Origin of the sequence: Sphingomonas sp. R86521, from assembly GCF_042466235.1 — a bacterium.
In the GTDB taxonomy this organism is placed as follows: Bacteria; Pseudomonadota; Alphaproteobacteria; order Sphingomonadales; family Sphingomonadaceae; genus Sphingomonas.
In genome coordinates this window covers 3,252,585-3,310,255 of sequence record NZ_JAXHBY010000001.1, presented here as the reverse complement: position 1 = coordinate 3,310,255, position 57,671 = coordinate 3,252,585, and the positions used below count along the sequence as shown (strand labels likewise).

Genomic DNA, 57,671 nt, shown 5'->3' with positions numbered 1-57,671 from the left:
ATGCCGATGCGGTCAGCCGGGAGGGCCGCGACCGCGTTTGCATCGATGTCAGCGACTACGACGGTCCGGCCAAGTGCGACGAAACGGTCGGCGATCGCCGCACCGATGCCTAATGCGCCGCCGGTCACCAGCACCACGCCGTCACCGATGCGCCCCGAAACCGGTGCGCTCGACGCTGCCGCGCGTCCGCCATAGGCCGCTACACCGCCATCGGCCAGAAATGCGGCGCCGGTCACGTACCGGGCGCCGGCGACATGGCGGATCACGGCGGCGATCTCGGCCGGTTCGGCCATACGGCCCAGCGGCACCGCGGCACCGGCGACGCTCGGGTCGAACTTGCCCGCGCGTTCGAGCGAGGCGAGGATTTCGGTACGGACATAGCCGGGTAACACGGCGTTGACCCGCACGCCGCGCCCCGCCCATTCGCAGGCCAGCGCGCGCGTCAGCCCGAGGATCGCGGCCTTCGTCATGCTGTACGGCGTCCGCCCCGGCAGCGCGGACAGTGCCGCGCCAGACGACAGGTTGACGATCGATCCCGAGCCCCATTGCAGCATCAGGCGTCCGGCCTCGCGCGCTACGACATAGGTGCCGTCGACGTTGACGGCGATCAGCCGTCGGACCTCGCCGATCGGCTTGTCGAGGACCTTGCTGGCGGTCGGATCGACGATGCCGGCATTGTTGACCACCACGTCCACGCGTCCGAACCGCGCCGCTATCGCTGCCATCGCCGCCACAACGGCGGCTTCGTTCGATACGTCCATCGCCAGGCCGACGTGACGATCGCCCAGCTCAGCGGCGCGCGCCTCGACCGCCGAGACGTCGAGGTCGGTCAGCACGACGGTGTCGCCCGTTGCGGCAAAGACGCGTGCAGTCGCTAGGCCGATCCCGGCCGCGGCGCCGGTTACGACCACGATGCGTGGCGACGATGGGGAACGATCGGACACGCGGCTCTCCTGCTTATGCTCTGGCGACAGACAACCGCGCTCTGCTTCATCGGGCAAAAATACAGGACGTGGCATCGCGGTTATCGCGCATGAGATACGCGCCGCCCGGGCGCCCGCAGGCGTGACCCGCCGCGCGCGTCGCTGATAGCTCCGCCGCAATCAAATCGGGAGGCGGATGATGGCAGGCGAACTGGCGGGTCGGGTGGCGATCGTGACGGGAGCATCGCGCGGGCTGGGCCGGGCGATCGCCGAGCTGTTCGTCTCGCAGGGCGCGAGCGTCGCTGTACTCGACCTCAAACAACCTTGGGCCGGCGCGGTCGCCGACGAGATCAACGCGGGCGGCGGACAGGCGATCGGTATCGGCTGCGACGTGTCGGACCGCGAGGCGGTGCACGCCGCCGTCGCCGAGACGCTGTCGGCGTTCGGCCGGCTCGACGTGTTGGTCAACAACGCGATGTGGAACAAGTACGAGCCGATCGCTGACGTGACGCAGGAGACGTTCGACCGGATGACGCGGATCGGACTGGGCGGGATCGTCTGGGGCATCCAGGCGGCGGCACCGGCGATGCGCGAGCATGGCGGGTCGATCGTCAATATCGGGTCGATGGCGGGACGGCTCGGCAGCCCCAATGCGCTGATCTATGCCGGGGTGAAGGCGGGTGTCGACGGGCTGACGCGCGCGGCCTCGATCGAACTCGGCAAGCACCGTATCCGCGTCAACGCCATCGCGCCATCGACCATCGCGACCGAGGGCGTGCTCGCGATGCTGAGCCCCGAGGCGATGGCCAGTCGCCTGGCGCGCTCGCCCGTCGGCCGGCTGGGCGAGACGCGCGATATCGCGGAAACGGCCTTGTGGCTCGCGTCGGACCGGTCGAGTTTCATCAACGGCCAGTCGGTTGCGGTCGATGGCGGCCTCGGCCATGCGTTCATGCCATGACCCATGCCTTTCTCTGCGACGCGATTCGCACTCCCATCGGACGCCTCAACGGATCGCTGGCGACCGTCCGTGCGGACGACCTTGCGGCTATCCCGATCCGGGCGCTGATGGAACGCAACCCCGGTGTCGACTGGGATGCGGTGGACGACACTATCCTCGGTTGCGCCAACCAGGCGGGCGAGGACAATCGCAACGTCGCGCGGATGGCGGTGCTGCTGGCCGGCCTGCCCGAAGGCGTGTCGGGATCGACGATCAACCGTTTGTGCGGGTCGGGGCTCGACGCGATCGGCTCGGCGGCGCGCGCTATCCGCAGCGGTGATGCGCAATTCATGATCGCCGGTGGCGTCGAGAGCATGACGCGCGCACCCTATGTGATGGGCAAGGCCAATGCGCCCTTCGATCGCGCGCAGAAGCTGGAGGACACGACGCTCGGCTGGCGATTTGTGAACCCGGCGATGAAGGCGGCATATGGCGTCGATACCATGCCGCAGACTGGCGAGACCGTCGCCGACCAGTGGAAGGTTTGTCGCGAGGACCAGGACCGGTTCGCTCTCGCGAGCCAGGACAAGGCCGCCGTCGCGCAGGCGAGCGGACGGTTGGCGGCGGAGATCGTGCAGGTCACCATCCCGCAGAGGAAAGGTGACCCCATCATATTCGCCGCGGACGAACATCCGCGCGCGACCAGTCTGGACGCACTCGCAAAGCTCAAACCGGTCGTCCGCGCCGATGGCACCGTGACCGCGGGCAACGCCTCGGGGCTTAACGACGGCGCTGCGGCGGCGCTGATCGCGTCGGAGGCTGCGGCCGCGCGCCACGGCCTGACGCCACGTGCGCGGATCGTGGCGATGGCTGCGGCGGGTGTCGCGCCGCGGATCATGGGCGTCGGCCCGGTCGAGGCAGCGCGCAAGCTGATGTCGCTCGGCGGCATTACGCTCGACCAACTCGACGTGATCGAACTGAACGAAGCCTTCGCAAGCCAGGCGATCGCGACCTTGCGCGATCTTGATATCGATCCGTTCGACGATCCGCGCGTCAACCGCAACGGCGGAGCGATCGCCCTGGGCCATCCGCTCGGCATGTCGGGCGCCCGTATCACGATAAGTGCGGTCGAAGAGCTCGATCGCACCGGTGGTCGCTACGCGATTGCGTTCATGTGCATTGGCGTTGGTCAGGGGATCGGCTTGCTTCTCGAGCGGGTTTAATTCTGCCGCCGATCCGTCGGAGACTAGGTGGGAGCGATCAACTCGGCCGCGGCGCGAAGCTCAACTGATGTGGACGGCCTTGGTGACGAGGTGTGCCGCAATGCCCTCGGGGCCATCCTCCGACCCGTGGCCGCTTTCCTTCACCCCGCCGAACGGGCTGTCGGGGTAGCTGAGACGGACGTTGTTGATCGCGATCATTCCCGCCTCTATCGCGTCGCCCAGCATGTTCTGCCGGCGCCCGTTCTCGGTAAAGCAATAGGCGGCCAGGCCGAACGGCAGGCGGTTCGCCTCAGCGACCGCGTCCTCGTCGGTGCCGAAGCGGGAGAGCAGCGCGATCGGGCCGAACGGTTCCTCGTTCATCGCGCGCGCGGCGAGCGGCACGTCTGACAGCACGGTCGGTTGGAAGAAGAACCCGCCCGCCGTACCGCGATCGCCGCCGGCCAGCAGGGTCGCGCCCTGCGCGGTCGCGTCGCTGACGAACTCCGCGATCGCCTCGGGACGGCGCGCGTTGGCCATCGGCCCCATCTGGCTGATGGCGTCCATGCCGTCGCCGACATGCAGCCGGCGCGTCCGCTCGGCGAAGCCCGCGGCGAAGCGGTCGTATATGCCGTCCTGTACGTGGAAGCGGGTCGGCGCGACGCAGACCTGTCCCGCGTTGCGGAACTTGTGCGCGACCAGCGTGTCGAGAGTCTTCTCCAGATCGCAGTCGTCGAAGACCAGCACCGGACCGTGGCCGCCCAGTTCCATCGTCGTGCGCATCATCGTGTCGGCGGCCAGCTTCATCAGCGCCTTGCCGACCGGCACCGATCCGGTGAAGCTCAACTTACGGGTGATCGGCGAGGCGAGCAGCTGGCGCGACACCATGTCGGGTACGCCGAACACGCATTGCGCGACATCGCCGGGCAGCCCCGCATCCTGGAAACAGCGCAGCACCTCGACCGCGCTGCCTGCGGTTTCTTCCGACGGCTTGATGATGATCGAGCAGCCCGCCGCCAATGCGGGCGCGAGCTTGCGCACCACGTTCATGATCGGGAAGTTCCACGCGCAGAAGGCCGCGACCGGGCCGACCGGCTGGTGGAGCACGAGACTGCGCGAACCCATGGGCCGCGGCAGGACGCGGCCATAGACCCGCTGCCCCTCGGCGGCATGGAAGTCGAGCAACGCCGCGGCGAAGGCGACCTCGCCCTTGGCTTCGGCCTGGATCTTGCCCTGTTCGAGCGTGGCGATGCGCGCGAGATGGTCGGCGCGCTCGCGCAGCAATTGCGCCGTCCGCGTGAGCACCGCCGCGCGCTTTTCGGGCGGCGTCGCGCGCCACGCGACGAAGCCGCGCTGGCTCGCCTCGAGCGCGCGGTCGAGGTCCGCCGCGGTCGCCAGCGGCAACGCTGCCTGGCCCAGGCCAGTCGCCGGGTTGAGCACGTCGCGCGTGTCGCGCCCTTCCGCTCCCAGCCATTCGCCGGCGATGTAGAGTCCCAAGGTCGTGTCGTAGGTCGCGGTCATCGCTCGTCTCCGTCTGTCGCGGGCCAATAATGGCGTACTTTTACTCGTTGCAGAAGCTGAACCAACGTCCGGTTTCGGATTGCGCTCACGCCGCCGAGAACCGCTGCCTCTGGGCAAACTTGCACTCGACGGGCGACGCCCCTCATCAAGCAGTGAGAAGCGCTATGAAGCAGTTTGCCTGCAGATGGGAAGGTAAACGGGGCAGGCTTTCGCGCTTCCAACCGCCAGTGCAGTTGCTTCGACAGAATCTGCGTCGGCAGTCCAAGCTGCCGAAAATAGCTATTCGATGCGCAGGCACCTGCCCCTGACGACTGCAGTCGTCAGGGGCAGGTGCCGAACGATCGTTCTCAGAAGCGTACTTGCGCGCCGACGAAGAACTGCGCGCCAGTGTGTGCATAGACGAAAGTGCTGTCGCGGTCGGAGTCGATGAACTGCCGAGAGAAGCGATCAAAGATGTTAAGGCCTTCGAACGTGATCTTTAGACCGTCAGTTAATTGGTAGGAGGCAGACAGGTCGAATACGAGGCTCTTGTCCACACCTTCCAGGTCCTGCAGCGGGTTGTTGGCAGGCAAGGCGATGATATACGGCCCGCGGTAGGCGCCGGAGATGCGGGTCGATAGCTTCTTGTCTTCGTAGTAGAGCGTGGCGTTGAACGCGTTTTTGGACAGGCCGAGCAGGTCGCGCTCGGTAGTGTTCGCGTTGCTTGCCGCAAGGTAGTATGTAATCTTGGAATCGACATAGGTGTAGTTGAACAACGCGCCGGTATTGGCAAACGGACCGGGCAGGAAGGTGAATGCCTGCTGGAAGTTGAACTCGACACCCTTCAGCGGACCTCCCGGCGTATTGCGGGCCTGGTTGACGGTGAACAGCGTGACGTTCGGATCGAGCCCGCTGTTCGCGATGAGCGACAAGGGAAGGCCGGTCTGGTTGAACGTCTGTTGCGATGCCTGGTTTTGGATATAGGACTTGATGTCTTTGTAGAAGACAGCAACCGACAGCAGCGAGTTCTTCGCCAAATACCACTCCAGAGACGCGTCATAGGTATCGGCACGGATCGGCTTGAGCAGCGGGTTGCCGCCGTTCACGCTCGGCGTTCCGCTGATCGTTACCGCCGCACCGGGGTTGAGGAACGTCAATTCCGGACGTGTGATGACCTTGGCATAGGCCGCGCGTACCAGCAGGTTGTTCGTCAGGTCGCCAACAAGGTTGATGGAGGGCAGCCAGTCATCATAGTCGTTCCTTGCGGTGACATATTGCGCGGCGCTGCTGGCAAAACCAGTCGAGGTCAGCTTTGTCTTGGCATAGCGCAGGCCCGCATTCCCGCGGATCGGCACCCCTAGGGTCTCCAGGTTGAAGTCCGCCTGCCCATAAGCGGAGAACACGTCCTCCTTAACAAAACGCGTGGCGCTGTTGTTTTGGATCAGTGCAAATATGCCAGAATAATTGTCGAGGCCGTATTGCTTTGCAAACTGCTCGTAGTTGATAGCGGTCCAGTTAGCCGGAAATACGCCTTCGTTGAAGCCTTTGCCGAAATCGTCCGTCAGGTGGGTAAGACCGGCGAGTTGCTGTGACGTGAGTGTCGGCACCAGGAAGTTATTGGCGCGCTGATAAGCGATGTTGGAGAAATTGAACCGATCGTAATGCGCGCCTACCTTGAGCGTTACTACGTCCGCAGCTTTCCAGCTGAGATTGCCTTCGACCATCTTGTTCTTGTTTTTAACGTAGGACGGCGTGGCGCGGATCTCCGCGCTACCCGGCGCCAATGTGTATTGCGACGGATCCGTCACGTCGAAGCCGTAGGAGATGGTCGGCTGGTTGCGATCCTGCCGGAAGTCGATTGTCTGGCGCGTGTTGTTGCGGCCGAACAAGAAGGTCGTCTGGTCCGTCTGGTCGAAAGTGGTGGAGGCGATGCCGCCGAGCACGCTTGCCTTCAGCGTGTCGGTGATCTTGAAATTGCCATGCAGCGTGTACTGCTTGAAGCGGCTGCGAAAGCGATCGTATTGCGTGTCAGAGCGCACATCCACGCCGTCGAACACGCCGTAGTCAATGTCGTATACCGTTTGGCCAAGGTTCGCGCCCTGCGTGCCGCTGGTTCCGGCATTGCGCAAGATCGCCTCGCGGACCGCCGTCTGCGGCTTGCCGAAGTTGGGGGCGGCAATGGCACGGGCGAAGGAGAAGCCTTCCAGCCAGTTCTCCTCGCGCTTTACCTTGAAATCGGAATACAGCACGTCGCCGCCGATCTCGATGCCCTCGGACGGCTCCCATTGCGCCGAGAGCGTCAAGCCGAGCCGCTGCTGGTTGTGATTGAATTGGCCATAACGCGGCAGTCGCGGCAGGAATACCGTGGAGCGGTTCACCTGGCCGTAGAGCGTGTCGCCCACCGCCGGGCGCGCCACGCCGGTCGCACAGGCAGTAGCTGTGGTGCCCTGCGTCGCATCCAGCGCAGGCGAAACGGGCGTGACGCCCACCGGCGAGCAGAGGCCGCCGTCGGTGGTCGCCGGGTTCCAGCCGCCGGAGCCAAACTGGTCCTCGTAATAGCGGCGCTTGCTGTAGGCGCCCGAGACGAGCACGCCGATGCGGCCGATACCCGTATCCCAAGTGTCCGACACGACGCCGGTGAACTTCGGGTCGACCTTTTTCGCAAGTCCGTTGTAGCCCGCCTGCGCGCTGACAACGAGGGTCGCCTTCTTGTAGTCGAACGGCCGCGCGACGTTGAGATCGACGGTAGCGCCAAGCGATCCTTCGAGCGTTTCGGCGTCCGCCGTTTTGCGCACCACCAGGTTGTTGAACAGCTCGGACGCGAAGACGTTGAAGTCGAACCCGCGGCCGGTGTTGATACCGCGATCCGACGTGGTCGCGCCGGAAATCGCCTGCGCCTCCATGCCGTTCACGCGCACTCTGGTGAAGCTACCCGAGAGACCGCGCACGGTGATCGCGCGTCCCTCCCCGCCGGCGCGGTTGATCGAAACGCCTGGAACGCGTTGGAGCGACTCCGCCAGGTTGTTGTCGGGGAAGTCGGCGATATCTTCCGCCTTGATCACGTCTATCGAGGACAAGGTTCCGCGCTTCGTCTCCAGTGCGCTGTTCAGGCTGGCACGAAAGCCGGTGACGACGATGTCAGGGCCGGTTTCGGACGGAAGCGCCTGCGGATTACCCGCCTGACCGCTGGGATCGCTGGCAGGCGTTTCGGTGTTGGCTGGAACGCTGCCGCCCGGCTGCGGCGTTGGCTGCGTGCTGGCTTGTGCGGCCGCCGGCTGTGACAAGATGACAGCCAAGCCGCCCGCTCCCGCCATCAAATATGCACGACAAAGTGCAGCTCTTGGCATGATCCTCTCCCCCTTTAGCAAGGTATTTTTATACCTCGACCGCGCAATAGTATCCAAATTGGACGCACTATCAACTCAATATTTGCACAAAGACTCTACTATTTGGCACTTAGGTGCTACTCCTGATCGCGGCGGGCATTGTGCGATCAAATGCACGGATCGTTATGGAAGGGCCGGCAGGGGCGGTGAATGCGCCGCCCGCGCAAACTCGCCAGTCCGTCTCGCTACTTCAACTCGTTCCCGGCGGTGATCCGGCTGGTAGTGCTGATGTACCTGCGCTTCCCCCTGTCGCTCAGGAACGTAGAGGACCTGCTGTTCGAGCGCGGATCGACATTTACCATGAGACTGTGCGGACGTGGTGGAACAGGTTCGGTCTGTTGTTCGAAGGCGACGTCCGCCGCCAGCGAGTCAGCCGGATGTGGGGCTTCCACCATTGGCATTGGCACATGGACGAGACGTACGTGAAGTTGAACGGCGAGATGGTCTATCTTTCGCGTACGGTCGACTACGAGAGCGAGATTCTGAAGGGCTACGCCACCAGGAGGCGCGACAAGGACGTGGCGCTCACCGTCATGAAGAAGGCGCTCAGGCGCCACGGCTTACCGGACAACATCACCACCAACGGACTGCGTTCGTAGCTGCGCAGGGCTGTTTCGGCGTCGCTGAGCAAGGCGGGGGCGATTTTCATCGTCTCCTTGGGCGATCCATATTCGTCGTAATAATCAACTTGTGCACGGTTCACCGCGACGCGGCCGAGCATGTAGCGGGCCGTCTCGCGCAGCCACGGATCGCGTGCAGTCCCCAACGCGGTGAACCGGGCGGTCGCGGCGTCGAAATCGGCGCCGTAGAACGCTGCTGCTCCTTCGAGATAGGTGGCGAAGGCCTTGCCGGCCTCGGATTTTATCCCCGCCATTGCGCTTAGCGTGCCGCCCTGCGCGCAGTCGGGCTGAAAGCCGCGCCGGGCAGCGATCAGTGCGACGCGTTCCGGTTCGGGCACCTTGGTATTGGTATCTAGCGCGGCTTCGAAATCGGTGGTGCCGCCCGCGTTGCTTCGGCAGCGCGATCCTTCGCCGTCGGAGAAGAGGCTGTCTTCCTGTTCGGAAGGCGGCGCAAGAGACGCGGTGTCCACGAAGATCGAAGGCTTGGCTGGCCCCCGTGCGCGCGCCGCGCCGGGCAGATCCGCCATCAGCAGGATCAGATTGGTCCGGCTGTCGTTGCGGGGGCCGATCATCGCGGTGTCGTCGCACCCGCTGTACATCGCGAAGCTGAGTTTCCGGCTGGCGCTGCAGACGACATCGCTGCTGGCCTTCGCCGGCATCGACCAGAGCGCGCTCGCGCAAAGCAACACGAACAGCGCTATCCTGATCATTGGGCACGTCTCGCAACGGTGTGTAACAAGAGCGTGTCCGTTCCAGCTGGAGTCTTCAGGCTGCAGGATCGGTCGGTCGCGTTCAGCATGCCACGCCCCAGATACCGCGCATGCTGGTTGCCACGCCGCCCCGATCGATCGTCAGCACGGCGCGTCTGCTGCTGCTGTCCGATGCGAGGTTCGAGGTGGCTTTGCCCGACGACCGGATGCGCAGCCGATAGCCTGAACAGGAGACGGTGCCCCGCCCGGTCTCCAGATCGTCGGTCTCGACCGTCGTCAAGCGGCAGGACTGCAGCCCCTGCCGATCGCGGAGGAGAAGTTCGGTGCCGACGAGTTGCAGATAGTCGTGCCCGCCGACAGTGAACGTCGATGTGCACCCGGTCTCCTGCGTAGACCGTTCGTCCTGATCGCTCAGCGGGAGAAGGGACGCGCGCGCTTGGGCACGGGGTTCTGCGTGAACGCGCACGGGCGTCCATGCAGCCGCGGCAACGACGGCGGTGAACATCATCACGCGGAACAACAGCATCGTGCTTCTCCCCTGATACGCCGAACGCGTACGACCCGAACGTTTTCGCGCAACCGGTGCAGTTGATGAACCCTGTGGTTGCAGCGACGCTGAAAAGCCACTGCATCTTACGGCATTTGCCGCTGGGCAGGCCATTCGTCAGCACAGGGTGCCCCCGCTTGCGACGTACCGAATTGGGCGGTCATCCCGTGGTCGTCGCTGCGCCTTCCGCGCTAATTCACTGCGAGGTACCAGGACCGGCGCGGGCGCATTGCAAAGCCCGCTCCCTTCGGGCAGCGGATCGGCGCTCAAATATCCGAGACTGGAGGCCTAAGATGTTAGCGATCTTTGCTTTGGCGTTAGCCGGCGCAGCAGCGCCCAGTGCCAGCCATTGCCCCGGATCCTCCACGCTGGAAATCGACGCTTGCCTAGCAGGCCGTTTCGAAAAGGCCGATGCCGAGCTGAACCGCTATTATAAAGCTGCGATCACGCGCCTTCGCGAAGAGCGTGAACGGACATCGGAACAGAAGCTCGTTCAGGCCGAGCGGTCATGGGTGGCCTATCGAACATCCGAGTGCGGCGCGGTCTATGAAAACTGGATTGGCGGCAGCATTCGAGGGAGCATGGCACTGAATTGCCAGATTCGGCTTACGCGCATGCGGACATACACCATCTGGCTGCACTGGTTGACCTACATGGACAGCACGCCGCCGCTACTGCCGCGGCCTGACATCGAAAGCGTTCTCTCACCGGCATAGGAGATTTGAATGCAACGATTTCGCACCGCGCTCGCAGGGCGCATGACGGTCGCCATTTTCGTCGGCGCGTTGGCGCTTGGCCCCTTGGAGGCGCAGGAGCTGCCGACCGACCAACAGCTGCAGACTGCGTTCGGTTCGGTCTACAATCACCTGGGCCTGATGGAATATTGCATGGGCAAGGGGTTCGCCACCGCCGTCGATGTCGCCAATACGCGCAAGTCGGTCGTCGCGACGATCGCGGGCATGACCGTGACTCCGGCGGCGCTTGCCCAGCAGGCGGTCGGTCGACGTGGCGATATCGTCGGGCCGCAGGTCATCGGCCGGATGGATTCGAGCAACCCGGCCCGCCCCGAAGAGGTTCGCGAAGGACAGGCGATGTCGCTGGCCGACAATGCCCGCGCGCAGAAATCGTCCGAACGCACGCTCTGCAGGCAGATGGCGGAACAGGCTTCGGCCGTCGTGGAGGCCGCAGCTAGCGCGGGGTCGGATCGATAACGCCCAGGGGTTCGCGCCAACGTCCCTCGATCAGCTGGGGCCGCCGTCCAGATCACCGACGCATTGCAGGTCGGGCTCCGTCTTCGCCATCCGTTGCAAGTCCGCGGTCCGCGCGACGATGCCCGGAAAGATCGCGTCGGGGGTGGCCGTATAGGTCCGGAGAAGTTGCAAGGCCCAGGCATAATGCCGCGCGCCGACCTCGCAGCTGTTGCTGCCGCCATCGCCCTCACCCCATATTTTGCGCCATTCAGCCTGACCGTCGCGCTTCAGGATGGCCTGAAAGGTGCCGACCGGCCCTTCGGCGCGAACATAGGCAATCGCACCCGGGCCCGCCGAAAGAACGCGAAACGCGCGGAAGGTGAAACGCGATTGCGCGCTATCGTCGCCCGCGTGGAGCGTCTTGACGATCGCGGTGCGGTCCGGGCTTCCGGGAGCGGGCGTATGGATGGCGGGCGGCGCGGCCAGCGCCGCTGGCGCCAACGCGAGCAGCGTCGCGACGCCTAATGAACAGTAACGGGTCATATCAACCGACGAATGCGATAGATTTGCCGCTCGCGCTAGCTGGTTGCCACCGTCGATATGGGGGCCTCGCTGTAATAGGTGTGGATCGGTGTTTGGCAGTATTCCACCACTCAGCCTCCTCACGATGATCACCCGGACCGGCTCGATCTGACATCGGACGCTTGACGAACGGTGAAGTGGGAAAGCGGAAAGTGCGAACTTACCGGATGGGTCTTTGCGCTCCCAGAACGTGTTAGCCGCGCGTCTCCTGGCAAATGCTGACGGCACGTCTATTGGGGTGCGTATGATTTTTCTCTTTGCCCTCGCGTTGACCTTGGCGTTTCAGCACGCCGACACCCCCAATATCGATCCTGCGCAGACGTCCGAATTGGACGCCTTAAATTGTCGCCTCGACGTGCCGAGCTACATGCAGTTCGCGATGGCGGTCGATGGCGAGGAGAAGCTCGCGCAGACGCGCCGCTGGAAACGGGTCGCCTCGCGCAATGCGTTCATGAATGAATATGAGCTGCCGCAGGCGATCACCGTCGCCGGCGGGTACAGCACCCGCCGGATCGCCTTCACCAGCAATGCGATCGTCGCTATTCTGGACCTTCCCGATCCGGCGACGCTTGCGCGCTCCGAGCAGGTTGAAAACGCCATGTCCGCCGCACCGATGATCGACGCACTTGTCGACACCGGCAAGATGACCCGCGCGCAGGCGGAGGCCGCGGTCCCGTTCCGCAAGTTCATGGGCGAGCGCATCCTGAAGGACGTCACCGAGCCCGCTGGGCAGGGCGAAAGCTATGGCAGCCATGTCGTCGTCGCGCGAACCATCTCCAACGCGACGACGCATCCCGGCAAGACCTTCTACGGCTGCAGCTACCGGTTCGAGATGCTCGACAAGGACGGGGCGCCGCTTTGAGCGCACGCGTGTGCGTTGCCGCCGCGTTGCTGGCGGTCGTCGCGCCGTCGGCTACTCTCGCACAGGAAACCGGGATGGACAGCTTCATCGGCACGCTGTCGGTCGAGCAGGGTAACGTCATCCTTACCCGGTGCGATCTCGCCAGCTCGCGCTACCTGCTCCGCGACGCGGCCGGCGCGAAGGCGGTGGCGCGCTACCGAAAGGACGGCACGCCAGCCTATGCGGACGTGATAGCCCGCTACAGCGAAGAAGGCAGCCGCAACGTCCTGACGGTGGCCAGCTTTGCCGACCTCGTACCCGGCAAGAGCTGCCATCTGCTGGACGCACTGGACGCGCTGAGCAAACCCGACGCGCCGAAGCTGAAGGATGCACCCGCCAACCGACGGATCGAGGGAAGCACGGCGACGCAGGGGTCACTGGTCGGGCATTATTATCTGATGGGCGTGATGGAAACCGGATCGGAGCTTCTGCTGCGCCCAGACGGGCTGTTCGACTGGTGGTTGAGCTACGGTGCGATGGATCAGGACGCGCAGGGTGCGTGGCACGTCGAGCATGACGAGGTCGTGCTAGTCGCATCCGCACCGAGCGTGCAGAAGCCGTTGTTCTCGTATCTCTCGACCGGTCCGTGGACGGCCGAGGCCGAGGAGGCCAGTCGCGAACGCAAACGCAGCGCGATCGAGGCCACCATCCGCTCCCGCTGCCCCTTCTTTCCGGCGCCGGACGTCATGGCGACGCCCGCGGAGATCAACGTCCCGGATTTGCCTGTTCGTCGGGAGCGCGCCGCCACGGCGTTGCGCGCCGCGATCGCGGCGCGGTCGACTGCCGAAGCCCTTGCGGCGCGCTTGATGGCGGAGCGTGCGGCCCCCGGGACTGAACGACCGGGTGCGGAGCGCGTGCGACAGGCCATGTCCGATTGGCTCAACGCTCGAGAGGCAGCGCTTGAGGCGGCGGACGCCGCCGGCTTGGCGGAGCCCGCTCTTGCCGATCCCACGCTGCCCGCGATGTGCACGATGCCGCCTGACGAGCCGGTCGGGAACACGCCCGCCTTGCCTCCCGGGCTTGGCGTCCAGATCCTCGACCCGGAGTCCGAGACGCCCGCTCGCGGCGTCAAGGTGGCGCTGAAGTTTGCCGACGGCACCGAGCAACAGCTGGTTACCGATAGGAATGGCTTGGCCCTCGTCTCTGGCAACGCGCCCGCAAACGCGGTCGGTGCGACGATCCACGCCAAGACCAACGCGGCGCCCGTGAACGTCAGCTTCGCGCCCGTGCGAAACGGGATCATCCGTGTCGGCATGGACATGCGACAGTTGACGGCGCGACCGTTCGAAACACTGCGCTTGCACATAGTCGGCGGCGCGCTGGTTCTGGCCGACCCGGGCGATGGGCGATACGTGCGGCAGCCATAGTGGGCGGAACTGACGCCCGTGACGCGGAGCACGCGCCATGCCGGATACTGCAAAGTCATTGCGCCGCGCGGCGTTGGGCCAGGCGGCGGTACCATACGGTCCAGAGTGCGAGCGCACCCATCGAGCCATAGCCGACGAACGGGCTGACGAGCATGTAGTCGTGGATGCTGAGCGCGAACACGAGCGCGCAGGCGAGTGCGGACGATGCCAGCAGGCCGATGCCCCAGACGAGCGTCATGATCGTCATCACGCGGCGGAAGCGGGGCGTGTCGCGCTTGGCCTCGAACGCGGCGACCTCGTCCGGCGATTTCCGAGCCAGGCCGGCACGGGCGAGCTGATAGATCAGCGGGCGGCCGATCGCGGCCGAGCCGAGGAATACCAGGCCGATCAGGGCGGAGACGAGGTTCTCGCGCAACTGCATGAAGCGGACCGACCCGCCACCGAGCATCGCGAGCAGCGAGAGCGCGATGCCGGCCAGGACCAGGATCGACAGCGCATCGACGCGCCGCCGGCGGGCGAACTCGGCGAGCGACCAGAGCAGAGGGGGCAGCGAGGACGCCATCAGCGCGACCGCGTCGCCCGATAGCGGCGCGACGCGGTCGTAGATCAGCAGCGGCAACCCGAAATTGACACCGACTTCGATGGCGAAGAGGCCGATGCGGCGGCTCGTCTGACGGTTCATTGCAGTGCTATCCTTCATGGTCGTGACGATCGTGGTCATGATGCGGGTCCCCCGTTGATCCAGTTGCCGTGAAACCCCGGCGGAATGCGGTGCGGCAGGCGCACCGTGGCGACCGGAGCGCCTTCGAATTTGTGCGCGTCGAGGATGACCAGCTCGGTGGTGTCGCTCGCCGCGTCGATGACGAAGCCGATCAGCCATCCCTCGTCTTCACCCGCATTGTCGTACGCGGGGACGAACACGAATTCCCCCGGGTGACGATCGATGCCGAAATCGTGCACCGCGCGGCTGCCCTCGACGAGATCGTGCTTGTAGAGCTGGCTCGCGCTCTGGAAGCGTCGGTCCGACTGCGTCGCCATGACATAGGCATAGCGATGGCGTTGCCCGGACCGGCGTTCGTCGATGCGGGGGAATTCCTGCGGCGTGGCATCGATGGTGCGGATCACGGTCATGCCGGTCGCGGGATCGAGCGTCCAGCGTTCCAGCCCGCGCGAGGTCGCGTCCGGCCCGCCGGGCGTGCCGTCGAACATCGTCGGATAGGCGCAGACGTCGACGACCACGCGCCCGTCCGGCAGGTCGAAGGCGTTGGCGACGTGGAAGACATAGGCCGGATCGACGTCGCACCAGATGATCGCATCCTGGTCACCACCGCGCGGCATCAGCCCGACACGCGCGCGATGCGCGGGGTTCCAGGCATAGGGCAGCGGCCCGCCAGCCAGATGGGTCGCCAGCGAGAAGGTCACCGGCAGGTCGAGAATGACGACGTAGCGCGCCGTGATCGCGCAATCGTGGATCATCGGGCCGTGTTCGACCGCGATCGGCGCCTCGCGCACCACCGTGCCGCTGGCATCGAGGACGACGTGACGGATCTCGTTCGGACGCTGCCCGTCGTAGCAGATGCCGTGATGCTCGCCGGTCAGCGGGTCGCGGTGGGGATGCGCGGTGAACGAACCGGTGAGTGATCCGCCGAAATCGTCATAGCGTTGGTCGTCGAGCGTCTCGGATAGTTCGACGGGGTAGCTGCCGCCTTCCACCACCGCAAAGACGCGTCCGCCCAAGTCAACGACATTGGTGTTTACCGTGTCGCTGGAACCGCGACGTGGTCCCGGTGCTGGCGCCACGCCGCGCGCTGCCGCATTGCGACGCGATCCGATCCAGCGATTGCGATACCAGAGTGCCTTGCCGTCGCGGATCGCCAGACCGTGGACCATGCCGTCGCCGGTGAACCAGTGATACGATGCCGGATCGGGTGCGACCGGGTTCGGCCCGGTGCGCAGGTAGCGACCGCTGAGCGCCGGCGGGATGGTGCCGCGTACCTTGAGTTCGGTCAGCGTCAGCTCCTCCGTCAGCGGCCGGTGGATGCCCGACAGAAAGCGATGCGTCGTCCGCTGCGCCTCGTCGCCCTCTTCGTCATCAATCCGCACCAGAACGCTAGCCATGTCCGCCTCCAATGTTTACACCGTGATCATAGGCTCGAAGGTAACGGTGTCAACATGGAAAAACGCTATCATCATGGCGACCTGCGCGCGGCGCTGATCGAGGTCGGGCTGCGGCTGCTCGCGGAACGTGACGTCGAGGGGGTATCGCTGCGCGAAATGGCACGCGAAGTCGGCGTCAGCGCGACCTCGGTGTATCGGCATTTTCCCGACAAGGCGGCGTTGATGCGGGCGCTCGCCCACGAAGGGCTGGACCGGCTCGTCGCGGCGCAACGCGATGCGGCCAGCGGCAAGGAAGCCGCTGCTGCGTTTGCTGCGACCGGTCGGGCCTATGTGCGGTTCGCGCTTGCCAATCCGGCAATCTTCCGGCTGATCTTCACGTCTTCAGCGCAGTTGCAGGCGACAGGAGAAATTGAGGCATTGCGGATGTTACGCGCCAATGCCGCAGCGGCATCGCCGACTGACCCCGGTTCGGATCAAGCAGAGACTGACGCGCTGCGATCCTGGTCGCTCGTTCATGGTCTCGCCATGCTAATGCTCGATGGGCAACTACCTGCCGAAGACCACCTTATTAATACTCTTGTTCGAGGATGACATGAGCACCCGATATTCTCTTATTGTGACGACCGTCGGTGGGGAAAGGCAGCTGTATCCCGCGTCAGCGATTTACCGAGATGAACGAGCGGCCGAAGTTTGGTCTAGCCGGAAGCCGTAGGGCGGGGCGCGTTCGCCCACCCCCCGACGTTCAGGCTGGCGACCGATCGCCGGGCGGCTATGGGTTCCTAATCGGAAAAGCGGGTATTGTGGGTTGCGCCTGCTCCAATCGGAGAAGTTGATGCCGCACGAAGCCTCGCCGCTAACACAGACGACGCTGGCAGAAAATGACGAAACAACGGCAATTGAGGTTGCGAATGTCAGCCGAAGCAAGTGGAAACTCTCGGTTGAAACGGCTCGATCATGTATCCCAGTCGCAACAATTGTGCCCGCATCGTTCTCCTTTATACGGCAAGCCTTATCGTCGGCTGCGGTTCGGTGGCTGCTCGTCGGCCGGAGGCAAGCCGCATAGCGTCGCGGTGCAAACGAGCGATGAAAGCATCATGCCTTATCATGCACGCTTTGGCCGAACGCGGCCGGTGATTGCCATCGTCGGCGAGAACAGCGGCACCAAATGTCTAAAGTTGGGAAGTGAGGAAGGGCGGGCGAATGTCCGGGTATGGGGCGTAGCAGTCTTCGCTCATCAAGTTTCCCCACGATCAAGCTCGTCCCCACAGGTCTTATCCTCTGCTGCCCTCCATCCCCCGAACCGTGCGTAGAGCGTCGGCAGCACGAACAGCGTCAGCAACGTCGCCGAGATCAGTCCTCCGATCACCACGGTCGCCAGCGGCTTCTGCACCTCGGCACCGGCGCCGTGACCCAGCGCCATCGGGACGAAACCGAGGCTGGCGACGAGCGCGGTCATCGCTACCGGGCGCAATCGGGCGAGTGCGCCGTCGTGGGCGGCGCGTGCTCTGTCGATGCCGCGTGCCATCAGGTCGTGGATCGAGGATACCATCACGAGGCCGTTAAGCACTGCGATCCCCGATAGTGCGATGAAGCCGACCGCGGCCGAGACCGAGAACGGCATGCCGCGAACCACGAGCGCGAGCACGCCGCCGACCAGCGCGAGCGGCACGCCGGTGAAAACGATCGCCGCGTCGCGGACCGAGCCGAGCGCGCCGTACAGGAGCAGCATGATGACCGCGAAGCACACCGGGACGACGAGCATCAGGCGATCGCGCGCGGAGGCGAGGTTCTCGAACTGCCCGCCCCATTCGACATAGGTTCCGGGCGGCATCTGCACCTGCGCGTCGATCGCGGCGCGCGCGTCGGCGACTACGCCGGCGACGTCGCGGTCGCGGACGTTGGCCTGGACGACCACGCGACGCTTGCCGTTCTCGCGGCTGATCTGGTTGGGGCCGTCGACGACCGCGATGTCGGCGACGGTCGACAGCGGCACGAACCCGCCAGCCGACGTCGGCACGGGGATCTGCGCCACCTGCGTCAGGTCCGAGCGCGATGCCTCCGACAGGCGGATCACGACGGGGAAGCGTCGATCGCCCTCGAAGATCATGCCGGCCTCGCGCCCGCCGATCGCTGCCGCCACGGTGTCCTGCACGTCGCCCGCGGTGACGCCGATGCGTGACATCGCCATGCGGTTCGGGCGGATGTCGAGCATCGGCAGGCCCTCGGTCTGTTCGACGCGGACGTCGACCGCGCCGCGGGTCTTGCGCAGGATTTCGGCGATGCGGTCGGCGGCGGCGTTCATGCCGCCGAATTCGTCCCCGAAGATTTTCACCGCGATGTCACCGCGGACGCCGGCGATCAGCTCGTTGAAGCGCATCTGGATCGGCTGCGTGATCTCGTACGCGTTGCCCGGCAGCGTCGAGAGCTGCTGCTCCATCCGCGCGACCAGCGCTTCCTTGGCAAGGCTCGGGTTGGGCCATTCGGCCTTCGGCTTCAGGATCACAAAGGTGTCGGTGGCGTTCGGCGGCATCGGATCGCTAGCGATCTCGGACGTGCCGGTGCGCGAGAAGGCGAAGCGGACCTCGGGTTGGCGCGCGAGCAGCTTCTCGACCTGGAACTGCATCGCCTGACTCTGGTCGACCGAGGTGCCGGGGATGCGGACCGCCTGGACGAGGATGTTGCCCTCGTCGAGCTGCGGCAGGAACTCCTGCCCGAGCGTGGTGAAGGCGACGCCCGCCAGCGCCAGCGCGCCGACGGCGATGCCCAGCGTGACGCTCGGGCGACGCATCGCCTTGCCGAGACCCGGTTCGTAGCGTCGGCGCAGCCAGCCGATGATCCGGCTCTCCTTTTCATCGACGCTCCGGCTGAGCGCTATCGCGATCGCCGCGGGGACGAACGTCATCGACAGGACGAACGCGAAGACGAGCGCGATGATGACGGTCAGCGCCATCGGCTCGAACATCTTGCCCTCGACGCCGGTGAAGGTGAGCAATGGCGCGTAGACGAGGATGATGATCGCCTGGCCGTAGACCGAGGGGCGGATCATCTCGCGGGCGGATGCTGCGACCAGGTCGAGCCTTTGCCGCAGGGACAATGGCTCGCTGCGACCATGTTGCGCGTCGCCCAGGCGGCGGAGCGCGTTCTCGACGATGATGACGGCGCCGTCGACGATCAGCCCGAAATCGAGCGCGCCGAGGCTCATCAGATTGGCGGACACGCCGGCCTTCAGCATGCCGATGCTCGTCAGTAGCATGGTGACCGGGATCACCAACGCGGCGATCAGCGCGGCGCGGAAATTGCCGAGCAGTACGAACAGTACGACGATGACCAGCACCGCGCCCTCGGCAAGATTGCGCGCGACGGTCGCGATCGTCGAATTGACCAGTTCGGTGCGGTTGAGCACCGGCTTCACCACGACGTCGACGGGAAGCGCGCGGCCGATCTCCTGTAGCCGCGTGCCGACGCCGGTCGAGACGGTGCGGCTGTTCTCGCCGATCCGCATCACCGCGGTGCCGACGACGACTTCGTGGCCGTTCTCCGACGCCGAACCCATCCGCAACGCCTGGCCGGTGCGGACGGTAGCGATCTGGCTGAGCAGGATCGGCACGCTCTCACGCGTCGCGACCACGGTGCGCGCAAGGTCTTCGGCGTTGCGGATCCGGCCATCGGCGCGGACCGCGAGACCCTCGCCGCTACGGTCGACAATCCCCGCACCCGCGCTGGTGTTGTTGCGTTCGAGCGCGGTGGCGAGGTCGTTCAGCGTGATCTTCATTGCCGCCATCCGCTGGATATCGGGGACGACGAGATACTGCTTGGTATAGCCGCCGAGGCTGTCGACCCCCGCAAGACCCGCGCTGCTTTTCAGCTGCGGCGTGACGATCCAGTCCTGCACGGTGCGCAGATAGGTCGCCTTGTCGGGTTCGCTGACGAGATGGTCGCCCTCGGGCGTGATATAGCTGCCGTCCTTCTGCAGGCCGGGCTCGCCATTGCGGTGGCGGACCTGGTCGAGTTCGCGGTATTCGACGGTCCACATGAAGATGTCGCCGAGCCCGGTGGCGATCGGTCCCATTTCGGGCGTCACGCCGTCCGGCAGATCCTCTTCGGCGGTCCGCAGCCGCTCCGCCACCTGCGACCGCGCGAAGTAGATGTCGGTCTTCTCGTCGAACACCGCGGTGACCTGCGCGAAGCCGTTGCGACTGAGCGACCGCGTGTAGTTTAGGCCGGGAATGCCGGCGAGCGCGGTCTCGACGGTGAAGGCGACCTGCTTCTCGATCTGGTCGGGCGAGAGCGCAGGCGCGACGACGTTGATCTGGACCTGGTTGTTGGTGATGTCGGGGACGGCGTCGATCGGCAGCCGTTGGATCGCGAAGACCCCGGCGAGCGCCGCGGCGAGCGTCAGCAGCAGGACGAGCCAGCGCTTCTCGACGGCAAAGGTTACGATACGGGCGAGCATGGTCTAGTCCTCGTCCTTCGCCGCGCTCTTGCCGAGTTCGGCCTTGAGCGTGAACGAGTTGGTAGAGGCGATGCGCTCCTCGCCGGTCAGGCCGTCTGTCACGGTGACGGCGCCGCCATTGGTGCGGCCGAGCGTCACCGGCGTCGCCCGGAAGCCGCTCGCGGTACGGACGAAGACGTGTGGCCGGTCGCCGATCATCTGCACGGCGGCCGAGGGCACGGCGACGCTGCGGTCCCCGCTAGCCGGGAGCAGCACCGACACGCCGACATTCTCGCCGACGCGCCAGATGCCGCCCGCATTGTCGATGGTAGCGATCACGGGGACGAGCCGCGTGGTTTCGTCGAGGATCGGCGAGACGAAGGTCACACGGCCGTCCTGGCGGCGGCCGGCGGACGTGACTTCCATGCGTGCACCCGGCTTTACGCGACCGGCGTCAGCGCGAACGAGCGACATCGTCACCGACACCTTGGCGAGGTTGGCGATGCGGAAGATTTCGGCGTCGGCGGCGACCTGTTGCCCGAGCGTGGCCGACCGGGCGATCACCTGGCCGGCGATCGGCGAGCGTACCGCGATGCGGTTGAGCGCGCCGCCTCCGCCACCCGTGGCAGACAGCTGCTGCCTCGCGAGGCGAAGCGCGATGCTAGCCTCGGTCGCGGTGGTCCGGGCGGCGACGAGATCCTGCTCGGGTGACACGCGCTCGGCGAACAGCCGCTGTTCGCGTCGGAGGTTCGACTGGGCAAGCGCGGACCGCGCACCGGCCGCTTCGACCTCGGCATTGAGCGACGCTGCCTCGCGGCTCTCGATGATCGCCAGCGTCCCGCCGCGGCCGATGGACTGGCCGAGGTTGCGGGTGAGCGAGACCAGTCGGCCGCCGATCGGCGCGGCCACGACCTGCACGCCCTGCGGATCGCCCTCGATCGTCGCGGGCAGTTCGATCGCCCCGGCAACGCCGCCGACGGTCGGGCGCGTGACCTCGATACCGGCGTCGGCGATCTGCTGCGCCGACAGGGTCGCGACTGACGGATCGCCGGGAGCCTTCTCGCTGTCTTCGTTGGCCACCGCGTTGGTAGCGGGCGCCTTGTCGGGGGAGGAGCCACAGCCTGCCAAGGCCAGAGCGGCGGCGGGCGCGATCGCGCGCAGGATCGTGCGGTTCATCGGTCGGTGTCCTTGGCAATCGGCGCTTCGGCGGTCAGCCGCTCGAGGCGCGCACGTGCGTCGTGATAGGCGGCAAGCGCATCGATCGCCGCCGTCCTGGTGTCGAGAAGCGTCCGCTCGGCGTCGAGCAGGTCGAGTTGCCCGAACTTGCCCTCGCGGTAGCCGATGCGCGCGATCCGTGCGGCCTCCGCGGCAGCGGCGAGGGCAGGCCCGGTCGCGTTGCGCGCGGTCGTCGCGGCGTTCGCCGCCTCGGCTCGCGTGGTCGCGATGTCCTGCTCGGCATCGAGCAACGCCACGCGGCGCAATGCGTCCGACTGGTCGCGCTGGGCGTCGGCGACGGCAACTGCCGAGCGACCACCGTTGAAGAGGGTCAGCGGGATCGAGACGCCGAACACCGCTGCCGTGTCGTTGGTCTGCTCGAGCCGGCGAGCGCTGGCGCTGAGCGTCAGGTCCGGCACCCGTTGGCTACGCGCGAGCCGCACCTGCGCGGTCGCGGTGTCGAGATCCGCGCGGACGGCGGCAGCGGTGAGCGTACCCGTCGAACCGGATTGCTGGACGGGGCCGAGGGCGTCCACTTGCTGGAACCACGAATCGTCGAGCGCGCCGACCGGCGTTTCGATCAGCCGGGCAAGGTTCGCCACCGCGACGGCGGCCGATCGTTCGGCACGTTCCAGCGCGCCCTCGGCGGCGATGCGCGCGACGTCTGCGCGCTGTTCCTCGAGTGGTGAGGCGCGCCCTGCCTGCACCCGCACCCTGGCAACGCGGAGCACTTCGGCGCCAACCCCGACCTGATCGCGCGTGACTACGGCACGGCGCCGGGCGGTCACCGCGACGACGTACGCCTGCGTGACCCGCAGGCGGAGGTCGGCGCGTGCGATCTCCGCCGCGATACCTGCGCGACCGATCTGCGCGTCGGCGACCGCGATCCGCGCCTGCCGCTTGCCGCCGCGTTCCAGGGGCAGCGCCAGCCCCACGGTCGTTTCGGACGAGCGCAGGCCCCGATAGATGCCGGTCCCGGCGACGTTCTCGGTCTCGGCGACGATCGACGGGTTCGGCCGCAACGCCGCGACCCGACGCTGCGCATCGGCCGCGCGCACGCCAGCCGAGGCTGCGTCCTGGAAAGGTGACCAGGCGCCAGCGAGGCCGAGCGCGTCGGCGAGCGTAAGGACCGGTTCCGCCGAGACCAGCGGACGGGTCTGGGCCTGCAGCGACGATGCGCAGGCGCCTGCGGCCATGGCGGCCGCGAGAATACGATGCATGGGAATGCTCCTGACGAAGTAGACGCGGGCGCGCATTGCGCACCCGATCGACGTGTCAGGCCTGCGGCGGTCTCAACGCGGCGTCGGCATTTCGGCCGACGAGCGTGGCGCCGTCGAAGGACGCGAGCGTGGCGCTGGCGGGGCCGGCCATGCCGTCCACGGCGTTGCAATCGGGCGCGCTCATATGATGCGCATGGCAGCTGCCATGATGGTGCGGGTAGCCCTTGTCGCTGTCGGCAGCGACCTGATCGCCATCACCATCGATATGCGAGGCAGCTTCGTACTGGCTCGTCTCGATGCATCCGCCGACCTCGGCCGCATGCGCCACCCCGACCCATGCGGTCAGGACGAGCATCAGACAGGCAAGGAAGGGCAGAAGCCTACGCATCGACCCATGTGGTAGCAGAGAATGGCAAATGCTGTAACGGGGTACGCAGGCCCGATCCGATCACGTCGGTTTGAAAATGAACGAGTGACCTCAGTTGAGAAGCAGCGAGGAGCTTCTCAGCGTCTGATTATGGGTCGGGCCGCTCCGATGCGCGGCAATCCGGTATCGCCCAGTTCGCGCTGGTCTCGGTCACCGAGTGAATAACCGCTGTCGTCGCAATCTGCCTTAAATTTGAGCGAACTGGTACGCGCGTGCGTACGGCAAAACTGGCTTCGGTCCGACATTCCACGGGCTCCGAGGAGCGCCTTTTATGGAAGTATTGATAGACCCCGTGGATTGATACGATAGACCTATCACCTTGCGGGACATTGCGACCTAGAGATAAAGATTAACGAATCTTGGTGTGAAGTGCCTCCCCCCGGCCCTACCCACACACGCGTGCGATTGATTCACGCAATTTTGAGTCATTCGCGAGCGGATTAAGGTAATTCGCGAGCGGAACGTTAATAGACTTCAATACGGTGAGGAATGGCCAAAGAACCTCCCCTCGCACGGCGAGCGCAAATCGGTGCTCAACAAGAGTTGATATAGTTTTTCTCGCGGCTTTGGCATGGATCGAGTTGCACGGCGATTCGCATATCATTGTCGACCCCCTAAGTTATTGGTGGCAACTCGACAACGGTGGCGCGGACAGCGGAGGCGAGTACGAACATCAAGCGGGGTGCTCAAGTCGTTAGCGTAACGCATGGCGGAGGCGGTGACGGCGAAAGGCGAGGCGAACGGCGTGCCTGCCATCCAAGTTGTCCGTGGCATGCACGCGATCGTCGACATGCCCCTACGCGACAGCGGCCGCGTCGTCACTGAGCAGGCGCCGATCACCGGGGTGGCGCGCGCGCCGCACGTTGGAAGGCAGCCTTATAGCTAGGTCGCCGCGATCGCCCGCTGCGAGGGCCTATGGGCATGCTCGGGCGGCAAGGCTCTGGTCACAGACCTGTCAGGCATGCCGGGCCGCGGCAGCGGCAAGGGTAGCGGCTGGTCTGAGCGGGAGGTGCTTGACGATCTGAAGCGGGTCAAGGGCTACTTCCTTGGTGAAAAGATGGCGCGTCTTCGGGAGCGCGTGTCGGTTCGACGAGGCGGCTGGGTTTGCCGGCTCGGCGTTGACGGACTGCCGAAATGATAGGTTGTAGCGGCGCGCACCACCGTGCAGTTCGTTGCCGATATCATCGCAGCGAAGGAGCGACTGATCAGACGCTCGACGCAACCCTGATACCGGTAAGCGCCGAAGCGGCACAACAAATTGCCGCGAATTGGCGCGGCGATCGCACGGGAAGGGGTTCCATCCCAACGATCGGATGGCGCTCGGCTCTCCCGGCTCTACCTTTGCTGGCTAAGAGCCTAGCGTCACGCAAAAAGGCCTTAAGTGTGCCTATTTTAATGAACTTTTGGGTGTGTTAGGGCCGCCGCCGACGCAGGCACGGCAACGAATCCGAGAGACGACTATGCAATTGTTGAATGCAAATATCGAGCATGATGGCAACGCATTTCGGTGTCCAAAAGACCTGGCGGTAACAGGAACCGATATTCGCAGAGCACTGATCATTGGGCAGTGCACCGCGGACCATATGCGCTTGTTCCTTATGGAAATTGGCATCGAGTGTGACTTCGTACACATTCAATCCATGAACGACCCGTCGTTTAAACCGCCACATGATATTGATAGCTACGATCTACAGATCATATTTCTACCATTCGACGTGGTCATGCCCAATGCTTCCTATTTTCCGCTGTCTTACGACGATCTTGACGGCGAGACCAAGCGCTTCGATGCTTCCGAGAAAAAGGCTCAAGACCTACTCGACTTGGCTTCTCGGTGGCTCGACAGCCATCGGATATTGACGTTCGTAGGAAATTTTCTCGTTCCACAACAGAACCCGGTAGGACGTTTACTTCCAAAATATGATCTGCGTAACCCGTGTTATTTCGTTGAAAAGTTGAACGAGAGCATTTCGATTCGTCTCGATCAAATGGAGAATGCTTATCTAGTCGATATCGACGGGATTGCATCAACATTTGGTAAGAAGTACCTTTTGGATGACTCGATATGGTCTATTGCCCATGGCGGGTTCATCACGAATGTGGAAGATGAGAATTATGAAAGTAAGCGCGAGGAGTCGGATAGGCGGCTAGAGGAACTCGGATCAGTAGATGCGTATTATACCGTGCGAACGCATGACGGATACGTGGCACTTCGCAACGAAATTCTATCGATGTATCGTGCGGTTCGACAGATCGATGCCGTAAAACTTGTCGTGATTGACCTTGACGATACAGCATGGCGTGGAGTTGCAGCCGAAGAGGATTCTTCCCACGATTTCATGACCTTGGGCTGGCCATTAGGATTTATAGAAGCTCTAATGTTCCTCAAGCGTCGTGGCATCCTGCTTGCAATAGTCAGTAAGAACGAAGCTGAGAACGCGACGCGGGCGTGGCAGAAAGCTTATGGCGATATCTTCCCGATTGATAATTTCGTTTCCGTAAAAGCTAATTGGCTGCCCAAGCACCAGAACATGCAGCAGATATTAAACGAGACGAACCTCCTAGCTCAAAATACGGTTTACATCGACGACAATCCGGCGGAACGGGAGATAATACAGACCACGTTCCAGGGCATCCGTACCATTGGGTCAAATCCATACTACACACGCCGAATTCTACTGTGGTCGCCCGAGACACAAGTGCCGTCGATATCGGCGGAATCCCAGGTCCGAACTGAGTCCATTAAGGGCGTGATGAAACGAGAAGATGAGCGGGCTTCGATGGACCACGCCGACTTTTTGGTGTCGCTTGAAATTAAATGTGGTTATTCGGTCACTTCGTCCATTTCGGATCTACACTTCAAGCGATCGATCGAGTTGATTAATAAGACAAATCAATTCAATACCACCGGCAAGCGATGGAGCGTCGAGGAGTTGGACACCCAATTCCAGCAGGGGATGAGACTGTTCTCCTTTTTTGTCGACGACAGGTTCACGAAGTACGGAGCGGTGTGCGTTGCCATCGTGAATGGGGATCATATCGAACAGATGGTCATGAGTTGCCGCGTTATCGGGCTCGGGGTTGAATTTGCTGCGCTTTCGGTGGTGCTAGCTCAGCTTGCAGCGGAGGGTTTCCAAAAGGTCCGTGCTTCTGCGAAGATGACCGATAAGAACGTTCTTTCTCGCGATTTGTATTCGAAAGGGGGCTTCCATCGGAATGGCGACGAGGAATGGGTGCGAGGCCTGGATGTGCCTTATCCTGAGCCGGAGCATATTGTTTTTGCCAAATGAGATAATCTAACCGAAGTCAGTCCGAACGTATATCAGGAGGGTGTTAATTATGCCTGTAGTCGAAGAGCACCCGTATGCGTTCAGGTTCTTAATCACGCCTAAGCTTCTTCAATTCTTCGATGATCATAAGATCCGGACTACGGAACGGCACGGTGTGCATCGGTGGCACGATGGTGACGAAATAGTCGCTGCCGCGGACACGCGAATGAATACGAATACGATCTTCTACGCTGGCGACCACGTTTCGAAACTGCAATCGTTTTCATATTCGTTTTCACCGCTAACCATCTGGGCATCGGCGGGCAGGTATTGTTCTATCGCTGCAAATGTTCGGATTATGGGTCCAAAGCACGGTATACAGTTCGTTACGAGCTCAGAGATTGTATATCGAGAAGATGGATTTTTTGCAGACACGTTTAAGTCTTTCGGTGTTGGGGAATGGGATTTTTTGCCGCTTCCGCAGCGATATGATGTTCAGATCGGACATGACGTCTGGATTGGACAGGATGTCCTGTTGCGGGGCGGGATAACTATCGGACATGGGTCCGTCATCGCGGCGGGTGCGGTGGTGGTAAAGGATGTTGAACCGTACGAAATCGTAGGTGGAGTGCCCGCCAAACGCCTCAGGATGCGGTTTGACGATCATATCGTAAAGGAGTTGATGGCATCGCAATGGTGGCTGTATGCAATTCCGCAATATCCGCACGCGCCGTGGGGGAATCCTGAGTCGCTGCCAGCTTGGCTGCGAACAGGCGTGGAGCGCAAAGAGGTAGAGACGTTCGACTCCGACCTCGGGAGTTTAAGGGAGGTCATTGCGCGCGTCGATGGAGACGGTGGAGCCTCGTAGGAAACGGCCGACCTCATCACTCCCGCAACGTACGTAAATGACCAGTTGTTAGAGCCGCGCCCGCAACGGTGGCGCGTCTCTAAATGTGTGACAGCTGCCATGTGATCGTCGAGTCCCCCCGCGGTCGTGCTGTCTTATTCTGCGCGGCTTACCGGGGTCGCTGCGATATGCCCGCAGAGCGGAAGCAGTCGACGGCTTGGAGTTGACGAAGTAGAGAGCGATCAAGCTGAGCATGAGGGCTTCGTTGTCATTGCTGCTCGGCAGCATCACGACTCAGATGGTCTCGCGACGGACTTTGGCGAAAACGCACAACGCAGGGCCCCGATTGCACAGGACGCAACCGTCGGTCGGCACCTGCTGCGCAGTCTGCAAGGGAGGTCATTGCATCCGTCTTCAGGCCAACGGCTGCCGACAGCCTCGCGCCACTACTAGCGCAGCGATCGTCTAACTGACAATGCAAAGCAGGCGGCACAGAATCTGCGGTCCGCGTGCGCTGATGCCTAGCCTCCCGCGCAACCTAAAGGCTCGAAGGTACGAGCCGAGCGGACGCTATCGACCTGAACGAAGCGAGAGAGCAGACAGTCCCGAGGTAACGGCGGCGACTATGACCTGATGTGCCCCCGAGTGCTGCGCAAGGGGCCGCTCTGCCGCGTCTGCTGGCACAAGGGTGCTGCATCGCTACCGAGATCGCTGATTGCAACATCCCCACGACCGAAGGCGGCGGGTACGAGCGCCAGAGCTATCATGGCCTGTGCAAACCTTGCGCCGTTATTAAAGCGGCGCGGAGGGCGAAACGGGCACGAGCAAGGAAAGCGATGCGCTGACCGGGAAGGGGCGGGTCAAAAGTCGGCCGAAAATCGGCTTTCGGACCGCGTACGGGTCTAGTTTTAGCGCGCGCGAATTAAGCTTTTAGGCCGCATTAGATTCAGGAGGCTTGAGCGTGAAGCAAGGACCGAAGGCGGAGAGGCCCAGCACCAAGTTAGCGCGGGCTGTGCGGTGGCCTTGGACCTGATCATGCTTTGTAAGGAATAACGCGGGTAAGCCCCGATGTTTGTATCACGCGGGATTTACTGCAATATTTTGTTGTCTATTGCAGATGATTATCGTGCGAGAACCGATTTTTCGAATACCACGTGATTTAGGGGGGTGGATGAGTAGCGTATCTTTAGCGACGAACGGACCGTCCAGCTCAGTCACAGACCGAACCATTATCAAAACCCGACGCCCGTACTGACCGAGCGTTCGCTCAGTATCCAGCACGGTCATGCCCGCGTTGGCCGAGCCATAAGCTATTAGGAACTTCATGATCATCATCTCGACGAACACCCTCTGGTCGGCCGGCACGGCGACCAACCTGACGGACGACGTGCAGATTGCACCAGGTGTGACACTAACGATCGTGGGTGGGGCAACAGTCAATGGCAACGGGCATTCGATCGCAAGCTTCGGGACGCTTGCGGTGACTGGGACCGCCAGCAACGCGGCGGCGCTGAACAATGTCCGGGTCAACTTCGGCACGAGCTATGACAATCCAGGCCGGATCGAGATCGATCATGCGGTGATTACCGGCGGATCATTGTTCGCCGCGACCGGCAACGCAGTCTACGGATCGTTCTCGGTTGCGAACAGCGTGATCAAGAACGTCGCTGCCCAATATGTCTGGTATCCGACCAGCGACAGCAGCTTCACGGGGAATGCCTTCGTGAATTCCGGCGGCCTGGGTATCGGGACCAGCGCGGGCGTGACCGTCCACGTCACGGATAATCTGTTCGTAGGTGCCACCGCAGCATATAACGGCTCCGCAACGATCGTCGCATGGGCAGCCTATGGCAATCCGGTCGACGTCTCGCGCAACACCTTCCTTGACACGGATCATCCGGCGCTGGAAGTGACCATCGCCGGCAAGATGACCGCAGCAGACAATTATTTCGGTACCTCCGATCGCGCGATGATCAACGGGCTGATCCTCGACCGCAACGACGATCTCAATCACCCGGCCTATGTTTCGCTCCCATCGATCGCAACCGGACCGAGCGACGTCGTGCGCGCCGCGCTCGCGGCAAGCGGGCAGCACGACATTATCGGAACCTCGGGCGACGATACGCTGGCCGGGACGGTAGCAGACGACGCTATTTTCGGCGGCGACGGTAATGACTCCATCAGCGATCCGGGCGGCTCGGACACGCTGCGCGGCGGCGCGGGTAACGACAGTTTTTTCATCTCGCGCGTCAACAATGGCACCACCGAGACCGTCCGCATCGAGGGCGGCACGGGGAACGACACGGTCACCTACCAGAACTACCGTGCGGGATCGGTTTCGATCGATCTGGGAGCAGGCGACGACAAACTCACTTTGTGGACGCGCCAAGAAGGCGGAACCGCGGTCGTGTTGGGCGAAGGCCGTGATGTCGTGAACTTCGGGCAGCTTCCGACGGCTGGCGGCACCATCGCCATTCAGGATTTCGCAGCCGGCACGGCCGGTGACAGGCTGGAGCTCGGCGAGTTCCTCGGGTCGCAACTCACCGGCTGGGATGGCAGCACCAATCCGTTCGGCGGCATCGGCTACATGCGGCTCGTGCAAGCGGGTGCGGACACGCTGGTGCAGATCGATCGCGACGGCGCCTCGGGGGCGTCCTATGGCTGGTCCACGCTGGTGACGCTCCAGTCAACGACCGCGACCGCGATGACCGCGTACAACATGGGCGGATTCGATCCCTCGGGCGCTCCGCTGCCGGGATCGACCATCACCGGCACGAGCGCCAACGATACGCTGACTGGCAGCGGTGGCACTGACACAATTTCCGGTTTTGCTGGCAATGATCAAATCGATGGCGGTGCCGGCAATGACCTGATCTACGGCGGAGACGGAAACGACACCTTGCAGGGAGGGATCGGCAGCGACGACGTCGATGGCGGTGAAGGCGACGACAGTATAGCCGACATCGGCGGCTCGGACACGCTGCGCGGCGGCGCTGGTAACGACAGTTTCTTCATCTCGCGCGTCAACAATGGCACCACCGAGACCGTCCGCATCGAGGGCGGCACGGGGAACGACACGGTCACCTACCAGAACTACCGTGCGGGATCGGTTTCGATCGATCTAGGAGCAGGCGACGACAAACTCACTTTGTGGACGCGCCAAGAAGGCGGAACCGCGGTCGTGTTGGGCGAAGGCCGTGATGTCGTGAACTTCGGGCAGCTTCCGACGGCTGGCGGAACCATCGCCATTCAGGATTTCGCAGCCGGCACGGCCGGTGACAGGCTGGAGCTCGGCGAGTTCCTCGGGTCGCAACTCACCGGCTGGGATGGCAGCACCAATCCGTTCGGCGGCATCGGCTACATGCGGCTCGTGCAAGCGGGTGCGGACACGCTGGTGCAGATCGATCGCGACGGCGCCTCGGGGGCGTCCTATGGCTGGTCCACGCTGGTGACGCTCCAGTCAACGACCGCGAACGCGATGACCGCGTACAATATGGGCGGGTGGACGCCGCGTTCCGTGTCCGGCGCGGACATCGCTACCGTCGTCGTCGTGGCGCCGGCAAGCGTTCTGGAGGGAGACGTCGCCAGCTTCTCGCTGTCGGTCACGCTCAAGAACCTTTCCTCGGCGAGCGGCACCGTGACGATGTCGCTCGCGCCCGGCAGCACCGCCGGTTCGGGCGATGTCTCGGTGCCCGCCTATGGGGGTTCGTTCAGCGTTGCCCAGTCGCCTGCGCACGATTATACGATCGCGCTGCCGGCCATCACGGTGGTCGACGATCTTGTTGTCGAGGCTGACAAGAGCATCGACATCCAGGTTCGCGTCACCGGTCAGGTCTTCGACAACGGCACCGACACGACGGTCGTGCACGTCAAGCTGATCGACGGCGATCAGGTTGGAACGGCCGCGAACGACAGCCTTGTCGGCACGGGCGGCAATGACCTGCTCGATGGCCGCGCCGGGGCCGACACCATGACCGGAGGGGCCGGCAACGACCTCTATTATGTCGACGACGCCGGCGACCGGGTGGTTGAAGGCGTCGGGGGCGGCACCGATACGGTGCGTTCCTCCACCAGCTACACTCTGGCGGCGAACGTCGAAAATCTGATCATCGCCGGGGCCGCGGCGATCAACGGTTCCGGTAACGACCTCGCCAACATCATTACCGGCAATGCTGCCGCCAACGTCCTGAATGGCGCCGCCGGTGCCGACACGATGATCGGCGGCGACGGAGACGACACCTATTATGTCGACAATGTTGGCGATATCGTCCGCGAGACGGCCGTCGCAGGCACGGACACCGTGCATGCCGGGATCAGCTACTTGCTCGCGGCCAATGTAGAAAATCTCGTTCTGGACGGCGCCGCATCGATCAACGGTACGGGTAACGAGCTAGCCAATCTGCTCGTAGGCAACACCGGCAACAACCTCCTGTCCGGCGGCGCTGGTGACGATCGCCTCGTTGCCGGCGGCGGGCGCGATACCATTCAGGGCGGCGCGGGGACCGACACGCTGGTGCTTGCCGGCACGCGTCACAGCTATGCCGCCTTCACGATCGACGGAACCGCCTATCTGGTCGGCAATGGCGAAGGCGTGCGCGTTTCAGCGATCGAGCGGGTCCAGTTCGCGGATGAGACTGCGTCCTGGTCATCCGTGCTGCAATCCGCCTTGCCGTTTGATCTCGCCCGCTATGTTGCGACCTATCACGACTTGGCATTCCTTGCCGATAACCCAAATGGCGCGATGAACCATTTCGCGCAGGCAGGTTTCCTGGAAGGGCGTATCGCCGGATCGTTCGAAGCTCTTCTCTATATCGCGTCGAACGCGGACCTGATCCGCACGTTCGGCACCGACACGCGGGCAGCGGCGTCGCATTACAGCAATGCTGGTCTTGCCGAGGGCCGTGCCACAGCGAGCTTCGATGCGCTCGACTATATCGCCTCGAACCAGGACCTCATCCGCGCGTTCGGCGCCGACGTGGTCGCGGCCGAGCGCCACTATGTTACCAACGGCTTTGCCGAGGGTCGCGCGACGGGCAGCTTCGATGCACACGAATATATTGCATCCAACGTCGACCTAATCGGCATTTTCGGCACCGACAGAGCTGATGCCGAGCGGCATTACATCACCGATGGGTACAGCGAGGGACGCTCGACGCACAGCTTTGACGCAATTGAATATATTGCGTCCAACGTGGACCTGATCCGCGCCTTCGGAGCCAACGCCAACGCAGCTGAGGTGCACTATATAACCAGTGGATTCAGCGAGGGGCGCTCGACGGACAGTTTCGATGCACTTAAATACATCGCGTCCAACGTGGACCTGATCCGTGCCTTCGGCGCCGACGCCAACGCGGCCGAGGTGCACTATATAACCAATGGATTGAGCGAGGGGCGTTCGACGGACAGTTTCGATGCACTTGAATATATCGCGTCCAACGTGGACCTGATCCGCGCCTTCGGTGCCAACGCCAACGCGGCCGAAGTGCACTATATAACCCATGGACTCAACGAGGGGCGCACGACCGACAGTTTCGATGCACTCGAATACATCGCGTCGAACGGAGATTTGATCCGCGCCTTCGGCACCAATAGCGATGCCGCTGAGCTTCACTATATCTCGGTTGGGTACAGTGACGGGCGTTCGACCGACAGCTTTGACGCTGATGCCTATCAAGCCTCGCATCCCGAGCTAACCGGATATTCGCACAACGCGGTGCTGACCCAGTACATCACCTCGCAGTCGACGACGCATAGCGCCGACTATTTTATTTAGGCCGCCCTCAAGCAGCGACGGGTCGGACGTGCGGTTCACGTCCGACCCGTTGCCCATCGACCCACCGTTTCCCCCGTGTATCACGACCTCCGGCCAACATTGCCGCGCTGTCGCATCCGTACGGCGGTGGACTTACCGCAGACACTCCCGCCCCCACGGACCTCCTCAGAGCGGCTTGCGGAGCGCTCTCACCGCAGGCGCGCTACCTCACCGCGGAGCGCCACTACCGCGCAGTGTCTTCGTGCAGTCGGCGTGAGTGGACGGTCGTCCGATTGATGGTCCGAATGTCCCATTCTGTTGGTGAGCGGTCCTCTGCTTTCGGTTCGGAACGTCGATATCGCGAATCACATTGGTGCGCGAAGATCGGGCAAGCCATGTCATCCGTGTTTTCGGCATATAAGCAGCAGGGACGTTGTAATGTATCCGTCCATAAGCAGCTTAATATGAGGTCGTTGATTTTGACCATAAGGCGCTATATCAAACATAACGTCGTCGGCATGGGTTCCCGGAAATAGATCGAGCTGTTCTACGCAACAATATTTCATGCGCATTTCGGCTTCTAGTTTTTCCAGATCCCTTTTCCTATAGAGAACGTTTATGCCTGATTCGATAGTGGCATCGTTGCTTGAAATATTGAACTCGGTGGTATGGCAGGCGACGCCTCCAGGTTTTAGTAAGTCCATCGCATTCTTGACAAATTCTAGACCAGCATCAAGCGTGCCAAGATGTTCCATAGCGCATGACGACCAAGCGAAATCATAGCCTGCTTTATTTAGACCATCTAAATTGTTCATGTCGGCATTGTAAAAGGTGACGTTGTTTTCGAATGTCTCTCGCTCAACGATTTTGTCCATGAACAAGCCGTCTTTCGAGTTGGCATGCTGGGCTGTTTCGTTCCAGACGTCGGCCATTTCGCCGGCCGCTAAATCTGTGGCGTCAACGCGAACTCCCGCATCGGCGAAAAGCGATACAAGCGGTTCGTTCCCTACTGCAAACCCAATGCCGCGCTTACCAGCCTGCAGACATCCTCGCTCCAGTAAAGCTTGGCTAATCGCGCTCCACTCCCAAACCTTACGATGCAGATGCGAGACAGCGGGCAGCGGGTAGCCCATTCTCCGCAACCAGAAATCAAACCAGTCACTATTGAAGTGCTCTCTACGACAGATGACCGAGTTCAGCATATTGACCCTAACTACGTATTTCGCTTCTAGCCTAGCCACTTGCTGGAAATCCGCAACACGGATCGCGAGGTGCGTCCGTAAGCGCCCGCGATTGGCGGAGGTGGACGCCCCTTCGAGGGTATCGGGAGGTTGCCGGCAATCGTTACGGCATGTCCAGGCGGATACGTCTTCCGCCCTTCTATGTCCCTCTGGCCTTCCGATAGCGATTTTACGCTACAAAAAGGAGGCGCATATGCGTTCGCACCGACGACTGCTACCGTCGGTGCGTTGGGTCGGTCGGGGGGTACTTCGGTGCGTCCCCGAACTGGCGAATGCGATCGCTGGGCCGTGCTGAACAGCCTCCCGCATCGCCGTCGGCTTGTTGTCATCAGCCAACCGTTCCGTGAAGGTGCGAAGTTGTGGAGCGATCAGTTCGAGCCTTTCGCGCGCCACCCAGGCGTAAGGTATGCCGCCATCGGCGCCAAGGTCCCAGGACAAGTGGCCGAACTGCCCGTAGGGACGGAAGATGCGCCCCCGCTGCGGGATCGCAGCGTTAGCATGAAGGCTTCGATCGACCGATCGTAATTGAAGATGATGTTGGTCAGCTGGTCAAGATACTCGACCCGGTTCTTTCGGATATTGGTCGTGAGCATCAGGTCAAAGGATAGAAGCCACGTCTTCCGCAAATTTTGCAAGGCGAAAAGTCTAATATTCTTAACTGCCTCTAAGGAATTGCCTTTGGCCTCGGTGGTCAACAGCCAGTAAGCGATAGCAAGCTTGCCGAGGGCTTTAGCAAGCGGATCGTCGTCGTTCTAATCGATAATATTGTCGATTGAGCACGCAATGTCCGCGGATCGGACCCGCGCTGCGGCGTCGTAAAAGAGGCTCAATGGGTTTATACGCGTGGCCCTCCGATCTCGCGTACGCGAGGCCAATGTCGAGCGCCGCGCTGGAGCCATTCATGCAATCGAACTGGCTGCCGGACAGCGCGCTCGGCCACGAAGTCGGAATGGAAGATGACGCGGACGCCGCGCTGCGTCGGTTCGCAAAAGGCCGGACGAAAATGCCCCCTCTGACACAAACGAACGGCTGAAAGCCGGGAAGCGTAAACAGCTCACGAATGCCGGTTGTGGGCGTCGAGCGTTGCGACCTGTACCCGCCTGCGGTCAAGCCTGCGCCTGCGGGGATCGCTACGTTCGGATGATTGGGAGCGTCGGGCATCAAGGCTAGCGACCCTATCGTCTGGTCGATGCCCGCAACGCGATTGGTGGCGGCTTGAATCGCACATGCTGCACGCAGCCACGGCGGCCTGTCGGACCTTCGGTGACGCGACGTTCAACAGCGCTTTTCGAGCGATCTCATCGCAGGAATCGTTCGGCTCGGCAGCAAGTACCCGTACATTGTCTACCGGCCCCAAGGCGTTGTATCGTAACCGATCGCCGCCACCCCTTTGATCCGCCATCGCCAAAACAGCAGCGAAAAGGCGCTGCTATCGAGCAGGCTCTGAATCGACTTGGGTCAATCACCCAGCCGAGGTAGTCGCCTGTGTCTGACGGTGAACCAGGGCCGAGTTCGGGAGCCTGGCGGTCCGATGAGCCGTTTCGAAAAAGTGGTCGGTACAACTCGATAGCTAGACCGGGTGCACAGCGGTTGGTGAGAAGCGAATTTCGGCCCCGGCCTTCGTCCCTGTCGGATGCACTGCTCCAGTTCAGCTAGATCGAAAGCACCGGCAGCTTCCAAAGCATATCGTTGGCGGACGCGATCGTAATTGACTAACCTTCATGTGACTCCCTCGGCGGGGGCTAACTAGGGGCGGGCGCAGCATGAAGCTAATGGATGAAGAGACCGCACTTTCGGTTCCGACACCGGCTGAGCGAGGGTGCTTCATGACCCAAGGCCTGTATCTGAAGGCCAATGGCGAGATGCCGTGCTGGGACGATGTCGGCGAGTCTAAAATTCTCCGCCAGCTCGATCCGACTAAGTTGGCGGAGGGGGGCGAAGTCGACATCTATCGGTTTGGAGCGCTCAAGCATATTCGAACGGAATTTGCAGCCGGCAGGCTTCCTTACCCGGGCTTATGCGACGGATGCGCGGTTAGATGTGCGGGTATCCCGGAAGCGCATGAAGAACCGAACGTCATGCAAGTGCTGCATGTCGAACCTTCTTACCTATGCCACCTTTCTTGCCCGCAATGCATACACCAGAAGCTCCGCAAAAGCTTAAAGCATCCGCCCTATCACCTGACCCCAGACATGTACGAAGGTTTCCTGCGGCAGCTTCGCGCGGAGGGGGTAAGCCACATCAAGCTCGTAATCTTCGAAGGGCGCGGCGACCCCCTTGCATGCCCTCATCTGGAGACATTGCTCGGCCTAACGAAAGAGTATTATCCCCGCGCAAGCACGAGCATAACAACTCATGGTAGTTATCCGTACAAAAGCTGGATTGCCGCCTCCAAGCTCGACGTCATGCGATTTTCTGTCGATGGTGCGCGCCAAGAGAACTATGCCAAGTACCGTATTGGCGGAAAACTACCGACCATTTTCAGTTTCATGGAGTCGCTGCAAAAAGACCGTAGGTCTGGCTCTGGCATGTACGTCGAGTGGAAGTACATTCTCTTCGAGTGGAACGATGAAGACGAGGAGCTTGCCGAAGCTGCCGAACTAGCGCTGCGCTATGGTGTTCAGCTTCGCTTCTGCCGAACTCATTCTCCCGGAAAATCGCAGAAATACGAGACATCCGCTCAAGTCGCGGAGATGATCGTTAGGGTGGCGCCCAAAGCTCTGCAAGACATGACCTTCCAGTTGAAAGAAGAGGCGGACTTTGCGGCCGTCGACGTCGTTCGCACTGATCAACTGCTTGGCGCTTTCGTGCGCGCGGAACATTGCGCGGTCGCAGGGGACGAAGCGGGCTGCGTAGCGACGCTATGCGAGGTCATCGATCTGGATGGAGGTGTGACGACGCCACTAAACGGGGTTGCGACCCTTCGCGCGCTGGAAGACGCTTTGCTGGCAGGTATTAGCTCTCTTCGTCTGGGCATCACGGCGAGCAACCTAGCGAGCTTTCTGGATCGACGAGGCCATAATGCTTTGGTTGTGCCGTTACTGCGGCGTTACCTCGACCTTGAGCCGCACGCAGAGGATCGCGCGCATGTAGAGGCGGCGATTGGGATTTGCGCGCTGCTGGACATGCATCGTCGCGGTGACGCGAAGGCCGTCGATGCTGCCGCCGTTCCCTTGGCGCTCGCACATGCCGATGCTCGCGGCATTATGGCCATCTTCGGCCCGGCGGCGACAATTAGAGATCCTGGCGTGGCTGTGGGTTTGGCGAATATACTCCATGATCGCGGGGAAAACGATGGCGCCATTCTGCCTCTTCGAACGGTATCTAGAACTGGCGCCTTACGCGAGCGACGTTCGGAAGATTACGCAGATTGTCGCGGCTTTGCAGTGCGATCGCCTGATGAAGGCGGCGCTGAGGCAGCAGCGGGCGGGGAATGCGCATGTCGTGCCGGCGCTTGTCAGCCAGGCAGTGGCAGCAGATCGGGTCGCCTACAATATGGAGCCTACTTTGATTGATGCGGTGGCATGCGCCGCAGGAGAACGAATCCTAACTCAGCTTAGCGCTCTGGCGGTTGAGGCCGGCGATTACGAGGCTGCCTATCACGCTGAGCGGCGGCTCCGTCGACTGACGCTGACGCCGCATGCCCTCGCAACCGGGACCGTCATCCAATGAACTTAAGGTTGCCGGTGATGATTTTGCGATCCGGATGATCTGGTCGCGCCGATACATCCAATGGGGCGCTGTCAGACCAAATGCACCGATAGTGAGGGGGGACGGGTAGGCAGGTCGGATGCCGCGTCCCCGCAAACCTGCCAGTCCGTTCCGCTACTTCAACTCATCGCCGGAAGTAATCCAGCTGGTCGTGATGAGGTACGTTCGCTTCCCGCTATCGCAGCGCACCGTCAAGGACCTGCTGTTCGGACGCGGCATTGACGTCAGCCAAAAGACGGTACGTCTGTGGCGGAACCTGTTCGGCCCGTCGTTTGCTGGTGAGATCCGTCGACAGAGGGTGTCGCGGATGCGCGGCTTTCGCCGCTGGCAGCGGAATCTGGACGGGATGTACGTAAAGATCGGTAGCGAGATGCGCTACCCGCGGCGCCCTATCAATCACGACCGACGGCCTACGATCCTACAAGTCTGCGATGAATGAGCTGCGCCAGCGACCCGAGCGGCGTTTTGGTCAGCTCACGTTCCTGGATAATGCGCGCGAGTACGGAAAACGCGGTGATAGATATGCAGGTCCCCTATGAACAGCGTGGCCTTCACGCTTGAGGTAGAGAAGCCACAACGTGAGCGCGACGGCCATCAGGAAGGGCGTCGCCACGCCAGAGAGCGAGACGATGACCACGCTGTTGGCGTTGATGCGGAATGGTCTTTGCGGAAACCCAGGCCGACCAGGAACGTGCAAAGGCCAACGCCAGGCTGGGTGCAGACATACAGCACCGGCTTTGCATCCTTGGGAAAGATCATTGCCCGACGTGTCGCGACGACGATGGATATCTGCAAGAAGAATGCTACGCGCAGCTAAGATAAGGCCTTATGTCCCTCCCGTTAGCCCCATGCCGCCGACCGGTTCCCGATCGTGCTCGCGGTAGTGCTACCCGAGGCGAAAGAGGACACAGCTAGAGTTCAAATCAACTAGAGATCTGAAAAAGCTGTTCCGTCTCGCAGTTCCCCCTGACCTCTCCTCACGTTGAAACAGGTGGCTCGGTACCGGCGCCTAACCCGGCTACTGCCCTTGCTCAGCGGCGCGTGCGTTTACCGTTTCTGCACCTCGACGGTTCGTCCCGGTTTTGACAAGCCACTGGATGCAGACGGCATCATTCTTTAACTTCGTGTCGTGCAACGACGGTCCCGTGTGTCGTGACGCTGAGCGCCGTTCGTTAACGTGCCGGTTGAGATCGTAGTGGTGACGGGGATCGGGACCATTTTGCCGGAATCCCTCAAGAGCCGGAACGGCCCTATTATCCATTGTTGAGAGCGGCGGACGCACGGTCGTGCAGGGCTGATACTTGACGCTCCCACCGCCGCTGCGTTTGATGCCGAGGCGACAAGCGGGGTTTGGCCATCCCAAAGCCCAATCATCTTTCAATTCCTATTATGTACGTGGATATTAAACCTCTGACTGGAGGTTGCGATGCAGCGAAACGGGCTTAAAACGGTACAATGGCCGACGTTAATCGTTGCAGGCGCCATCTATAGCGGGTCGCTGGTCGCAACCACCTGGCACGCCGTAATTCCAACGCCTCTGCTCGCTCTTGCCGGCGGTTGGTTGCTCGCCTGGCACGGATCCTTGCAGCACGAGACCATCCACGGCCACCCGACGCGCCATCGGTTCATCAACGACGCGATCGGGTCGGTGCCGCTGCCGCTCTGGCTGCCCTATCGGCTCTATCGCCGCAGCCACCGCGCGCATCATGCCGCAGAGGTGATCACCGATCCGCATCATGATCCCGAGTCCCGGTATCGTAGCCAGACCGGCGGCGTGGGCCTGGTAGTCGGTTGGCTGCAATCGACGCTGGTCGGGCAGATGATCTTCGGTCCACCAATACTCGTTGTGCGCTTTCTGGCCGGGGAGGGGCGCCGGGCGACCCGGCAGCCGCGGCTGGTCGCCCGCGACTGGCTACCGCACCTCGTCGGGGTCGCCGCCGTTCTCTGGTGGCTGGATCATGTCGGGTTGAGCGTCACGCGCTATGCCCTGACGTTCGTCTATCCCGGCATGGCGCTGACGATGCTGCGATCGTACGCCGAGCACCGGGCCGATCTCGAAAGTCCCGGCCGGGCGGCGAGCGTGGAGGGGGCCGGGCTGTTGGCGCTGCTGTTCCTCAACAACAATCTGCACGCGGCGCATCATGAACGCCCGGCGCTCGCCTGGCACGACCTGCCGGCCTATCATCGGGCCAACCGCGCACGGTTTGCCGCGCAAGGCGCGCCCATCTACCGGGGATATGGCGAGATCGTGCGACGGTTCGCGGTCCATCCGCATGACGACATGGTCCATCCGGTGCATCGGGTACCGGTATCGTGACTGGTCTGATCGCCTCTCTGGGGATGTACGACCATCCCGCACAGCAAAGCGCCAACGACACGCTATGGGCCGCGATCGCCGACGCGCTTCGCGAACAAGGCGTCGAGGACGTGCCCCGCCACCTTGATCGGACACGCGATGTGCGGGCGATCTGGCACGATCCCCGCCTGCTGCTCGCGCAGGCCTGTGGCTATCCGCTGGCCGTGGATACGATACTGGCGCTCCGCGTGGTTGCGCTTCCGGTCTATGATGTACCAGGCTGCGACGGCGCGACGCATACCAGCGTCCTCATCATGCGCGCCAACGACGAACGGCAATCGCTCGATGCGTTTCGCGGCGCGCGCGCGGCGATAAACGATCCCCAGTCGAATACGGGGATAAACCTGTTTCGAGCAGCGCTGGCGCCGATAGCGGGGCCGTCATCGCACGGCGCGGCCTTTTTCCGCGACGTGGTCGAGACGGGATCGCACCGCGCCAGCATCGTTGCGGTCGGGACGGGCGACGCGGACATCGCCGCGATCGACTGCGTCACCTATGCGGCAGTCGAACGGTTCGAACCCGATCTGGCGGCGCAGGTCCGAATCCTCCAACGCAGTCCGGTATCGCCGACGCTGCCGTTCGTGACCGCTGCGTCGACCAGCGCCGACACCGTCATCGCGCTCGGCGTTGCTCTTCGAAGCGTCCTGGCCGACCCGGAACTGGCGGACGCACGCGCACGCCTGTTCCTCACCGGCGTGACGTTAGCAGACGAAACCGTCCTCGGACCGATCCTCGCGCTCCGAACCGGCGCGGCGCTCGCCGGGTACCCGGATATCCATTGAGGCACACGAGGATTTTATCATGTCGCTCACCGCACCGGATGCACCACGCGATCTCGCATCCACACTCGAGGAACTGCGCGCGGCCAGGACGGCGTGGCGACAGGATGTCGTCGGCCGGCACAATGTCTCGCGGTTTCCGTCGCAGGACGAAGTCGCACGCGGTGTCGAAGACCTGATCGCCGCGCTCTTTCCCGGGCGCCTCGGCGCGTTTGCCGGGCCGGAAACCATGGAGGACGCGTTCGTCGAGGAACGCCTACGGCGCGCGCTGGCCGGCTTGCAGCGACAGATCGAGAGCGAGTTCGACTATTGGCAGGGCGAGGCACTTCTCTCGTTCGACGTCAGCCAGGCAGCGATGATCGTCGGGCTGTTCGCTGCCGAACTCGGGCCGATCCGCGAACTGGTCGACGCGGACGTACGCGCTGCGTTTCTCGGCGACCCGGCGGCCCGCAGTGCCGACGAGATCCTGATCTGCTATCCCGGGATCGTCGCGATCCTGTATCACCGCATCGCCCACGCGCTCTACAGCTTGGGCGCGCCGATCGTGGCCCGGATCATCTCCGAACTCGCCAACAACCGCACCGGTATCGACATCCATCCCGGAGCATCGATCGGACGCAGCTTCTTCGTCGATCACGGCACCGGCGTCGTGATCGGCGAAACCGCGATCATCGGCGACCGCGTGCAGATCTACCAGCATGTCACGCTTGGCGCGCGCAGTCCGCTGGGCGTCACCGACGTGTCCGCACGCGAACGTATGGCGCGGCATCCGATCGTCGAGGACGACGTGGTGATCTATGCGGGCGCGACCATTCTTGGGCGGGTGACGATCGGTCGGGGTGCGACGATCGGCGGCAATGTCTGGTTGCTGGAGGACGTGCCGCCGGGCAGCGTCGTCGCACAGCCGACCGCGGTCATCCTGGCAGGCGATGCCGCTGGGCAGCTGCATGAGACGTTGCGAGGCCGCTCGGCGTGATGCGGTTCGCGTGTTGCGGCAGCGATGACGGGCCGATCAAGCCGGTGATCGGCGTGCTGTGCTGCAATGAGGTTGCGGACCGACCCATTCAGGCGGTCGCGACGCGGTTCGTGCACCCGTTGGTCCGCTATGCGGGCGCTACCGTATTGCTCGTCCCGGCGGTGGCGGACGTGATGGACACGCGCGCTCTGGCGGGGCGGCTCGACGGGTTGCTCCTGACCGGATCGCGATCGAATGTCGCCAAAGCCCGCTACAGCGCTACCGACGCGGTCGACGACGCAATCGATCTGGACCGGGACGCCGTGGCGCTGGAACTGGCCGGGAGGATGATAGAAGCGGGCAGGCCGGTGTTCGGTATCTGCCGGGGCCTGCAGGAGCTGAACGTGCTATTCGGGGGAACGCTGACCGAAACGCTGCAGGATGGGCATTATCGCTCGACCGCAGACGAGACTGCCTATGAATCGCTGTTCGATCACGTCCACGACGTGGATTTGCAGTCTGGCGGACTATTGGCGAATGCCACCGCGCAACGCAGGATTTCGGTCACCTCGGTGCACCGCCAGGGAATCGACCGGCTGGGCGGGGGGCTTACCGTCGAGGCACTCGCCGTATCGGATAGCCTGGTCGAGGCGTTCTCCGCGCAACCCTGCGGCGGCAATGTACTGGCGGTGCAATGGCATCCCGAATGGGACGTCGAGGGCAACGCATCCAGTCGTGCGTTCTTCTCTCTTCTTGGACAGTCGTTGGGCACGTAGCGCCGGGCGGCAAATCCGCTTGCGGATCTTCGTCACAGCCGGTTGTTTCTCCGATTGATGAATGGCGGATGTTGGGCAGCGAAAAACTGTCCTTGAATGTCCGCATTTGGGTCATGACAGCACAGCCGAAGAACGACGGGTATCGACCAGATCCGGTCGTTCAGATCAGCTTCGGTGAACGTCCAGTCCCGATGGAACTCGGTGTTGAGTATGCCCGAACTCGCCGGTCGGCATTGCGTCCCAATCAGTCATTGCAGCAAGCGCGCCGATCGCCTGAAAGCAAATCGGCGTCACCAACGGCCCTGGTTGAGTAGATCTTAGACTAGGCTCATCAATCGACCAACCAATCCGCTGTGATCTCGCCCCTATGCCCGTCCGGCGCCAGGGCGGCGCGGAGGGCTTCCAGCAGAGGCGGCAGCGCCTGCGTGAAGGCATAGGGTGGGTTGACGATGAAAAGGCCCGCTCCGTTATAGATGCCGGGCCGATCGGCATCATACAACCAATGCTCCACCGACAGGAATTTCGGGATGCCGAGCTTACGCAAATTGTCTTTCCACCGCTGATGCGTCGCGCGGTCTTTCAGCGGATACCAGATTACCGTCACGCCATGCGCCCATTTGCGGTGCGCCGCGGCGAGGGTTTCCGTGATGCGGGCGCGTTCGTCCGTCTGCTCGTACGGCGGATCGACCACTACCACGCCGCGACCGGTGCGGGTCGGAACCAGCGCCAGCCAAAGCTCATAGGCGTCGCGCTCATGCACGGCCGCAGGCGTACCCCGCATCGCGCCGCGCAGGGCGCTGGCGTCCTCGGGATGCTTTTCATTGAGGATCAACAAATCCTGCGGGCGCAGGGTCTGCGCCATAAATTGCGGCGACCCGGGGTAGAGGCGCGGCTCTGCCCCGACATTCACCGCCCTTACGGCGGCGCGATAGTCGTCCAACAAGGGGTTCGCGTCGGCAAAGGCCCGCAGCACGCCATCTGCGGCTTCGCCGGTGCGTTGCGCCTGCTCGCCGCCAAGGTCGTAGAGCCCACAGCCGGCATGGGTGTCGATCAGGGTCAACGCGCCCTGTTTTTGCTGCAAGGCCCGGACAAGGGCGATCAGCAGGCTATGCTTCACGACGTCGGCGCTGTTGCCGGCATGGAAGGAATGGCGATAATTCATTGAGATCCAAACGCTGCCAGCGGTTTCACATTCATACGCCAAACTGGGTCATCGGTCATACGTGCCGCTGGTACCCACGCTCAGGCTAGAGTGCTCCTTGAACTGGCCGGGCGCGATTCCCGCGACAGACCAGTCGCCGATCGACCAGCGGACCAGCCTCAGGGTGGGCAACCCGACCGCCGCCGTCATCCGGCGCACTTGCCGGTTGCGCCCTTCGCGGATGGTGATTTTCAGCCAGCTGTCGGGGATGGACTTGCGCTGGCGTATCGGCGGATCGCGCGGCCACAGGTCCGGCGCGTCGATACGGGCAACATCGGCAGGGAGGGTCATGCCATCCTTGAGCTGGACGCCCTGCCGCAGGCGCTCCAGTTCCGGCTCCTGCGGATCGCCTTCGACCTGCACGAGGTATGTCTTGGGCATCTTGAAGCGTGGATCGGAAATTTGCGCCTGCAGCCGCCCGTCATCGCATAACAGCAGCAGGCCCTCGCTGTCCTGATCGAGCCGCCCGGCGGGGTAGACACCCTTCACCCCGATGAAGTCCGACAATGTCGGCCGAACCGTCGGCGATCCGCGGTCCGTGAATTGCGACAAGACCCCGAAGGGTTTGTTGAACAGCAGCAAGGTCATCCTGAGCGTATATCGTTCGGCTGCGGCTGCGGCTATGTCGCCTGACGCATGCCGCTGCTGGATAGGCTGCGCCCGCCAGGCTGACCCCGATCTGCGGGTCGAGATCACTACGAGCGACGCGCGCCAGAACCTGATTGCGGACGGAGTCGATGTCGTTATTCGCCTGGGCGTCGGGCCGCTCAATGGCTACGGTTTCGGCGCGCCGGCTTGCGGGGCTCGCACGCTTGGTGGTCGAGCATTCTCCTATCTTGCCGAAACGGCATGACCGCCAGTCCGGCTGAACTCGTTCGGCACGATTGTATCGTCCAGCACGGCGTGTTCGGTCGCGCGAGCGACGCCGGCTTCGGCGCTTTGCCGTCGGCATCGGCACCGGTGCAGATGCTCGGGGCTCGGGGCTCCGGGCTCCGGTCCGTACCGTTGGCGATCCTTGTAGGGAGGACCGTCAGGCCCGGTCGTACCAGGGGTTCCGTCGACCCCAGGACGCCCAGATGATACGGATAATTCGAATTCCGCCCCGGTGCGATAGGTAGTCTGCCGGCACGGATGGTCAAAGCCGTCGACTTGACGGTTAACGAACCACCCTTGAAGATCAGCGCGTCGGCGATGGTCGCTTCGGGCGTCGCGTTGGGGCCGACGATCATGTCCGTGTCGATTGTCACGGTCTGGCCGATGGTACGCTGAACCTGCATCGGAAGGATTGGCTCGGCATGCGCCTGGGCTTCCGGCGTGAGATCGCCGGTGCCGAACAGATCGTGAAACTCCGAGATGGAGCCGATCGGCAAGGTGGTGTAGATCACCTTTCCTTCTTCCGTACCCTCAAGCAGACTGGTGTCGTCTGGTAGTCGTTGTGGAGGTCAAGGCATGCAAGCGCACGCGGTGGGATCGAAGGACAACTTCGACGTCCTCAACGGACTAAGGGGAGTTGCGGCGATCGCCGTCGTCACGATGCATCTCTCCTTCTACTTGGCGGCGATCCATCCGGCCAATGTTGCGCCTGCGGTGGACTTCTTCTTCGTGCTCAGCGGCTTCGTGATCGCGTTCGCCTATGAACGGCGGCTCGTCGCCGGCTTCGGCTTTGGTCGGTTCGTCCTGGCCCGACTCATCCGGCTCTACCCGCTCTACCTGATCGGCCTGACGATCGGTGCAGCGGCGATGTGGACCTATCAGCGCCCGCTGGACCCCGCAGGCTTCTATGCGCACCTGGCACTGAACATGTTGATGCTGCCGTCGCCGACGGGGTTCGATCCGACGAACCACGACCTGTTCCCGCTCAATTTCACCTATTGGTCGTTGTTCTTCGAGCTGGTCGCCAACCTGGGTTATGCCGCGGTCGCGCCGCGGTTGGGCAACAGGCTGCTGGCGGCGATCATTCTGCTTGGCTTGGCCGGGCTGATCGCAAGCGGGCTGGTCGCCGGATCGCTCGACAACGGTACGCTAAGGTCCACCTTCTTTGGCGGACTGGCGCGCGTGACGTTTTCGTTCTTCGCGGGCGTTGGCCTGTACCGGCTCTGGTGCGTCCGTCCGACGCGGATATCGCTTCACCCGGCGATCCTGTTCGTGCTGCTGATCCTGCCGTTGATGTTGAAGCCGGCTCCGCCGATCGGTTGGGTGTACGAGCTGGCCGTAATCACGCTGTACATGCCGCTGATGGTGTGGCTCGGCGCTGGGTCCCGGCCGATCGGCCGCTGGCGTTCGATCGCGGTCGCGCTGGGCGCGCTGTCCTACCCAGTCTATGTCATCCATGCGCCGGTATGGACCGCGATCCGGGCCTTTCATGGCTGGCGGGGGAATGTCTTTCTGCACGATCGCGCGCCGTGGAGCGGGCTGATGCTGACTGTATTGCTTTGCGCCGTGGCATGGGCGCTGGACCGATATGTCGATTATCCGCTCCGCCGACGGCTGTCGAAGACGCTGCTGCACCGTACGACGCATGCCGCCGACCCAAGCCTAGGCGACTCATGATCTACGGCGTGCGCCTGGGTATCCGCGCGTGACCAGAACCGTGTCGATCGTCGACACGGCGATGCGAGCGCGCGACCTGCACATCCTGGAGGATAGCCATTGTGCGATGGGGGCATCGTATCGTTGCGCTGTGGGCGGCCAAGTCGATCGACGTCACCCGAACAGCCGGGAACTCGACGTCGTGTCGGCCGGGGACGGAGCGGTGTAGGCTGGCGCCGTGGTCGGCTGGCCGTTTATGACGACATCAATAAAACGCACATCGGTCGCGCCTGATGCCGCCAAGGTCGCGTTCTGCGTGAGTTGGACTTGCAGTCCCTCGATCCGGATATCGCTGATCGTGGTCTGCCCGACATTGGGTCTGATGATCCCGAAAGCGCCGAAGCGGCCTCTGATATTGCGCAGGGTGATGTTGCGGACAATTGATTTCGGCGGCTCGGCGCCCTTCAGATCCTTGTACTGCGACCACGGCTCGATCAGCAGGATCCTGCCGCCGGCGTTGTCGAGCGTGATGTTGCGCAGGTGGATGTCTTCGTAGAGCTGCGGCGTGTCGGGCCGCAATTTCAGCATCAACAGGTTGATGGCGCCCGTGACCGTACAATTCTCGACGATCACGTCGCGTACGACAGTGGCCTCGCTGCCGCACGTGAACGCCTGGTGGCCGCGGCGGAAATGGCAGTTCCGTATCCGCACATGCTCGACGGGCGGACTGTCCGTATCCTGCATCGCATACGGCCCCTTCGAGCCCTTCGCGGCGATGCAGTCGTCGGTGACCGAGAAATAGCAGCCGTCGATGACGACGTCGCGGCTGCTGTCCAGATCGATGCCGTCCGTGCTCGGCGCCTGCTTGTAGTCGTCGGGGACCTCGAAACGGGCGTTGCGCACCAGCACGCCGCTGCAGCGGTAGAGGTGCAGATTCCAGAATTGCGAATCCTTGAAGGTGACCCCGTCGATCGTCACGCGCTTGGAGTTTTCGATCAGCGCCAGGCGCGCGCGGGGGAGGCCGAGATTGGGAAAGCGGCTGGGGTCCGGCGCGGCGGCGCGCAGCTTCCAGAACAAATCCCAGATCGGCCGTCCCGCGCCGTCGAGCGTGCCCGCGCCCGTGATCTTGAGGTCGTCGCATCCGTCGGCGTTGATCAGCGCGGGCGTGAAGCTGTCCTCGAAATGTCCTTCGATGCGCGTGCGACGAGGGGGAAAGTTCTGCATGTCGGTGCTGCAGCGGAGCACCGCGCCCTTGGCCAGATGCAAGCCGACGCCAGGCTTGAGGAACAGTGCCCCACTGACGAACACGCCTGCCGGAACCACGACGGTTCCGCCGCCCTGCGCCGCCAGATGGTCGATAGCGGTTTGGATGGCCCGGGTATTGACGGTGACGCCATCCGCACGCGCGCCGAAGTCGGTGATGGAGACACCGCGGGGTGCGCCGGCCTTTGCGCGCGCCATCACGCTCCAGGCGGTTGCGGCAAGCATCGAAAGCCCGAACCGGCGCCGTGATGGAAACGAAAAGGACATGGGTGGATTGCTCTCGCTCGGGCCGATGGCATTAGCTACCAGCAGAACGCCGACGCGGTCCACCGCGCGCATACATCTGTGGTGAGAGGATCGTCGGGGTGAAGACATTCCGAATATGGCTGCTTTCGGCGATGCTCTTCGCCGCGCCTTGCCATGCCGGAGACGTCGCTCCGGCCGGCGTGTCGCTGTGGGATCGTTTCGAGCACCCCGCCGACGACGCCCGACCGATGGTGCGGTGGTGGTGGTTCGGCCCTTCGGTGACGAACGGCGAACTGGATCGAGAGATGGCCGCGATGAAGGCGGGTGGGTTCGGCGGCTTCGAGGTGCAGCCGACCTACCCGCTCGCACTGGACGACCCGGCAACGGGTATCCGGAATTCGCCCTATCTCTCGGACCCGTTTCTTGCGGCGCTGCGGCATGTCGGCGGGGTGGCGCAGGCGTCCGGGTTGCGGATGGACGTCACGCTCGGCAGCGGCTGGCCGTTCGGCGGTGCCTATGTCCCGGTGACGCAGGCCGCTGCCAGCCTGCGGATGACGACCGTGTCGGTGCCGGCCGGCGCGACGGAGATACCCTTGCCATCGTTGCAGCAGGGCGAGCACGCGCTGACCGCCTTCGTCGATGGCCGTCGCCTGCCGGTCAACGGTGCGGGTGCGATACCGATCCTCCCTGCGCCGACCGAACGTAGCGCCATGCTGTTCGTCGCGGCGCGGACCGGGCAGCAGGTCAAGCGCGCTGCGGTCGGTGCCGAAGGCTTCGTCATCGATCACATGAGTGCGGCCGCGGTGGCGAACCATCTGGCGTCGGTCGGTGACCGCCTGTTGTCCGCGTTCGACGGCGCCCGGCCGCCCTATGCGATGTTCTCCGACAGCCTGGAAGCCTATGGGTCGAGCTGGACCGACGACCTGCCGCAGGAATTCCGCCGCCGCCGCGGCTATGACCTGCTCGATCACCTGCCCGCGCTGTTCGGCAACGCGCCCGACAGCGCAGCGGTCCGCTTCGACTGGTCGCGAACATTGTCCGAACTGGTCGACGAACGCTATCTTCGTCCGATCACCGCCTGGGCGCATGCGCACGGCACGCGCTTCCGCGCGCAGGTCTACGGCTTTCCCCCACCGACGCTGTCAAGCAACGCGCTGGTCGATCTGCCCGAAGGTGAAGGGGCCGACTGGCGCCGGTTCACCTCGACGCGGTGGGCGACATCCGCCGCGCATCTCTATGGTCGACCGATCGTGTCGTCCGAAACCTGGACGTGGCTGCATTCGCCGGCCTGGGCAGCAACCCCGCTCGACATGAAGGTCGAGGCAGATCGCCACTTCCTGCAGGGCGTGAACCAGATCGTCGGCCATGGCTGGCCCTATTCGCCGCCGGGCGCAGCGGAACCGGGCTGGGCGTTCTACGCCGCCGCCGCGCTCAACGATCACAATCCGTGGTACCCGGCGATGCCGGCGGTGACGGGGTATCTGCAACGCGTCAGCGCGATGCTGCGCGAGGGCGTCCCGGATGCGGACGTCGCCGTCTACCTGCCGATCGAAGACGCATTTGCCGATATGCGTCCCGAGCATGCGTCGGTGAACGAAGAGATGCGGTCGCGGCTGCAGGGCGATGTCGTGGCGCAGGTCCTCGACGCGGGACACGGCGTCGACTTCGTCGATGCGCAGGCGATCGTTGCGGGCAAGCTCACCGCGCACTTGCTGGTGCTGCCGCGCATGACCCGGATCGACCCGGCCGCCTTTCGCGCGATCGCCGCATGGGCGAGACGCGGCGGACGCATCATAGCGGTCGACGCTTTGCCCGACACCGCGGGCGGCTTGCACGACGGTGCGGCGGGCGGGAAGCTCGTTCGCGCGCTGTCGAAGGCCCTGTCGCGGAGCGGCAATGTGGCAATCGTCCCCGGCAAGATGCTGGGCGAGACGGTGCAGCGGACCCTGCCGCCGGCGATGGCGCTTGCACGCGCCGACCCGGCGATCGGCTTCGTCCGCCGCAAAGTACACGGCGGCGACCTGTATTTCGTCGTCAATACCGGCGCGAAGCCGGTCGAGACGACCGCGCGCTTCGCCGGAGACACCGGTCACGGTCAGTGGTGGGATCCGCTGACGCGAGCGCGGAGTGCCGCGGGCGCCGGCGATATCGCGCTCCACCTCGCTCCGTATGAGTCGCGGATGCTGCTATTCGTGGCGGGTCTGCCCGACCTGCCAATGGAGAAACCGCTGCGGCCGTTGCTCGATCTCTCGACCGGCTGGCAGGCGCGTGTCGCGGGCAGCGATGCGCTGGCGCCTGCGCCGGGGAGTTCGTGGACCAGCGATCCCGCACTGCGTCACTATTCGGGCGCGGTCCGATATACGCGGCGCTTCGCCCTCCCGGCCGCCGCAGCCGGTGCTGCCGCAGTCATGCTGGATTTTGGACAGGCTACGGCGCTCGCAGAGGATACGCCGGATCGCCCGCGCGCCGCCATCGCTGCACCCGTGCGGGAAGCTGCGACGGTGCGCGTCAACGGGCGCGACGCAGGCACCGTCTGGGCTGCGCCGTGGCGGATCGACATCGGGCCGTTCCTGGTGCTCGGCGAGAACGAGATCGTGGTGACGGTGATGAACGGCGCCACCAACGCACTGTCCGCGCGCGCCGCACCCGCCCGTAATCTGCTTACGCTGAAGTACGGCGAACGTTTCGTCGACCAGGACCGCGACAAGCTCGTCGTCACGCCCTCCGGGCTCCTCGGTCGCGTGACACTGATTTACCGCTGAACCTACGAAAAATTGCCAAGCTCGCGGCTGACCGATCGTCCCGTTTCCGCGATCAGCGGGTTGAAGGCCGCCATCGTCTCGGCGTCGAGATAATGCGCGGGCGCGGCGATGTTTATCGCGCCGACGATCCGGCCTGCCGCATCGCGCACCGGCGCGCAGACCGAGTTGATGAAATCGGGTGCCGGACCGATCTGGTTCAGCACGCCCGTCGCCCGCACCGCCGCCAGCCGATCGAACAGATCGTCCTGGCGGTGCCGCGCGTCGACCCGCGCGAACAGCCGTGAACAACTGGCATGATCGTCGTCGGACATCAGCGTCTTGCCGAGGCCCGTTTCCGGCAACAGCCGCCGCGTCCCCGGTTGCGACGTCACCGCGACCCGTTCGGTTCCCGCGACGCGCGACAGGTGGACCGAATGATCGCCGTCGCGCCGCGCGAGGAACGCGCTCAGGCCGGTGCGCTGGGCGAGCGCCTCGAGGTGTGGCTGCGCGACCGTGACGATGTCGGTGTACGCCGAGGTAGCATGCCCCAGTTGCAGCAACGTCGCCCCGCCGCGCAGGCGTCCGTCCCCCGACATGGCGAGATAGTTGCGCGTGGTCAGCACCGACACCAGCCGGTACACCACGCCCTTGTTGATACCGGACTGGCGGATCAGGTCCAGGATCGACATCGGCTCGCGCGCCGCGCGCTCCAGCAGGTCGAGACCCCGCTCCAGCGTCTGCGCTCCGACGATCCGCGCCACCGCCTCTTCCGACTGCTCGGCTGACTTACGAATGCGATCGTCGACATCTGTCATGCGTTAGTCCCCCTCCGTTGGCCCCGCGTATCGCGGCGGCCCCTATAATTATAGCGCTTGGGCGACCCCGTTCGTTACGCTGCGACTGGTGTGGCCGTTACGACGCTGACTGTCGATGCGTGACCGTCTGCGCACGCACGCGCCATGCTTCGTATGCGGCGATCGCGTCCTGGGGTTGCGTCACGTACCAGTTATAGCCGTTGCGGCGTCCGATCGAGATGTCGTTGACGTCGTCGTGGATCGACTGGTCCTTGTCGCCGAAGATCGGCTGGCCGGTGACCAGGTCGTAGTTGCGCGACCAGATCGGCCCGGCGCCCTTTTGCGGCACGATGCGGCGGCCTTCGGGGGTGCCCTTGCCGGTCCACGCCTGGTCGTAGATCGCGCGGCCCTTGAGCCAGGCGATGCCGTCGTCGACCGCGCGGACGATCGCCGGCGTCTTCGGCTGCTGCATCAGGAACAGCAGGATGTCGGTGGTCTCGCCGCTCGCGATCGAGCGCGGTTCGTAGTTGCGCGCAGAGATCGGCGCGAGCGTCAGCGCGTCGACCTGTTGCGGCCAGCCGGCACCGCGCCCGCTGACCTTGGCCTGCGCCGCTAGGATGACGTCGACCGCCCTGCGTACCGCGCTCGCCGACGCGGAGCGCAGCGCGGCGGGGACGAAGCGATAGGCCGGATCGGTCGCGACCGCCTGCAACAACATCGCCGCCTGCGCGACCGCATTGTCGTTAAAGGTGATGCCGTCGTGGAACCCGCCCTCGAGCGGATAGATCTGCGGCCATCCCCCGTTCGGATATTGCGCTGCCAGGAGGTAACGCACGCCCTTGACGATGCTCGCGCGGTATTTGGCGCCCGCGGCACCCGGCGTCGCGGTGGCGACGCGGGTGAGGAATTTGATTTCCTGCGTGGTGGCGTCGTTGTCGAGCGTGCCGACGAAGGTCCAGAACCGGTCGTTCGGCGCGTCGAAGTTCGAGCGGTCGGGGTTCATCGTCTCGGCGTCGTTGGCATAGCGCTGGCCCGGCAGGCGCGGCGCGACCGCACGGCTCTGGTTCTTGCTCCAGCCGCCCGCCGGGGTCTGGAAGCTGACGATGGTGTCGGCGACCGCGCGTGCTTCGGGGCCCGCATACCAGGCGGCGTCACGGTCGAGCGGCATCTGGCCTTCGCCGCCGCCGACGGCGAGTGGCGGCGGCGGGGGCGTCTGACCGGGCTTCAGTTCGGCGACCAGTGACGCGCGATCGGCCTTCATCTGCGCTTCGGACCGTTGGAGATAGGTTTTCCAGGCACCTTGTTTCGTCGCCGGCAACTGAGCGATGCGACCGGCGGTGACGGGCTCGGCGGGGGTATTCTTGCCGATGACGCGTGCACTCGCGGGCGAAGCGAGCAGGAGCGTCAGGAATAGGGCTTTGTGGGTCATGCGGGTCATCCTCTTCCGTCTTCAGCGCGGGGTAAAATCGAAGCGGGTGCGCGCGACCAGCGCATCCCAGTCGGCGGCGTTCTTGGTGTCGAGCCCGCCGTCCCAGCCATAGCCGGTGTAATAGGCGAAGGGCGTGCCGGGCACGACGTTCACCAGCAGCAGGTAGTTCTCACCGTCCTCCGCGAACCCGCGGACCTGCTTCGGGTCGGCGGCGACGGTGATCGACATCGCGCCATGACCCGGATCGCCGGCCTCGTGCACCGTCAGCCGGCCCGTCTTCGCATCGCGGATCACGCGCTGCCCGCCGCGCTTCTTGGCAATGCCGATGCCGACGACCAGCGGCTCGGCGGTGTCGGAGCTCAGCGTCGATACCATCCGCGTGAAATTGCTCCCCATCGGCAGCACGAAGCTGCGATGCTCGGAGACGCGGCGGACCAGGTCGACCGGCCAGGGCTTGTAGTCGACCTCGAACTTGGCGGTATCGCCCCCAGTGGCGAGGATGCGGTGCGACGCCCAGTTGCGCGAGGTCCACAATTTGTCGGCATACCAGATGCCGATCCCGCCGGCGCCGCGGCTGCCGCCGACGTCGTAGAAGTCGAGGCCCTCGCCGCGGTCGACGTGATAGTTCGGGAATTTCAACTGGCGCTGCATGAACGGCCAGCGCACGCGCTTTGCCCAGATGTCGATGCCCGAGCCGGATGGCGGCTCCTTTGCCTGCAGCGACGGGCCATAGATCCGCAGCGCGACCTTGTCGTTTTCCCACAGGATGTCGTCGAGCCGTTCGGGCGCGAAATGCGCGATTGCATGGGGTCTGGTCGCGTCACCGACCGGCGGGGTCAGTGGTTCGACCGGCGAGGGGCGGCCGAGCGTCGCAGGGTCGTAGGCAAGCGCCTTCACCGCCTGCATCTCGGTCGCACGGCGGCGCAATTCGGCCTCGCCGACCACGGTGGCGGGGGCAGGTGGCTGCGGGGTCGTAGCGTCGATGACCGCGTCGTCGTCGCGAGTCGGCTGTGGCTCGGGGAGGGCGCGCGACGGCTCGCCGAGCCGCGCGACCTCGACCCCGGCGAGCAGATACGCGCCGGTGCCGTAGAGCCCGACGTCGCCACGCAGCGTCGCGACCGGCTGGTCGCCGGTCTTCTGCACCGCGCCGAGCAGGCCGTTCGGCAGCACCTGGCGGTTGAGCGCCGCCCAGCCGCGCGTGACCTTGGGCAGGAACGCGGCGCGGGGCAGCAGCCCGTGGTTGACCCCCCAGCCAAGCCCGTAGAGCAGCAGCGCCGATCCCGATGTCTCGGCTTCCGGATAAGCGTTGGGATCGAGCAGACTGGACCGCCACAACCCGTCGGCCTGCTGCAGCTCGGCAACCCGCGTCGCCAGCTTGACGAAGATGTCGGTGTAATAGCCGCGACCCGCGAAGTCCGCAGGCATCGCCTCGATCGTGCGCGCGAGGCCGGCGAGCACCCAGCCATTGCCACGCGACCAGAACAGCGGCGTACCCGTGCGGCCGACGAAGCGCGCATCGCGGAAAAACAGCCGCTGCTTCGGATCCCACAGCCGCGCCGCGGTCCGCCGCCACTCCTTGTCCATCGCGAGCAGATATTTCGGATCGCCGGTCAGCGCCGACATCCGCGCCAGTACCGGCGGCGCCATGAACAGCGCGTCGCACCACCACCAGACCAGCGCCTCGGTCTCCTGCGCGCGCGCCAGATGCGGCACCATGTAGTCGAGCCGTTGCTGGAGTGGCAGCAGAGTGCCGTCCTGTCGGCGGCGCGCATACAGTTCCTGGTAGAGGTCGCCGATCGCGACATCGTCGGCGTTGAGCATTGTCCGGCCCGACCGCGCGCCGCGAACCGCGTAATTGTAATGCTCGGCCGTCGCGGTCAGGAACCGCAGCGTTTCGGGTCGCGGCGACACCCGTGCGAGCCGCGCGGCGCCGACATAGAAGGTCGCCGCCACCCAGTTCGATGCGATGCTATCCAGTGCGCCGCCGGTCGCAAGCGGCAGCGCGCGACCGCTCATGTCGGCGATCTGCGCCGCCGCGACGTAATCGAGCGCCCGCAGCACCGCGGCGCTGTCGGGAAGCTTGTCCGCGTCGAAGGCGAGCGGTGGCCTCGGCGGCACCGCCTGCCACGCCGCCTCGACCCCGAGCGTCGCTGATTGCTGTGCGGCGAGCGGTCCCGCCTGCGCGACGGCGGCAGCTGCAAGGCCGATCCGCCAGTGTCCGGACAACGCCATGATGCCTCCCGATATGCTAAAAAGACCTGGAGCGACCATCGGATCGCCCCAGGCAGGACGACGCCACTGAAGGGGAACTCAGTAGCGCCAACGGAAACCGAACAGGATCTCGCGCCCGAAGTGTCGATAATTCGACACGCGATCGGTGACGTCGGCATACCGGTCGGAATAGGTGTCGGTCAGGTTGACGCCCTCCAGCGTGACGCTGATCTTCGGCGTCAGGTCGTAGCGGATCGACGCATCGATGTTGGTCGCCGCGTTGACGCCCTCCTCGGAGTTGCCGTTGCCGCCCGGGAACGCGACCAGATAATTGTCGCGGTACGCCGCCGATACGCGCGCGCTGAACCCCTTCAGCTCGTAGTAGAGCGTCGCGTTGTACAGGTGGCGCGACTGGCCGATCAGCCGGTTGTACAACGGGTTGGCCGCCGTCCGGTAGTTCACCCGGCTGTCGACATAGGTGTAGTTCCCAATGAACCCCAGTTTGTCGAACGGCGCCGGCAGGAAGCTCAGCGGCTGCTGATACTGGAACTCGATACCCTTCAGCGTGCCGCCGGTGCCGTTGATGTTGCGCGTCACCTGGAACTGCTGGTCGGGCGACGACGGCGTCCCGATCAGCAGCGAATCCGGCAGTCCCAGTTCGCGGTACGGCACGAACGAGATGTCGGTGGCGATGAAGCTGTCGATCGTCTTGTAGAAGCCGGCGATCGCAATCAGCGATTCCTTGGCGAAATACCATTCCGCCGACAGGTCGACATTCTTCGCGCGGAACGGCTTCAACAGCGGGTTGCCATAGGTGATGGTCTGGCCCGAGGTGTTGAGCGACCCGCCCGGCGTCAGCGCGCCCAGCGTCGGACGCGACATCACCTTCGCCACGCCCAGGCGAAAGATCAGCTTGTCGGTCGCGTCCAGCGCCAGGTTGGTCGACGGCAGCCAGTCCGAATATTTGTTGTCGACCGTCACGAAAGTCGTGTTCAGGAACCCCGACGACGACGTCTCGGTGCGGGCGTAGCGCAAGCCCACATTGCCGCGCAGCGTCATCCCCGCCAGGTCCGAACTGAAATCGAGCTGTCCGTACGCGCCGGTGTCGATCTCGCTGACGTCGCGGTTGCCGTTGAACGTCGTGGTCAGCGGGAAATTCTGGTAAAGCCCGATCTTGTCGGTGATCGCGAACACGTCGGGCGTGACGTAGCTGAGGTTCGAGCCCGACGGGATCGCCAGCCCGCCGTCGATGCTCACCACCTTGCCCAAGCCGCCGACGCCGACGATCTGTTCGGCCGCGGTCAGCACGCGGTTGCGCTGGCGCCCGAACTGGCTGAACGAATAGCCTCGCCGCTCGCCGCCCAGCTTCAATTCGAACACCGGGTCGATCTTGTACGCGACCGCACCCGAAATCGATTCGAGGCCATAGGTCGCGCCGGTCTCGCTCGAGCGCACCTCGGTCAGCGTGAACTTCGACGGGTCGGTGACGTCGAAGCCGTAGTTGATTAGCGGCGTCCGGTCGTTCTTGCGGAAATCATAGGTGTAGCCGTTCACGTTCAGCGCATCGAACTGATACGCGATCGATATCGGCGTGTTCGCCTCGGACTTCGACTTGCCGACCTTCAGCTGCGCGCGCAGCTTGTCGCTGAACTGGTGGTGCGCGTTCAGCGATATCTGCGTGAACCGGCTCTCGTTGCGATCGAACCCGTTTTCCGACCGCACGTCGACGCGGTCGAACACGCCGTACGATATGATGTTCTTCTCGGGGTCGACCGCATAGTCGCGCACGATCGTCTGGCGCACGCCATCGGCGGTCGCGCGGCTGAACGAGATCGCCTCGATGTTCGGGCTCTCGAACTCCTGGTTGAAGCGCGAATGCAGCGCGTCGACCACCACTTCGGTGCGGTCGTCGGGCTTCCACTGCAACGACGCGGTGATGCCGAGCCGGTCCTCGGCGAACTTGCCGAAGGTGTAGCGCGGGATGCGCGGGTAGAAGGCGTTGAGCAATTCGGTCCGCTGCGCGGGCGAACAGCTTGGGCAGCCCGCGAAATTCGAGTTGGTGCCATACGCCTGCGCGGCGTTGCCGGACTGCCAGCGCGTGGTGTTGAAGCTCTCCGAGGTCGGCCGGCGTTCCGAATAGGCCAGCGAGACGAGCCCGCCCCAGGTCTGGTCGTCGTTGGTCCAGCTGACCAACCCGGCAAAGCGCGGCAATACCTTCTTCGACAGGTCGTTATACGATCCCTGCACCGACACCGCCGAATCGAAGCCCCGCTTGAAGTCGAGCGGCCGACCGGTCTGCA

General features: G+C 63.7%; 43 protein-coding genes (2 of these 43 cut by a window edge). 21 read left to right on the top strand and 22 right to left on the bottom strand.

Annotation, left to right across the window (positions count from 1 at the left end):
* A protein-coding gene (locus SJY20_RS15315; protein WP_380787775.1) for an SDR family oxidoreductase crosses the window boundary here: on the bottom strand, window positions 1-944 show its 5' portion. Its footprint begins 607 nt before the window's first position; the window shows 944 of its 1,551 coding nt (coding positions 1-944); its start codon is at window positions 942-944; the stop codon falls past the left edge of the window.
* Between the two features lie 178 nt (window positions 945-1,122).
* On the opposite strand from SJY20_RS15315, the gene SJY20_RS15310 reads away from it, so the two are divergent.
* Both SJY20_RS15310 and pcaF read left to right on the top strand, forming a co-directional pair.
* The gene (locus tag SJY20_RS15310; protein WP_380787774.1) at window positions 1,123-1,881 is read left to right on the top strand and encodes an SDR family NAD(P)-dependent oxidoreductase; all 759 of its coding nucleotides are present in this window, start codon (window positions 1,123-1,125) and stop codon (window positions 1,879-1,881) included.
* Window positions 1,878-3,083: a 3-oxoadipyl-CoA thiolase gene (gene pcaF / locus SJY20_RS15305; RefSeq protein ID WP_380787773.1), complete on the top strand. Its 1,206-nt coding sequence runs from the start codon at window positions 1,878-1,880 to the stop codon at window positions 3,081-3,083. Before SJY20_RS15310 ends, pcaF begins: the two co-directional genes overlap by 4 nt.
* A 60-nt stretch (window positions 3,084-3,143) precedes the next feature.
* Here pcaF and SJY20_RS15300 read toward each other — a convergent pair whose 3' ends face one another.
* Window positions 3,144-4,580, bottom strand: coding sequence for an NAD-dependent succinate-semialdehyde dehydrogenase (locus SJY20_RS15300; protein WP_380787772.1), 1,437 nt, complete (start codon window positions 4,578-4,580; stop codon window positions 3,144-3,146).
* 347 nt (window positions 4,581-4,927) lie between these two features.
* Window positions 4,928-7,855 (bottom strand): TonB-dependent receptor, encoded by a 2,928-nt coding sequence (locus SJY20_RS15295; RefSeq protein ID WP_380787771.1) that lies wholly within the window; start codon window positions 7,853-7,855, stop codon window positions 4,928-4,930.
* 215 nt (window positions 7,856-8,070) lie between these two features.
* Here SJY20_RS15295 and SJY20_RS15290 point away from each other — a divergent pair, with 215 nt between their 5' ends.
* Window positions 8,071-8,544, top strand: a complete 474-nt coding sequence (locus SJY20_RS15290) for a DDE-type integrase/transposase/recombinase (RefSeq protein WP_380788739.1) — start codon at window positions 8,071-8,073, stop codon at window positions 8,542-8,544.
* Here the strand turns inward: SJY20_RS15290 and SJY20_RS15285 are convergent.
* On the bottom strand, window positions 8,436-9,137 hold the full coding sequence (locus SJY20_RS15285) for a hypothetical protein (RefSeq protein WP_380787770.1): 702 nt from the start codon (window positions 9,135-9,137) through the stop codon (window positions 8,436-8,438). The genes SJY20_RS15290 and SJY20_RS15285 overlap by 109 nt on opposite strands.
* Before the next feature lie 220 nt (window positions 9,138-9,357).
* A complete protein-coding gene (locus tag SJY20_RS15280) occupies window positions 9,358-9,801 on the bottom strand; it encodes a hypothetical protein (RefSeq protein ID WP_380787769.1) in 444 nt (147 codons plus the stop codon).
* Between the two features lie 314 nt (window positions 9,802-10,115).
* Between SJY20_RS15280 and SJY20_RS15275 the strand changes: the two genes are divergently transcribed.
* Together SJY20_RS15275 and SJY20_RS15270 are read left to right on the top strand one after the other, a co-directional pair.
* Window positions 10,116-10,538 carry a lysozyme inhibitor LprI family protein gene (locus SJY20_RS15275; protein ID WP_380787768.1) on the top strand — a complete coding sequence of 141 codons (423 nt, stop codon included), beginning with the start codon at window positions 10,116-10,118 and terminating at the stop codon, window positions 10,536-10,538.
* Window positions 10,539-10,547: 9 nt separating this feature from the next.
* On the top strand, window positions 10,548-11,033 hold the full coding sequence (locus SJY20_RS15270) for a hypothetical protein (protein WP_380787767.1): 486 nt from the start codon (window positions 10,548-10,550) through the stop codon (window positions 11,031-11,033).
* 30 nt (window positions 11,034-11,063) lie between these two features.
* Here SJY20_RS15270 and SJY20_RS15265 read toward each other — a convergent pair whose 3' ends face one another.
* The gene (locus SJY20_RS15265) at window positions 11,064-11,513 is read right to left on the bottom strand and encodes a hypothetical protein (RefSeq protein WP_380787766.1); all 450 of its coding nucleotides are present in this window, start codon (window positions 11,511-11,513) and stop codon (window positions 11,064-11,066) included.
* 256 nt (window positions 11,514-11,769) lie between these two features.
* Here SJY20_RS15265 and SJY20_RS15260 point away from each other — a divergent pair, with 256 nt between their 5' ends.
* Together SJY20_RS15260 and SJY20_RS15255 are read left to right on the top strand one after the other, a co-directional pair.
* Complete coding sequence (locus tag SJY20_RS15260; RefSeq protein WP_380787765.1) at window positions 11,770-12,456, top strand: hypothetical protein; 687 nt, start codon at window positions 11,770-11,772, stop codon at window positions 12,454-12,456.
* Window positions 12,453-13,862, top strand: a complete 1,410-nt coding sequence (locus SJY20_RS15255) for a hypothetical protein (RefSeq protein WP_380787764.1) — start codon at window positions 12,453-12,455, stop codon at window positions 13,860-13,862. Before SJY20_RS15260 ends, SJY20_RS15255 begins: the two co-directional genes overlap by 4 nt.
* A gap of 55 nt (window positions 13,863-13,917) precedes the next feature.
* On the opposite strand, the gene SJY20_RS15250 is transcribed toward SJY20_RS15255, so the two are convergent.
* Complete coding sequence (locus SJY20_RS15250; RefSeq protein WP_380787763.1) at window positions 13,918-14,544, bottom strand: VC0807 family protein; 627 nt, start codon at window positions 14,542-14,544, stop codon at window positions 13,918-13,920.
* Between the two features lie 35 nt (window positions 14,545-14,579).
* A complete protein-coding gene (locus tag SJY20_RS15245) occupies window positions 14,580-15,980 on the bottom strand; it encodes a carotenoid oxygenase family protein (protein WP_380787762.1) in 1,401 nt (466 codons plus the stop codon).
* Window positions 15,981-16,034: 54 nt separating this feature from the next.
* Here SJY20_RS15245 and SJY20_RS15240 point away from each other — a divergent pair, with 54 nt between their 5' ends.
* Complete coding sequence (locus SJY20_RS15240; RefSeq protein WP_380787761.1) at window positions 16,035-16,571, top strand: TetR/AcrR family transcriptional regulator; 537 nt, start codon at window positions 16,035-16,037, stop codon at window positions 16,569-16,571.
* A 643-nt stretch (window positions 16,572-17,214) separates the two neighbouring features.
* Here the strand turns inward: SJY20_RS15240 and SJY20_RS15235 are convergent.
* From SJY20_RS15235 to SJY20_RS15220, 4 genes are read right to left on the bottom strand one after another with little or no spacing between them, the layout of a single operon-like run.
* A complete protein-coding gene (locus tag SJY20_RS15235) occupies window positions 17,215-20,433 on the bottom strand; it encodes an efflux RND transporter permease subunit (protein WP_380787760.1) in 3,219 nt (1,072 codons plus the stop codon).
* 3 nt (window positions 20,434-20,436) lie between these two features.
* On the bottom strand, window positions 20,437-21,588 hold the full coding sequence (locus SJY20_RS15230; RefSeq protein ID WP_380787759.1) for an efflux RND transporter periplasmic adaptor subunit: 1,152 nt from the start codon (window positions 21,586-21,588) through the stop codon (window positions 20,437-20,439).
* Window positions 21,585-22,847 carry a TolC family protein gene (locus SJY20_RS15225; protein ID WP_380787758.1) on the bottom strand — a complete coding sequence of 421 codons (1,263 nt, stop codon included), beginning with the start codon at window positions 22,845-22,847 and terminating at the stop codon, window positions 21,585-21,587. Before SJY20_RS15225 ends, SJY20_RS15230 begins: the two co-directional genes overlap by 4 nt.
* A gap of 55 nt (window positions 22,848-22,902) precedes the next feature.
* Window positions 22,903-23,202, bottom strand: a complete 300-nt coding sequence (locus tag SJY20_RS15220) for a hypothetical protein (protein WP_380787757.1) — start codon at window positions 23,200-23,202, stop codon at window positions 22,903-22,905.
* Window positions 23,203-23,980: 778 nt separating this feature from the next.
* Between SJY20_RS15220 and SJY20_RS15215 the strand changes: the two genes are divergently transcribed.
* The 4 genes from SJY20_RS15215 to SJY20_RS15200 all read left to right on the top strand — a co-directional run bounded on the left by SJY20_RS15215 (window position 23,981) and on the right by SJY20_RS15200 (window position 33,160).
* Entirely contained in the window at window positions 23,981-24,160 is a 180-nt protein-coding gene (locus tag SJY20_RS15215) for a hypothetical protein (protein ID WP_380787756.1), read from the top strand.
* Between the two features lie 574 nt (window positions 24,161-24,734).
* Window positions 24,735-26,561: an HAD-IIIC family phosphatase gene (locus SJY20_RS15210; RefSeq protein WP_380787755.1), complete on the top strand. Its 1,827-nt coding sequence runs from the start codon at window positions 24,735-24,737 to the stop codon at window positions 26,559-26,561.
* A 205-nt stretch (window positions 26,562-26,766) separates the two neighbouring features.
* Window positions 26,767-27,408, top strand: a complete 642-nt coding sequence (locus SJY20_RS15205; protein ID WP_380787754.1) for a CatB-related O-acetyltransferase — start codon at window positions 26,767-26,769, stop codon at window positions 27,406-27,408.
* Between the two features lie 1,303 nt (window positions 27,409-28,711).
* Window positions 28,712-33,160, top strand: coding sequence for a beta strand repeat-containing protein (locus tag SJY20_RS15200; RefSeq protein WP_380787753.1), 4,449 nt, complete (start codon window positions 28,712-28,714; stop codon window positions 33,158-33,160).
* Window positions 33,161-33,537: 377 nt separating this feature from the next.
* On the opposite strand, the gene SJY20_RS15195 is transcribed toward SJY20_RS15200, so the two are convergent.
* Complete coding sequence (locus SJY20_RS15195; protein WP_380787752.1) at window positions 33,538-34,272, bottom strand: SAM-dependent methyltransferase; 735 nt, start codon at window positions 34,270-34,272, stop codon at window positions 33,538-33,540.
* A gap of 476 nt (window positions 34,273-34,748) precedes the next feature.
* Window positions 34,749-35,075 carry a hypothetical protein gene (locus SJY20_RS15190; protein WP_380787751.1) on the bottom strand — a complete coding sequence of 109 codons (327 nt, stop codon included), beginning with the start codon at window positions 35,073-35,075 and terminating at the stop codon, window positions 34,749-34,751.
* A gap of 206 nt (window positions 35,076-35,281) precedes the next feature.
* Between SJY20_RS15190 and SJY20_RS15185 the strand changes: the two genes are divergently transcribed.
* From SJY20_RS15185 to SJY20_RS15155, 7 genes are all read left to right on the top strand, one after another.
* Window positions 35,282-35,413, top strand: coding sequence for a hypothetical protein (locus tag SJY20_RS15185; RefSeq protein ID WP_380787750.1), 132 nt, complete (start codon window positions 35,282-35,284; stop codon window positions 35,411-35,413).
* A 793-nt stretch (window positions 35,414-36,206) separates the two neighbouring features.
* A complete protein-coding gene (locus SJY20_RS15180; RefSeq protein WP_380787749.1) occupies window positions 36,207-37,895 on the top strand; it encodes a radical SAM protein in 1,689 nt (562 codons plus the stop codon).
* Between the two features lie 275 nt (window positions 37,896-38,170).
* On the top strand, window positions 38,171-38,530 hold the full coding sequence (locus SJY20_RS15175; RefSeq protein ID WP_380787748.1) for a hypothetical protein: 360 nt from the start codon (window positions 38,171-38,173) through the stop codon (window positions 38,528-38,530).
* 987 nt (window positions 38,531-39,517) lie between these two features.
* Window positions 39,518-40,408 (top strand): fatty acid desaturase, encoded by an 891-nt coding sequence (locus tag SJY20_RS15170; RefSeq protein WP_380787747.1) that lies wholly within the window; start codon window positions 39,518-39,520, stop codon window positions 40,406-40,408.
* Window positions 40,405-41,229 (top strand): phosphate/phosphite/phosphonate ABC transporter substrate-binding protein, encoded by an 825-nt coding sequence (locus tag SJY20_RS15165; RefSeq protein WP_380787746.1) that lies wholly within the window; start codon window positions 40,405-40,407, stop codon window positions 41,227-41,229. Before SJY20_RS15170 ends, SJY20_RS15165 begins: the two co-directional genes overlap by 4 nt.
* 19 nt (window positions 41,230-41,248) lie before the next feature.
* Window positions 41,249-42,202, top strand: coding sequence for a serine O-acetyltransferase EpsC (gene epsC, locus SJY20_RS15160; RefSeq protein WP_380787745.1), 954 nt, complete (start codon window positions 41,249-41,251; stop codon window positions 42,200-42,202).
* Complete coding sequence (locus SJY20_RS15155; RefSeq protein WP_380788737.1) at window positions 42,202-42,957, top strand: gamma-glutamyl-gamma-aminobutyrate hydrolase family protein; 756 nt, start codon at window positions 42,202-42,204, stop codon at window positions 42,955-42,957. Before epsC ends, SJY20_RS15155 begins: the two co-directional genes overlap by 1 nt.
* A gap of 331 nt (window positions 42,958-43,288) precedes the next feature.
* Here SJY20_RS15155 and SJY20_RS15150 read toward each other — a convergent pair whose 3' ends face one another.
* The 3 genes from SJY20_RS15150 to SJY20_RS15140 all read right to left on the bottom strand — a co-directional run bounded on the left by SJY20_RS15150 (window position 43,289) and on the right by SJY20_RS15140 (window position 45,543).
* Entirely contained in the window at window positions 43,289-44,119 is an 831-nt protein-coding gene (locus SJY20_RS15150; protein WP_380787744.1) for a 23S rRNA (adenine(2030)-N(6))-methyltransferase RlmJ, read from the bottom strand.
* Window positions 44,120-44,167: 48 nt separating this feature from the next.
* Window positions 44,168-44,746: a pseudouridine synthase gene (locus tag SJY20_RS15145; protein WP_380787743.1), complete on the bottom strand. Its 579-nt coding sequence runs from the start codon at window positions 44,744-44,746 to the stop codon at window positions 44,168-44,170.
* Between the two features lie 179 nt (window positions 44,747-44,925).
* Entirely contained in the window at window positions 44,926-45,543 is a 618-nt protein-coding gene (locus SJY20_RS15140) for a hypothetical protein (protein WP_380787742.1), read from the bottom strand.
* Between the two features lie 64 nt (window positions 45,544-45,607).
* Here SJY20_RS15140 and SJY20_RS15135 point away from each other — a divergent pair, with 64 nt between their 5' ends.
* Window positions 45,608-46,708 carry an acyltransferase family protein gene (locus tag SJY20_RS15135; RefSeq protein WP_380787741.1) on the top strand — a complete coding sequence of 367 codons (1,101 nt, stop codon included), beginning with the start codon at window positions 45,608-45,610 and terminating at the stop codon, window positions 46,706-46,708.
* Window positions 46,709-46,861: 153 nt separating this feature from the next.
* Here the strand turns inward: SJY20_RS15135 and SJY20_RS15130 are convergent, their stop codons facing one another.
* On the bottom strand, window positions 46,862-48,289 hold the full coding sequence (locus SJY20_RS15130; protein ID WP_380787740.1) for a glycoside hydrolase family 28 protein: 1,428 nt from the start codon (window positions 48,287-48,289) through the stop codon (window positions 46,862-46,864).
* Window positions 48,290-48,315: 26 nt separating this feature from the next.
* Between SJY20_RS15130 and SJY20_RS15125 the strand changes: the two genes are divergently transcribed.
* The gene (locus SJY20_RS15125; RefSeq protein WP_380787739.1) at window positions 48,316-50,958 is read left to right on the top strand and encodes a glycosyl hydrolase; all 2,643 of its coding nucleotides are present in this window, start codon (window positions 48,316-48,318) and stop codon (window positions 50,956-50,958) included.
* A gap of 2 nt (window positions 50,959-50,960) precedes the next feature.
* Here the strand turns inward: SJY20_RS15125 and SJY20_RS15120 are convergent, their stop codons facing one another.
* From SJY20_RS15120 to SJY20_RS15105, 4 genes are all read right to left on the bottom strand, one after another.
* Window positions 50,961-51,752, bottom strand: a complete 792-nt coding sequence (locus SJY20_RS15120) for an IclR family transcriptional regulator (RefSeq protein WP_380787738.1) — start codon at window positions 51,750-51,752, stop codon at window positions 50,961-50,963.
* Window positions 51,753-51,849: 97 nt separating this feature from the next.
* On the bottom strand, window positions 51,850-53,160 hold the full coding sequence (gene pelA / locus SJY20_RS15115) for a pectate lyase (protein WP_380787737.1): 1,311 nt from the start codon (window positions 53,158-53,160) through the stop codon (window positions 51,850-51,852).
* Window positions 53,161-53,181: 21 nt separating this feature from the next.
* Complete coding sequence (locus SJY20_RS15110; protein ID WP_380787736.1) at window positions 53,182-55,392, bottom strand: glycoside hydrolase family 88 protein; 2,211 nt, start codon at window positions 55,390-55,392, stop codon at window positions 53,182-53,184.
* A gap of 78 nt (window positions 55,393-55,470) precedes the next feature.
* A protein-coding gene (locus SJY20_RS15105) for a TonB-dependent receptor (RefSeq protein WP_380787735.1) crosses the window boundary here: on the bottom strand, window positions 55,471-57,671 show its 3' portion. Its footprint extends 649 nt past the window's final position; the window shows 2,201 of its 2,850 coding nt (coding positions 650-2,850); the start codon falls outside the window, past its right edge; its stop codon occupies window positions 55,471-55,473.

What these genes read in the sequence shown, in the direction of transcription:
- SJY20_RS15290 (WP_380788739.1), top strand. Translation starts at nt 8,071, where the DNA reads ATGGAAGGGCCGGCAGGGGCGGTGAATGCGCCGCCCGCGCAAACTCGC.
- SJY20_RS15230 (WP_380787759.1), bottom strand. Translation starts at nt 21,588, where the DNA reads ATGAACCGCACGATCCTGCGCGCGATCGCGCCCGCCGCCGCTCTGGCC.
- SJY20_RS15280 (WP_380787769.1), bottom strand. Translation starts at nt 9,801, where the DNA reads ATGCTGTTGTTCCGCGTGATGATGTTCACCGCCGTCGTTGCCGCGGCT.
- SJY20_RS15250 (WP_380787763.1), bottom strand. Translation starts at nt 14,544, where the DNA reads ATGAACCGTCAGACGAGCCGCCGCATCGGCCTCTTCGCCATCGAAGTC.
- SJY20_RS15270 (WP_380787767.1), top strand. Translation starts at nt 10,548, where the DNA reads ATGCAACGATTTCGCACCGCGCTCGCAGGGCGCATGACGGTCGCCATT.
- SJY20_RS15180 (WP_380787749.1), top strand. Translation starts at nt 36,207, where the DNA reads ATGACCCAAGGCCTGTATCTGAAGGCCAATGGCGAGATGCCGTGCTGG.
- SJY20_RS15110 (WP_380787736.1), bottom strand. Translation starts at nt 55,392, where the DNA reads ATGGCGTTGTCCGGACACTGGCGGATCGGCCTTGCAGCTGCCGCCGTC.
- SJY20_RS15240 (WP_380787761.1), top strand. Translation starts at nt 16,035, where the DNA reads ATGGAAAAACGCTATCATCATGGCGACCTGCGCGCGGCGCTGATCGAG.
- SJY20_RS15245 (WP_380787762.1), bottom strand. Translation starts at nt 15,980, where the DNA reads ATGGCTAGCGTTCTGGTGCGGATTGATGACGAAGAGGGCGACGAGGCG.
- pcaF (WP_380787773.1), top strand. Translation starts at nt 1,878, where the DNA reads ATGACCCATGCCTTTCTCTGCGACGCGATTCGCACTCCCATCGGACGC.
- SJY20_RS15285 (WP_380787770.1), bottom strand. Translation starts at nt 9,137, where the DNA reads ATGATCGGCCCCCGCAACGACAGCCGGACCAATCTGATCCTGCTGATG.
- SJY20_RS15120 (WP_380787738.1), bottom strand. Translation starts at nt 51,752, where the DNA reads ATGACAGATGTCGACGATCGCATTCGTAAGTCAGCCGAGCAGTCGGAA.
- pelA (WP_380787737.1), bottom strand. Translation starts at nt 53,160, where the DNA reads ATGACCCACAAAGCCCTATTCCTGACGCTCCTGCTCGCTTCGCCCGCG.
- SJY20_RS15215 (WP_380787756.1), top strand. Translation starts at nt 23,981, where the DNA reads ATGGCGGAGGCGGTGACGGCGAAAGGCGAGGCGAACGGCGTGCCTGCC.
- SJY20_RS15275 (WP_380787768.1), top strand. Translation starts at nt 10,116, where the DNA reads ATGTTAGCGATCTTTGCTTTGGCGTTAGCCGGCGCAGCAGCGCCCAGT.
- SJY20_RS15205 (WP_380787754.1), top strand. Translation starts at nt 26,767, where the DNA reads ATGAATACGAATACGATCTTCTACGCTGGCGACCACGTTTCGAAACTG.
- SJY20_RS15185 (WP_380787750.1), top strand. Translation starts at nt 35,282, where the DNA reads ATGCAATCGAACTGGCTGCCGGACAGCGCGCTCGGCCACGAAGTCGGA.
- SJY20_RS15170 (WP_380787747.1), top strand. Translation starts at nt 39,518, where the DNA reads ATGCAGCGAAACGGGCTTAAAACGGTACAATGGCCGACGTTAATCGTT.
- SJY20_RS15145 (WP_380787743.1), bottom strand. Translation starts at nt 44,746, where the DNA reads ATGACCTTGCTGCTGTTCAACAAACCCTTCGGGGTCTTGTCGCAATTC.
- SJY20_RS15155 (WP_380788737.1), top strand. Translation starts at nt 42,202, where the DNA reads ATGCGGTTCGCGTGTTGCGGCAGCGATGACGGGCCGATCAAGCCGGTG.
- SJY20_RS15135 (WP_380787741.1), top strand. Translation starts at nt 45,608, where the DNA reads ATGCAAGCGCACGCGGTGGGATCGAAGGACAACTTCGACGTCCTCAAC.
- epsC (WP_380787745.1), top strand. Translation starts at nt 41,249, where the DNA reads ATGTCGCTCACCGCACCGGATGCACCACGCGATCTCGCATCCACACTC.
- SJY20_RS15195 (WP_380787752.1), bottom strand. Translation starts at nt 34,272, where the DNA reads ATGGGCTACCCGCTGCCCGCTGTCTCGCATCTGCATCGTAAGGTTTGG.
- SJY20_RS15225 (WP_380787758.1), bottom strand. Translation starts at nt 22,847, where the DNA reads ATGCATCGTATTCTCGCGGCCGCCATGGCCGCAGGCGCCTGCGCATCG.
- SJY20_RS15300 (WP_380787772.1), bottom strand. Translation starts at nt 4,580, where the DNA reads ATGACCGCGACCTACGACACGACCTTGGGACTCTACATCGCCGGCGAA.
- SJY20_RS15130 (WP_380787740.1), bottom strand. Translation starts at nt 48,289, where the DNA reads ATGCGCGCGGTGGACCGCGTCGGCGTTCTGCTGGTAGCTAATGCCATC.
- SJY20_RS15210 (WP_380787755.1), top strand. Translation starts at nt 24,735, where the DNA reads ATGCAATTGTTGAATGCAAATATCGAGCATGATGGCAACGCATTTCGG.
- SJY20_RS15150 (WP_380787744.1), bottom strand. Translation starts at nt 44,119, where the DNA reads ATGAATTATCGCCATTCCTTCCATGCCGGCAACAGCGCCGACGTCGTG.
- SJY20_RS15310 (WP_380787774.1), top strand. Translation starts at nt 1,123, where the DNA reads ATGGCAGGCGAACTGGCGGGTCGGGTGGCGATCGTGACGGGAGCATCG.
- SJY20_RS15200 (WP_380787753.1), top strand. Translation starts at nt 28,712, where the DNA reads ATGATCATCATCTCGACGAACACCCTCTGGTCGGCCGGCACGGCGACC.
- SJY20_RS15175 (WP_380787748.1), top strand. Translation starts at nt 38,171, where the DNA reads ATGCCGCGTCCCCGCAAACCTGCCAGTCCGTTCCGCTACTTCAACTCA.
- SJY20_RS15235 (WP_380787760.1), bottom strand. Translation starts at nt 20,433, where the DNA reads ATGCTCGCCCGTATCGTAACCTTTGCCGTCGAGAAGCGCTGGCTCGTC.
- SJY20_RS15220 (WP_380787757.1), bottom strand. Translation starts at nt 23,202, where the DNA reads ATGCTCGTCCTGACCGCATGGGTCGGGGTGGCGCATGCGGCCGAGGTC.